The 57,671-nt window shown below is 36.3% G+C and carries 47 protein-coding genes, 2 tRNA genes, 3 rRNA genes and 1 pseudogene (2 of these 53 running past the window's edge); 19 read left to right on the forward strand and 34 right to left on the reverse strand.

All coding sequences use genetic code 11. The features are described from left to right. A protein-coding gene (locus AOY20_RS03000) for a sigma-54-dependent transcriptional regulator (protein ID WP_054580489.1) crosses the window boundary here: on the forward strand, positions 1 to 374 show its 3' portion. The gene continues 973 nt to the left of window position 1, outside the view; only the last 374 of its 1,347 coding nucleotides appear in the window; its start codon lies off the left edge, out of view; it ends in the stop codon at positions 372 to 374. Between the two features lie 32 nt (positions 375 to 406). On the opposite strand, the gene AOY20_RS03005 is transcribed toward AOY20_RS03000, so the two are convergent. The 4 genes from AOY20_RS03005 to lptF all read right to left on the reverse strand — a co-directional run bounded on the left by AOY20_RS03005 (position 407) and on the right by lptF (position 5,442). Beyond that, positions 407 to 1,576: a S41 family peptidase gene (locus AOY20_RS03005; RefSeq protein WP_054580490.1), complete on the reverse strand. Its 1,170-nt coding sequence runs from the start codon at positions 1,574 to 1,576 to the stop codon at positions 407 to 409. A gap of 20 nt (positions 1,577 to 1,596) precedes the next feature. After that, complete coding sequence (gpmI, locus tag AOY20_RS03010) at positions 1,597 to 3,144, reverse strand: 2,3-bisphosphoglycerate-independent phosphoglycerate mutase (RefSeq protein ID WP_054580491.1); 1,548 nt, start codon at positions 3,142 to 3,144, stop codon at positions 1,597 to 1,599. Between the two features lie 124 nt (positions 3,145 to 3,268). Continuing rightward, the gene (gene lptG / locus AOY20_RS03015; RefSeq protein ID WP_054580492.1) at positions 3,269 to 4,339 is read right to left on the reverse strand and encodes an LPS export ABC transporter permease LptG; all 1,071 of its coding nucleotides are present in this window, start codon (positions 4,337 to 4,339) and stop codon (positions 3,269 to 3,271) included. A gap of 2 nt (positions 4,340 to 4,341) precedes the next feature. Next, positions 4,342 to 5,442 carry an LPS export ABC transporter permease LptF gene (gene lptF, locus AOY20_RS03020; protein ID WP_054580493.1) on the reverse strand — a complete coding sequence of 367 codons (1,101 nt, stop codon included), beginning with the start codon at positions 5,440 to 5,442 and terminating at the stop codon, positions 4,342 to 4,344. Between the two features lie 149 nt (positions 5,443 to 5,591). On the opposite strand from lptF, the gene AOY20_RS03025 reads away from it, so the two are divergent. Genes AOY20_RS03025 through blhA form a run of 3 tightly spaced genes read left to right on the forward strand, consistent with a single transcriptional unit; the run spans position 5,592 to position 8,085 of the window. Further along, positions 5,592 to 7,037: a leucyl aminopeptidase gene (locus tag AOY20_RS03025; RefSeq protein WP_054580494.1), complete on the forward strand. Its 1,446-nt coding sequence runs from the start codon at positions 5,592 to 5,594 to the stop codon at positions 7,035 to 7,037. Beyond that, the gene (locus AOY20_RS03030; protein WP_054580495.1) at positions 7,030 to 7,440 is read left to right on the forward strand and encodes a DNA polymerase III subunit chi; all 411 of its coding nucleotides are present in this window, start codon (positions 7,030 to 7,032) and stop codon (positions 7,438 to 7,440) included. The genes AOY20_RS03025 and AOY20_RS03030 overlap by 8 nt, the downstream gene beginning before the upstream one ends. A 24-nt stretch (positions 7,441 to 7,464) precedes the next feature. Then, positions 7,465 to 8,085, forward strand: coding sequence for a cell division protein BlhA (blhA, locus tag AOY20_RS03035; protein ID WP_054580496.1), 621 nt, complete (start codon positions 7,465 to 7,467; stop codon positions 8,083 to 8,085). Between the two features lie 71 nt (positions 8,086 to 8,156). Here the strand turns inward: blhA and AOY20_RS03040 are convergent, their stop codons facing one another. From AOY20_RS03040 to glnK, 7 genes are all read right to left on the reverse strand, one after another. Further along, the gene (locus AOY20_RS03040) at positions 8,157 to 8,702 is read right to left on the reverse strand and encodes a VTT domain-containing protein (RefSeq protein ID WP_054580497.1); all 546 of its coding nucleotides are present in this window, start codon (positions 8,700 to 8,702) and stop codon (positions 8,157 to 8,159) included. 96 nt (positions 8,703 to 8,798) lie between these two features. Next, positions 8,799 to 9,461: a riboflavin synthase gene (locus AOY20_RS03045; RefSeq protein ID WP_054580498.1), complete on the reverse strand. Its 663-nt coding sequence runs from the start codon at positions 9,459 to 9,461 to the stop codon at positions 8,799 to 8,801. Between the two features lie 403 nt (positions 9,462 to 9,864). Then, positions 9,865 to 11,157, reverse strand: coding sequence for a DNA adenine methylase (locus AOY20_RS03050; protein ID WP_054580499.1), 1,293 nt, complete (start codon positions 11,155 to 11,157; stop codon positions 9,865 to 9,867). Continuing rightward, the gene (ribD, locus tag AOY20_RS03055; protein WP_054580500.1) at positions 11,154 to 12,257 is read right to left on the reverse strand and encodes a bifunctional diaminohydroxyphosphoribosylaminopyrimidine deaminase/5-amino-6-(5-phosphoribosylamino)uracil reductase RibD; all 1,104 of its coding nucleotides are present in this window, start codon (positions 12,255 to 12,257) and stop codon (positions 11,154 to 11,156) included. The genes AOY20_RS03050 and ribD overlap by 4 nt, the downstream gene beginning before the upstream one ends. A 28-nt stretch (positions 12,258 to 12,285) precedes the next feature. Then, positions 12,286 to 12,744 (reverse strand): transcriptional regulator NrdR, encoded by a 459-nt coding sequence (nrdR, locus tag AOY20_RS03060; protein WP_054580501.1) that lies wholly within the window; start codon positions 12,742 to 12,744, stop codon positions 12,286 to 12,288. 140 nt (positions 12,745 to 12,884) lie between these two features. Then, a complete protein-coding gene (locus AOY20_RS03065) occupies positions 12,885 to 14,276 on the reverse strand; it encodes an ammonium transporter (RefSeq protein WP_054580502.1) in 1,392 nt (463 codons plus the stop codon). 62 nt (positions 14,277 to 14,338) lie between these two features. After that, positions 14,339 to 14,677, reverse strand: coding sequence for a P-II family nitrogen regulator (glnK, locus tag AOY20_RS03070; RefSeq protein WP_004650081.1), 339 nt, complete (start codon positions 14,675 to 14,677; stop codon positions 14,339 to 14,341). Between the two features lie 262 nt (positions 14,678 to 14,939). Here glnK and AOY20_RS03075 point away from each other — a divergent pair, with 262 nt between their 5' ends. Both AOY20_RS03075 and AOY20_RS03080 read left to right on the forward strand, forming a co-directional pair. Further along, positions 14,940 to 15,167, forward strand: a complete 228-nt coding sequence (locus AOY20_RS03075) for an accessory factor UbiK family protein (protein ID WP_054580503.1) — start codon at positions 14,940 to 14,942, stop codon at positions 15,165 to 15,167. Positions 15,168 to 15,235: 68 nt separating this feature from the next. Next, the gene (locus AOY20_RS03080; protein ID WP_054580504.1) at positions 15,236 to 16,720 is read left to right on the forward strand and encodes a YifB family Mg chelatase-like AAA ATPase; all 1,485 of its coding nucleotides are present in this window, start codon (positions 15,236 to 15,238) and stop codon (positions 16,718 to 16,720) included. A 34-nt stretch (positions 16,721 to 16,754) separates the two neighbouring features. Here the strand turns inward: AOY20_RS03080 and AOY20_RS03085 are convergent, their stop codons facing one another. Beyond that, on the reverse strand, positions 16,755 to 17,525 hold the full coding sequence (locus tag AOY20_RS03085) for a TorF family putative porin (protein ID WP_054580505.1): 771 nt from the start codon (positions 17,523 to 17,525) through the stop codon (positions 16,755 to 16,757). 522 nt (positions 17,526 to 18,047) lie between these two features. On the opposite strand from AOY20_RS03085, the gene AOY20_RS03090 reads away from it, so the two are divergent. Beyond that, a complete protein-coding gene (locus AOY20_RS03090) occupies positions 18,048 to 19,355 on the forward strand; it encodes an OprD family outer membrane porin (RefSeq protein WP_054580506.1) in 1,308 nt (435 codons plus the stop codon). Between the two features lie 88 nt (positions 19,356 to 19,443). On the opposite strand, the gene ppa is transcribed toward AOY20_RS03090, so the two are convergent. Together ppa and AOY20_RS03100 are read right to left on the reverse strand one after the other, a co-directional pair. Next, positions 19,444 to 19,980 (reverse strand): inorganic diphosphatase, encoded by a 537-nt coding sequence (ppa, locus tag AOY20_RS03095; protein WP_005233448.1) that lies wholly within the window; start codon positions 19,978 to 19,980, stop codon positions 19,444 to 19,446. Between the two features lie 118 nt (positions 19,981 to 20,098). Further along, positions 20,099 to 20,500 (reverse strand): MAPEG family protein, encoded by a 402-nt coding sequence (locus AOY20_RS03100; RefSeq protein WP_054580507.1) that lies wholly within the window; start codon positions 20,498 to 20,500, stop codon positions 20,099 to 20,101. 111 nt (positions 20,501 to 20,611) lie between these two features. Between AOY20_RS03100 and AOY20_RS03105 the strand changes: the two genes are divergently transcribed. Further along, positions 20,612 to 20,992, forward strand: coding sequence for a hypothetical protein (locus tag AOY20_RS03105; protein ID WP_054580508.1), 381 nt, complete (start codon positions 20,612 to 20,614; stop codon positions 20,990 to 20,992). A 34-nt stretch (positions 20,993 to 21,026) separates the two neighbouring features. Here the strand turns inward: AOY20_RS03105 and AOY20_RS03110 are convergent, their stop codons facing one another. The 6 genes from AOY20_RS03110 to AOY20_RS03135 form a co-directional block, all read right to left on the reverse strand. Then, the gene (locus AOY20_RS03110) at positions 21,027 to 22,703 is read right to left on the reverse strand and encodes an AMP-binding protein (protein ID WP_054580509.1); all 1,677 of its coding nucleotides are present in this window, start codon (positions 22,701 to 22,703) and stop codon (positions 21,027 to 21,029) included. Positions 22,704 to 22,850: 147 nt separating this feature from the next. Beyond that, positions 22,851 to 25,070: a DNA topoisomerase IV subunit A gene (gene parC, locus AOY20_RS03115; RefSeq protein ID WP_054580510.1), complete on the reverse strand. Its 2,220-nt coding sequence runs from the start codon at positions 25,068 to 25,070 to the stop codon at positions 22,851 to 22,853. Positions 25,071 to 25,233: 163 nt separating this feature from the next. Beyond that, the gene (niaP, locus tag AOY20_RS03120; RefSeq protein WP_054580511.1) at positions 25,234 to 26,553 is read right to left on the reverse strand and encodes a niacin transporter NiaP; all 1,320 of its coding nucleotides are present in this window, start codon (positions 26,551 to 26,553) and stop codon (positions 25,234 to 25,236) included. 139 nt (positions 26,554 to 26,692) lie between these two features. Then, positions 26,693 to 27,337, reverse strand: a complete 645-nt coding sequence (locus tag AOY20_RS03125; RefSeq protein ID WP_054580512.1) for a trimeric intracellular cation channel family protein — start codon at positions 27,335 to 27,337, stop codon at positions 26,693 to 26,695. A 61-nt stretch (positions 27,338 to 27,398) separates the two neighbouring features. Beyond that, the gene (locus AOY20_RS03130) at positions 27,399 to 27,866 is read right to left on the reverse strand and encodes a YchJ family protein (RefSeq protein ID WP_054580513.1); all 468 of its coding nucleotides are present in this window, start codon (positions 27,864 to 27,866) and stop codon (positions 27,399 to 27,401) included. Positions 27,867 to 27,931: 65 nt separating this feature from the next. Next, positions 27,932 to 29,518 (reverse strand): TerC family protein, encoded by a 1,587-nt coding sequence (locus tag AOY20_RS03135; RefSeq protein WP_054580514.1) that lies wholly within the window; start codon positions 29,516 to 29,518, stop codon positions 27,932 to 27,934. 293 nt (positions 29,519 to 29,811) lie between these two features. On the opposite strand from AOY20_RS03135, the gene AOY20_RS03140 reads away from it, so the two are divergent. After that, positions 29,812 to 30,432: an LOG family protein gene (locus AOY20_RS03140; RefSeq protein WP_054580515.1), complete on the forward strand. Its 621-nt coding sequence runs from the start codon at positions 29,812 to 29,814 to the stop codon at positions 30,430 to 30,432. 64 nt (positions 30,433 to 30,496) lie between these two features. Here the strand turns inward: AOY20_RS03140 and AOY20_RS03145 are convergent, their stop codons facing one another. Further along, positions 30,497 to 31,471 carry a hypothetical protein gene (locus AOY20_RS03145; protein WP_054580516.1) on the reverse strand — a complete coding sequence of 325 codons (975 nt, stop codon included), beginning with the start codon at positions 31,469 to 31,471 and terminating at the stop codon, positions 30,497 to 30,499. A 265-nt stretch (positions 31,472 to 31,736) separates the two neighbouring features. On the opposite strand from AOY20_RS03145, the gene mdtD reads away from it, so the two are divergent. The 5 genes from mdtD to AOY20_RS03170 all read left to right on the forward strand — a co-directional run bounded on the left by mdtD (position 31,737) and on the right by AOY20_RS03170 (position 37,079). After that, positions 31,737 to 33,128 (forward strand): multidrug transporter subunit MdtD, encoded by a 1,392-nt coding sequence (gene mdtD, locus AOY20_RS03150; RefSeq protein ID WP_054580517.1) that lies wholly within the window; start codon positions 31,737 to 31,739, stop codon positions 33,126 to 33,128. Between the two features lie 75 nt (positions 33,129 to 33,203). Then, the gene (locus AOY20_RS03155; protein WP_081403348.1) at positions 33,204 to 33,962 is read left to right on the forward strand and encodes a glycoside hydrolase family 25 protein; all 759 of its coding nucleotides are present in this window, start codon (positions 33,204 to 33,206) and stop codon (positions 33,960 to 33,962) included. A gap of 120 nt (positions 33,963 to 34,082) precedes the next feature. Beyond that, positions 34,083 to 35,138 (forward strand): DNA polymerase IV, encoded by a 1,056-nt coding sequence (gene dinB / locus AOY20_RS03160; RefSeq protein WP_054580518.1) that lies wholly within the window; start codon positions 34,083 to 34,085, stop codon positions 35,136 to 35,138. Between the two features lie 270 nt (positions 35,139 to 35,408). Continuing rightward, a complete protein-coding gene (shiA, locus tag AOY20_RS03165) occupies positions 35,409 to 36,719 on the forward strand; it encodes a shikimate transporter (protein WP_417855676.1) in 1,311 nt (436 codons plus the stop codon). A 6-nt stretch (positions 36,720 to 36,725) separates the two neighbouring features. Next, positions 36,726 to 37,079: a RidA family protein gene (locus AOY20_RS03170; protein ID WP_054580519.1), complete on the forward strand. Its 354-nt coding sequence runs from the start codon at positions 36,726 to 36,728 to the stop codon at positions 37,077 to 37,079. A gap of 49 nt (positions 37,080 to 37,128) precedes the next feature. Here AOY20_RS03170 and AOY20_RS03175 read toward each other — a convergent pair whose 3' ends face one another. The 11 genes from AOY20_RS03175 to def form a co-directional block, all read right to left on the reverse strand. Beyond that, positions 37,129 to 37,659, reverse strand: a complete 531-nt coding sequence (locus AOY20_RS03175; RefSeq protein WP_054580520.1) for a DUF2726 domain-containing protein — start codon at positions 37,657 to 37,659, stop codon at positions 37,129 to 37,131. Between the two features lie 276 nt (positions 37,660 to 37,935). After that, on the reverse strand, positions 37,936 to 40,323 hold the full coding sequence (locus AOY20_RS03180) for a YgiQ family radical SAM protein (RefSeq protein ID WP_054580521.1): 2,388 nt from the start codon (positions 40,321 to 40,323) through the stop codon (positions 37,936 to 37,938). Between the two features lie 184 nt (positions 40,324 to 40,507). Then, positions 40,508 to 41,611 carry an AI-2E family transporter gene (locus AOY20_RS03185; protein ID WP_227510358.1) on the reverse strand — a complete coding sequence of 368 codons (1,104 nt, stop codon included), beginning with the start codon at positions 41,609 to 41,611 and terminating at the stop codon, positions 40,508 to 40,510. Positions 41,612 to 41,760: 149 nt separating this feature from the next. Further along, positions 41,761 to 41,875: ribosomal RNA gene (gene rrf / locus AOY20_RS03190) — 5S ribosomal RNA — on the reverse strand. Between the two features lie 184 nt (positions 41,876 to 42,059). Then, positions 42,060 to 44,951 (reverse strand): 23S ribosomal RNA (locus tag AOY20_RS03195). A gap of 386 nt (positions 44,952 to 45,337) precedes the next feature. Then, a tRNA-Ala gene (locus tag AOY20_RS03200) sits at positions 45,338 to 45,413 on the reverse strand. 37 nt (positions 45,414 to 45,450) lie between these two features. Further along, positions 45,451 to 45,527, reverse strand: a tRNA-Ile gene (locus tag AOY20_RS03205). 61 nt (positions 45,528 to 45,588) lie between these two features. Then, positions 45,589 to 47,126: ribosomal RNA gene (locus AOY20_RS03210) — 16S ribosomal RNA — on the reverse strand. The 16S, 23S and 5S rRNA genes sit together here with 2 tRNA genes alongside, the layout of an rRNA operon. A gap of 660 nt (positions 47,127 to 47,786) precedes the next feature. Then, complete coding sequence (locus AOY20_RS03215; RefSeq protein WP_054580522.1) at positions 47,787 to 49,847, reverse strand: TonB-dependent copper receptor; 2,061 nt, start codon at positions 49,845 to 49,847, stop codon at positions 47,787 to 47,789. Between the two features lie 68 nt (positions 49,848 to 49,915). After that, positions 49,916 to 50,341, reverse strand: coding sequence for a DUF2946 family protein (locus AOY20_RS03220; RefSeq protein WP_054580523.1), 426 nt, complete (start codon positions 50,339 to 50,341; stop codon positions 49,916 to 49,918). 88 nt (positions 50,342 to 50,429) lie between these two features. Then, positions 50,430 to 50,954 carry a peptide deformylase gene (gene def, locus AOY20_RS03225; RefSeq protein ID WP_054580524.1) on the reverse strand — a complete coding sequence of 175 codons (525 nt, stop codon included), beginning with the start codon at positions 50,952 to 50,954 and terminating at the stop codon, positions 50,430 to 50,432. Between the two features lie 118 nt (positions 50,955 to 51,072). Here def and AOY20_RS03230 point away from each other — a divergent pair, with 118 nt between their 5' ends. Genes AOY20_RS03230 through tsaC form a run of 3 tightly spaced genes read left to right on the forward strand, consistent with a single transcriptional unit; the run spans position 51,073 to position 53,985 of the window. Further along, positions 51,073 to 52,230 (forward strand): LysM peptidoglycan-binding domain-containing protein, encoded by a 1,158-nt coding sequence (locus AOY20_RS03230; RefSeq protein ID WP_054580525.1) that lies wholly within the window; start codon positions 51,073 to 51,075, stop codon positions 52,228 to 52,230. 13 nt (positions 52,231 to 52,243) lie between these two features. Beyond that, the gene (gene dprA, locus AOY20_RS03235) at positions 52,244 to 53,371 is read left to right on the forward strand and encodes a DNA-processing protein DprA (RefSeq protein ID WP_054580526.1); all 1,128 of its coding nucleotides are present in this window, start codon (positions 52,244 to 52,246) and stop codon (positions 53,369 to 53,371) included. A gap of 44 nt (positions 53,372 to 53,415) precedes the next feature. Then, a complete protein-coding gene (gene tsaC / locus AOY20_RS03240) occupies positions 53,416 to 53,985 on the forward strand; it encodes an L-threonylcarbamoyladenylate synthase type 1 TsaC (RefSeq protein WP_054580527.1) in 570 nt (189 codons plus the stop codon). A 459-nt stretch (positions 53,986 to 54,444) separates the two neighbouring features. On the opposite strand, the gene AOY20_RS03245 is transcribed toward tsaC, so the two are convergent. After that, on the reverse strand, positions 54,445 to 55,335 hold the full coding sequence (locus AOY20_RS03245) for a DMT family transporter (protein ID WP_054580528.1): 891 nt from the start codon (positions 55,333 to 55,335) through the stop codon (positions 54,445 to 54,447). A gap of 262 nt (positions 55,336 to 55,597) precedes the next feature. On the opposite strand from AOY20_RS03245, the gene AOY20_RS03250 reads away from it, so the two are divergent. Next, entirely contained in the window at positions 55,598 to 56,140 is a 543-nt protein-coding gene (locus AOY20_RS03250) for a glutathione peroxidase (RefSeq protein WP_054580529.1), read from the forward strand. 162 nt (positions 56,141 to 56,302) lie between these two features. Continuing rightward, positions 56,303 to 56,878: a hypothetical protein gene (locus AOY20_RS03255; RefSeq protein ID WP_081403413.1), complete on the forward strand. Its 576-nt coding sequence runs from the start codon at positions 56,303 to 56,305 to the stop codon at positions 56,876 to 56,878. 53 nt (positions 56,879 to 56,931) lie between these two features. Here the strand turns inward: AOY20_RS03255 and adhP are convergent. Then, positions 56,932 to 57,671, reverse strand: a pseudogene (gene adhP, locus AOY20_RS15115) (alcohol dehydrogenase AdhP) (it continues 295 nt past the right edge of the window).

A 57,671-nucleotide genomic window follows, 5' to 3' on the forward strand; every position in this document is an offset into this window, starting at 1 on the left:
ATGCTGAGATTTTTTTACTTTCCCAATACTATTCTGGAAATGTACGTGAACTACGTAATATGATTGAACGAGCTATGACCTTATGTGACCATCATGTAATTAGTATTGAACATCTTCAAACAATTTCAGTTCGAAAAATTCGCAATTCATCTTTAGAACCTTTAAAAAATCAGCATAATGATAATTATGAAAAATTAGGTCAGATACTGCCAAGTGAAGGCTTAGAGGCTTATCTGGAAAGAATTGAAAAAGAGGTTCTTTTAAATGCACTTAACCAAACTTATTGGAATAGAACACTTGCTGCAAAAAAATTAAAAATGTCATTCCGTTCATTGAGATATCGCTTGAAAAAACTCAATTTAGAAAATGAATAAAACTCAATCAAAATATTAAAAATTTATATTTATTATTTTTGGTTGAGAAGAAGCTCAGCAACATGTTCAATATATGCTTCTTCTTTCATATCGGGTGGTAAAACATAGCTATGATTTGGTTCAATCCCAATTCCCTCAATCATATTCCCTTTCGGTGTGTAATAATGAGAAACCGTCATTTGTAGTGCTGAATTATCAGATAAAGGAAATAGCTTTTGTACCACACCTTTACCATAACTTTTTTCACCCACAACCCATGCACGGCCATGCTCTTTTAAGGCTGCCGTAAATACCTCTGCCGCAGATGCTGAACGATTATTGATTAAAATTCCTACTTTCAATTGATCATGATCATATCCTGGCAATGCTTGATATTGCTGATCACCCTCACTTCGGCTTTTTGTTGATACAATAATACCTTGACTTAAAAATAAATCTGCAGACTCTACGGCTGCTGACAATAAGCCACCTGGGTTATTTCTTAAATCAATTAAAACTGCTTTAATACCATTTTCAGAATATTGATCGATCAAATTTGAAATCTGATTTGCTGTATCTTGTTGAAAAACTTTGACCTTAACCACCAAGACATGATTGTTTAAAAGTTGTGCTTGGATATCTGTTTCAACTTTTTTATTCCGCACCAAATTAAATGGTTGGCTATTTCCTGCGAGCTGAATACTTAATGTTGAGCCTACAGCACCACTGAGTAAATTATTCACTTGGTCATGATTCAGTTTTTTAAGTTCTTGATCATCTATTTTAAAAACACTAACACCATTTCTGAGCCCTTGTTTAGATGAATCTCCATCTTTTTTTATATTTTTAATAACCCATTGATTAATCTTGTCATTATGTTCCAATTCAAAATCTACTGAAGCAATATCACCTTCTGTATATTGAACAAGTTGCTTATATTCTTCAGGTAATAAATAACGAGAATAACGATCCAACCCACTTACAAGCCCTTTAATCGCTTGCTGAAACAACTGTTCATCATTTTTTTCTTGAACATAATTATCCTGCACAATGCCATAAATCTGTACAAATTTTTGGATAGATTCTACAGGTACTTCTTCAGATTTCAGATCTAATTCATCATCAAAACCTGAAAGGTTATTATTTGCAGGTGCAGCCCATACAGTGAAAAGACCCGAACACGCCAGTAAAGTTATAAAAACTAAATATGTGTGCCGAGTCATAATTCACCTTATAAATTTATTTATGGTGTAAGGGTAATTAAATTACGACCCTTCATTTCTTCTGGAATAGGAAGTTGCATTAAACTTAAAAGCGTTGGTGCAACATCTGCCAATACACCACCCTCAGCAATAACAGCTTGAGTTGGCCCCACATAAATAAACGGAACCAATTCCGTTGTATGTTGGGTATGTACTTGACCACTTTCATAGTCTTGCATTTGTTCTACATTACCATGATCAGCAGTCACAAGCATATGGCCATTTTGTGCCATTACAGCGTCATATACACGACCTAAACAGGTATCAACTGCTTCAACTGCTTTAACCGCTGCAGAGAATACACCTGTATGCCCTACCATATCACCATTTGCGAAGTTCACAACAAGTAGATCATACTCACCTGAATTAATCGCTGCAACAAGTTCATCAGTAACTTCATAAGCACTCATCTCTGGCTTTAAGTCATAAGTTGCAACATTTGGTGATGGAATAAGAATACGTTTTTCACCCGGATATTCATCTTCACGACCACCACTAAAGAAGAATGTTACATGAGCATACTTCTCTGTTTCAGCAATACGTAATTGTGTTTTACCCAAATTCGATAAATACTCACCAATTGAATTCGTTAAAGCTTCAGGCATGTATGCAACTGGTGCATCAATTGTTGCTTGGTAACGCGTTAACATGACATATTTTGCAAGCTGTGGAACAACCTTACGTTCAAAACTAGCGAAGTCTTTTTCTACAAATGCACGTGTAATCTCACGTGCACGGTCTGCACGAAAATTCATAAAGATTAAGCTGTCGCCATCTGAAACTTTTGCAACATCGCCAATACGTGTTGCTTTTACAAACTCATCACTTTCTTCAGCTGCATATGCAAGTTCTAAGCCTTCAACTGCTGTTGCTGCTGTACGAACAGCCTCTCCTTCAGTCAATAAACGATAAGCTTGTTCAACACGATCCCAACGGTTATCACGATCCATGGCGAAATAACGACCAATCATTGTCGCAATACGACCTTGAGCAGGATATTGAGCAAATAAAGCATCTAATTTTTCTAAAGAAGGTTGAGCGCTTTTCGGTGGAGTATCACGACCATCTAAAAATGCGTGTAAATAAACTTTCACACCACGTTTAAGTGCTAATTCTGCCATTGCAACAATATGATCTTCATGTGAGTGAACACCACCTTGAGATAATAATCCCATAATATGTACGGCATTATTTGTTGCTTTTGCTTTTTCAACTGCATCTACAAGTACTTCATGCTCAAAGAATGCACCTGTACGAATATCTTTAGTAATACGTGTAAAATCTTGATAAAGCACACGACCTGCACCAAGATTCATATGACCAACTTCAGAGTTCCCCATCTGACCATCAGGTAAACCAACATCTTCGCCAGATCCAGAAATTAGGCTATGAGGATGATTTTCCTGCATTGCTGTCAAATTTGGACGTTTCGCTGCTAAAAAAGCATTATCTTTTTCTTCAATACGATGCCCAACACCATCCATAATTACCAATACGTGAGGGATTTTTCCAGCAGTTGCATCCGTCATGATGTACACTCTTTCTGTTTACTAATTCATCAACATATCTTACCTTTTTTTCAGGTAAGACTCTATCTTAAAGCCTATGGTTTAAGCCTTTTAACACTATTGTTTTCTTCTATTTAAGATCACTTTATCTTGCTCGGTGCAATAAGTATCCACCAATACAAAATACGAAAAGAATAGGAAGGAAGACAAACCATGCAGGTGATGGTGAATACACTAAACTTGCGTATCCAAAAAAGTCCTGCAAATAAAAGAAACCTAAACCTGTAAATAATGCAATCACTAAGCGAAAGCCCATTGACTGCTGACGTAAAGGTCCAAAAATAAAGGAACAAGCAACAACAACCAATGCTATTAAAGAAAAAGGTGTTGCTACTTTTTGCCAAAATGCCAATTGGTATGTTTTTGGAACTTGGCTATATTCATGCATATAACTTGTAATACTAATTAATTGGCTTGGTGATAAATCATTTGGGTCCATCGTAACCATATGAACATATTTAGGTTGTAACGCCATTGCTAATGGTAAGTTAGGTAAAACATCTACATGCGCATTACCATCATTTAAAATATCCAATTCTTTGGCATCTTTTAAGTCCCAACGTCCATCAGTAATAAAATTACCTTGCTCAGCAGAAATTGTCGCTCGCAAATTATACTTTTCATCAAAATCTAAAGCTTCAACGCCTTTTAACTGTCCTAATGAATTCGCATAGTCAATATAAATAAAGCGCTGCCCTTCTCGGGTCCAATAGCCTCGAACAGATCCTAACTCTGCAACAGTTCTATGCTTTTTAATATTTTTGGCTTGCTCATTGGTATATGGAATAACCCACTCACTTAAGGTAAATGCTAAAACAATTAAAATAAGTGCTGAACGAATGACCCATCCAACTATGCTCCATAGACTAATGCCTGAAGCACGCATCACAATAAGTTCACTATTAGAAGCCAAAATACCTAAACCTAAAACAGCACCAATCAATGCTGAAATGGGTAAAATTTCATATAGATATTTAGGTGCTCCCCACAATACATATTTCAATGCATCTAAAGCACCATAGCCATCTTCCAATGAGCCAAGCTCACCCAAATAAGTAAATAAAACTTGTAATCCAGATAAAATAAGCGTAGCACCAATCATCGCAAGTGCAGTCGTTTTCGTTACATGCTTCGCAACAATTCTACGAGCTAACATAATTAAGACCTCACTTGCTTGGTGGTATTTTTAAACTTTGCCGTTAACTTTTGCTTACGTGAAAATAATGCAGCAAAAAGAGAATATGCGATAAGCACTGCTGGATAACTCCATACCCCAACTTCTTCTTTCGTAATACGTGTTTTAAGTGCCATTAAAACAACGATTAAACTTGCAAAAATGAGCAATGAAGGGAAAAGCTTTAAATATCGCCCTTGTCGTGGATTTACTTCAGATAATGCAACTGCTAAGAATAACGCCACAAATACAGTAAATGGAACAAATACACGCCACCATAATTCACTTGCAACAACGGGATCTTGTCTATTTTCCCAAAGCTGAGTTGTAGGTAACGCATCAACTTCTGTGCTATCAAATTTTGCTTCTTTATTATTTTCTAACCGTAATCGATAACTCTCAAACTCAATATGAGAATATTTTGGTTGTCCAGGTAAGATTTCATAACGGCGACCTTCTGTTAAATCAACAACACTCGCTGTATCACCAGGGACATCAACTCGCTCAGCTTCTCTCGCCATAATAATAATATCTGGCTTTTTCACATCACCAGATCGTTGATAAACAAAAATATCTCTTAATCTTTTTCGATCTTCTGAAAGATCACCTGCATAAATTGTATAAGGTCCAGATGAAATAAATTCTTTTGGTCGAACTAAATCAAATCCTGAACGAATGGCTTGAGTTGAGGTGAGTTCTTCATATTTTCTAACACCCCATGGTCCTGCCCAAAACATTAAGAACCCTTGTACTATCATAAATACAATAGTCATTGGAACAAGAAGCTTTGCTAAATGATTTCGACTAAGCCCACTGCTATTAAATACAGCCATCTCATGGTCAACATAAAGTCGACCAAAAACCAACATTAATGCAATGAAAAAACCTAATGGAAGAATTAATGTCAAAAATTCTGGTAAGCGGTATCCAATAATGCTAAATAAAATACTGACATCTAAACGCCCTTGTGCAGCTACACCAAAATACTTAATCAGTCGACCACCCATCATGATCAATGTCAATAAGGCAATCACTACCAATGAAGTTGAAACCACTTGCTTGACCAGATAACGCCGAATAATCAAATTAATTCTTCCAGAAACGGGGTAAAAAAACTCGCATTAGTTTACCCTAATGTTAAAAATATAAAACTATACTCATGTTGCACATTGAAACTAAGTTGATGAAAATGTTTCAATGAACTCTAAATTTCTAAAAGGCACGAATACCTCATATGAAACTTACTATTAATTCGTCATATCAAGAAAATTCTGACCAACATCTCGTTATTTTAGTAGATTCAGAACAGATCCAAAATACTGCAACAGCATATTCAATCGAGAACATCAATATCTTGGTCGAATCAACGCAATTTAAAGCTGGATTGAATGAATCACTACCTTTAATTAATCAGACATCTGTTTGTGCAAATAGCCTATTATTAGGTTTGGGTAAAACAGCTGAATTAAAACCAGCGAAATTAGCCGAAATTTCTAAGACAATTATCAAAGCTTCTCAAAAAAAATTCAAACAGATTAGTGTTGATATTTCAAAACTACCTCAAGAGCTTCATTATCTCTTCGCACTTAGTTTGACTCAAGCAGCATATTCTTTTGATGAATATAAATCGAAAAAAAATGAATTTGTTTTAGAACAAATTAATCTTGTTGCTACAGAAACAACTTTAAATAACGAACAGCTAGCACTTATTGAAGCAATTCAATCAGGTCAAACTCTTGCTCGTCATTTAGGTAATCGTCCAGGAAATGTATGTTTCCCAGAATATCTTGCAGATCAAGCAATTGCTTTAGCAGCAGAATTCCCAGATCTACTCAAAGTTACTGTTTTAGATGAACAACAAATTGCTGACCTTGGTATGGGTGCTTTCCTTGCTGTAAGCAAAGGTTCTGATCGCCCAGGGCGTATTATCACTCTAGAATATCAAGCAAATCGCTCTGAAGCACCTGTTGTTCTTGTGGGTAAAGGCATTACTTTTGATACAGGTGGCATTTCACTTAAACCAGGCGCTGGCATGGATGAAATGAAATACGATATGTGTGGTTCAGCATCTGTTTTAGGTACTATGCGTGCACTATGTGAAGCAAAACTACCTATTCATGTTGTAGGTGCTATTGCTGCTGCTGAAAATATGCCTTCAGGAAAAGCAACACGTCCAGGTGATATCGTAACAACGATGAGCGGTCAAACTGTTGAAATTTTAAATACAGATGCTGAAGGTCGTTTAGTACTTTGTGACACTCTCACTTATGTAAAACGTTTTAACCCTGCCCTTGTTATTGATATTGCAACATTAACAGGTGCATGTGTTGTTGCTTTAGGTTCAGTACTTACAGGTATGTTTACACCAGATGATGAATTGGCAGCAGAGCTCACTACAGCAGGACAAACAGCATTTGACCGTGTATGGCGTATGCCTGTTCTTGAAGACTATCAAGAACAATTAGATTCTCCATTTGCAGATATTGCAAATATTGGTGGTCCAAAAGCGGGTTCAGTTACAGCAGCTTGCTTCTTACAACGCTTTACTCGTGAATATCGTTGGGCACACTTAGATATTGCAGGTACAGCTTGGAATTCTGGTGCAAATAAATCTGCAACAGGTCGTCCTGTACCATTATTAATGCAATTCTTAGCTAATCGTGTAAATACGAATGGCTAAAGTAAGCTTTTATCTCTTTGAAAAAAGCCCTGAACGGCAAGTCGAAAGTACTTGCCGTTTATGTCGAAAAATTATGCGACAGGCTGAAGCTAAAATCTGGTTATTTTGTGCAGATAAATCCTTGCAACAAGAGATTGATGATCGATTATGGACATTTGACCCAACCAGTTTTATTCCACATGGCATTCATCAACTCGAAAGCTCAATCTGCATTTCAGAGCATTTGCCTACAAGTTCAGATTGGATTATATTTAATTTTAATAATCAAATATTTGAAAATTTTGAATCTGTAAATCATGTAATTGAAATTATTGAAAATAATGAAATAGCTAAACAACTTGGGCGTGAAAAATTTAAACAATACCGAAAACATGGTATCCAACCACAAACACATAAACTATAGTCATGTTAACAAAGGAGATATCTTGTGGCATTAAATGTCGGACCAGATTTTAAACAGCGCTGGTTAGAAGCACCTGAAGCTGTACGTCAGGCATATCTTGATGATCTGCAACGTATCTGTGAAGTTCTTAAACCTGAAACTGCTCTAGATACATGGATTGAATATGATCTAGCACAACAACAAAAATCTTTAGAAACAATTGATACTGCTTATGCTGAACTTAAAGCACGATTAATTGAAGAAGCTAAAATTCGTCGTCAACAAGCATTAGAAAAAAAGCTTGCTGAAAAACGTGCTGAAGAAGAAGCTTATGCTCAACAATTACTTATTGATGAAGAGCAAAAAAGAATAGTAGAAACAGAAAAGCTTTCGAAATTAAAAGATAATGTAGATCTTGAAATTCGTCGTTATGCTTCACGTTATTCAAAAAACCCAGATAGCTTAGGATATTTCTTAACACATCATTTAAACCTTTCCGAACATGATGCTGTCGAACAAATTGATAGTCTTAAAATTCGTCTTGAATTAGAGGCCGATACCTTAATTGAACAAACTGTTCAGGCTTTTAGAGCAAAACTACATGCTGCAGCGCAAGACGAGATTGCATATCTTCTAGAAAACTCAAAAATAAAAAAAGATAATTAAATCATCTTCATTTTAAAACCTACAAAAGAGCCCTTATGGGCTTTTTTGTTTTATGATTCTTAGGTTAGCATTTAAAACACATCAACAACAGCAGATAAAGTATGCCCTACTCCATAGCCAATCGCTAAAAGAAGTCCAATCCAAATAAATCCACCAAGCACATTATAAATAGAAAAACTTATAATATTCATTTTTGCTGACCCCGCTGCAAAAGGTGCAAATGAACGAACAAAAGGAACAAAACGAGCAACTAAAATTGTTTTCCCACCATGTTTGGTAAAATAGTTATTGGTTTTTACCAAATATTCAGGTTTAAAATAACGTGTATGCTTATTAAAGTACTTAATCCCTAAATAACTGCCTGTATAGTAATTTACGGTATATCCTAAAATACTTGCTACAATTAAAGTAACGCCCATATAGTGCAAATGAATCACGTCTGTCGTTGAACATAAAGCACCAATAGCAATCAGTAAGCTATCTCCTGGCAAGAAAAACATAAATACAGAGCCAGTTTCTGCGAAAATTACTAAAAATAGAATGGCATAAATCCAAACTCCGTAATTGGCTAGCAATACTGGTAACCACTGTTCTAAATTTAGTAAAAAATCAAACATACTTTTTTGTCCAAAATCTTAATTTTTTTCTCTTATGATCTTTGATGATGAATCAAATGATTTTAATCATTAAACTCTGATTCAAGTCCACATCATTCATTTTAAAAAACCATTCTCTGCGAGAAAACTTAGACTAATATCTGTTTTTTCAGATTTTACTTCAGCTGCCTTATCACCCAATAATAACCGTTCAATATAGCGTGCTAAAACATCAACTTCTAAATTGACTTTAGAACCTACTTGCCACGTTCCAATATTAGTACGTTCAGCAGTATGTGGAATTAAGTTGAGACTTAAAATATGACCACGTAAATGATTAATCGTCAAACTAATACCATCGACAGTAATAGAACCTTTTTCAGCCAAATATTTTGCAATTTCAACAGGCGCTGTGACTTCAAAATATAATGATCGAGCATCTTTACGTACAAGTGTAATTTCACCTATAGCGTCTACATGTCCACTGACAATATGTCCACCAAATCTTGTTGTTGGCAACATCGCTTTTTCGACATTTACAGGCTGCCCGACTTTCCATTGACCTAAAGTCGTTCGATTTAAACTTTCGCGGGAAACATCTGCTGTATACCATTTGTCACCCCATTCAATAACGGTTAAACAAATGCCATTAGTAGCAATAGAATCACCTAGGTGAACATCAGACATATCTAAATCTGTTTGAATACGTAAACGAATATCTCCGCCTACACTTTGTAAACTTTCTACTTTACCTAGACTTTCAATAATGCCTGTAAACATTTTTCACTCACATGTACTTCAATGACAATAAATAGTTCGTCGACATTGAATATTTTTCAGTGTTGTACTTTGTACAATTTCGCATGAAATTTCATCTTTTTTAGATGATTTACCCCAAAAATCACCCTAAGACTACCATAATTTTTCAGTTATCTTACAATTCTTGCTGTAAAGAAGTTTGATTTTTAATCACTACAATTAAACTCAAGTTAAGATATTTTTCATCTATTTTTGCTTAAAACCTATTAAATAACCGTAATAAAAATTAATTTAAACCCATTTTTAAATCTAATTTATCATCTATTAATAATGTAAAAAATTTATCTTCTTCTATCCTAAGAAAATAAAAAGGCACTTCCAAAAAAGTGCCTCTGAGATTATTTATTCATCTTTTATCAAAATTTTACCAAAGTGCTAGTTGAGTACTTACACCGCTAGTATCTACACCACCTAATTCAGCAAAATGATGAAGCTGACTTAATAGCTGACGAATTGGTGGTCCTGATTTGGCATGTGTATCTGTAATTACAATAAATTCTAGCACACGAGCTCTTTCAGATTGTCGTTGTTTACTCACACGATAACGTGGTACATCTTGTGTCAACAAAGTCACACGACCACGTTTTAAATTTGCTTGTAACAAATCAGTCGCACTGATATTTCCATCAGTAGAATAACTCGTCAAGATAAAACGAGCATTGATTGTTTCAAGTAGTTTTTCATACGCTTCTTTAGCATGCTTAGAAGAGTTATAGGGACTTGGGCGTTCTTTACGCCAAGCACGATCAATTCCACTTTTGAAACCTTTGGTATCTGGCGTTGGTAAATCAACTTGATCCCATAAAGTTAAAGCATTTAGTACATGATAATTACTACTATAAGCATGTTGATTATACGGTGGATCTAAATAAGCTACATCAACCTCAAAGCTACTCATTTGATTTGCTAAGTGCTGTGCATCTACACACCACATTTCAGCAGCTGGTCGCTTTGGATCACCAATTTCACAAAAACGACTTGGAGTTAACCAAAGTAAAGACTCAATACGTTCCAATGCTGTTTGTGTTTTTCCACCCCATCCGTGATGGAAGCTTTTAAATACACCACTGGTATTACTCACAAAACTTGCTGAATAAAGTAATGGTGCAAGTAATGCACTCATTTCTACATCATCAATTGCACCTTGTGCCTGCCACGTTGCAATTTGTTGGCGAATGGAATCAATACGCATACCATTTCGACGTTTAAAGAATAAACGATCACGTGCTGGATCATAAATTTCATCATTACGTGGACATAAATTATGTGTCACCCACCCCTTAACTTCAGGTAACCGATTTAAATAATCAATAGCTTTTTGATATCCACCTAACTCTTTAAATGCTGGAGCATCTGTACAAGACAATATTGCGCTATTTAGTGCGTGACTATAAGGTTCCCAATCATTAGCAATAACCCGATAACCATTTTGACGTGCTAAACGAGAAACCACACCTGAACCTGCAAAAAAGTCTGCAAAAATAGGGGCACGACCATCCTGTCGATTTAAAGTTCCAGTATTCTCTAGAGCTTCTAAGATTAAATGTAATAAACGGCGCTTATTCCCTAAATATGGAACTAATTGATGGAATAAGTATTCGTCTGTCGTACGTGCTGCATGACGACGTTTGTGATAAACCGTAGACTCTGAATTCATACTGTCTCTTGAGAAGGTTTTAACCTTAAACGCACATCTTCACCCAATTGATTGACCTCGATGAGCTTAAAACGGAGTTGCTCTGTCATACGATTAAAATTCGCATTAAACATTGCACGTGCTAACTGACCTAAAAAAGTTGGAGCAACATAACTAATGACTTCATCCACTAAATTTTCTTGTAGAAAAGCAGTTGATAAGGTTGCACCCGCTTCAATCATTACATCATAAATTTGATGTTCTTGAACCAGATAAGCCAACAGATTGGTTAAAGATTGAATAGAAATTTGCACCACGCCAAGTGTTTCTAGCTCAGGGCGATAAGGTCCCATTACCATAACAGTATTTGGATGCTGTAAAATTTTAGCATTTAGTGGTAGACGCCCCTGTCGATCTAAAATAATTCTTTTAGGTTGAACAATATGAGAAATATCGTCTATATCTTTCAAATGACGTACATTTAATTCACAATCATCTGCTAAAACAGTTTCTATTCCCGTAATCACAGCCCCAGAAATTGCACGCCAGTGCTGAACATCTTGTCGAGCTTCTGCACCAGTAATCCACTTTGACTCACCTGATGCCATTGCTGTACGTCCATCTAAACTTGATGCAATTTTTAAGCGAACATAAGGCATTTGAGTTGCCATTGCTTTTAAAAAGCCTTCATTCAAAGTATGAGCTAAAGTCTCGCAACAGCCAACTTCAACATCTATACCTGCATCACGTAAAATTTGTACGCCTTTACCAGCAACCAAAGGATTCGGATCAGAACACGCCACAATGACTTTTTTTAATCCTGCTTCCACTAATCCTTTGGCACAGGGTGGTGTTCTACCATAATGTGCACAAGGTTCTAATGTGACATAAGCCGTTGCACCTTGAGCGAATTCACCCGCTTGACGCATTGCAAAAACCTCAGCGTGAGGTTGACCTGCTTGAGGATGATATCCCTCGCCAACCACCTGCCCATCTTTCACAATTACACATCCTACATTTGGGTTAGGCTTTGTCGAATATTGTCCAAGCCGAGCCAAATTGATTGCTCGCTGCATCCACATCTTATCTTGATGAGGAAAATCTTGAATTAACTCAGACATGTGCAATGAAATCTCTTACTTTTAACACTTATTGATCACGTTGTTGCATTTGTTCAATTTGTCGACGAAATGCTTCTACATCTTGGAAATCTTGATAAACAGAAGCAAAACGAACATATGCAACATGATCTAAACTAAATAAACTTTGCATTACAATTTCGCCAATAGTTCGAGATTTCACATCTCTTTCACCTAAGCGACGTATTTGTAAGTGGATATCACTCAAAACTGTTTCGATCTGTTCTTGTGTCACAGGACGCTTTTGCAATGCATGAAGCAATGAACGACGTAATTTTGCTTCATCAAATGGTTCATTTTTGCCATCTGATTTCGTAACACGAGGCATCACGACTTCATAAGTTTCAAATGTTGTAAATCGTTCACCACAACTAATACATTCTCGACGTCGACGAATTTGGCAACCTTCAGCCGCCAAACGCGAATCAATAACTTTACTATCTGCGGCGTTGCAAAAAGGACAATGCATAGCGCTTTTATTGAACAAATCCTGATGATGTCTGAGTGTATCAAAAAATCTAAGATTTGTAGAGTCTTCTTCTACATATAGAAAAAAAACAGCCTATTTAGGCTGTTTTCCACAATATATTGATTATTTGATTTTTAAACTTATTCAATTCGTTCGCCATGTTGACTTAAATCTAGACCCATGCGTTCATCATCTGATTCAACACGAATACCAATCACTAAATCAATCACTTTAAGAATAATAAAAGTCAATATAGCTGAGTATGCAATTGTTGCTAACACACCTTCAACTTGAATCCATAATTGAGTCAATACATTTGTCGGTGCATTTTCACCCATAATAAATTCACTTGCAAAGAATGCTGTAAGGATTGCCCCAACAATACCACCTACACCATGCAGACCAAATGCATCTAATGAATCATCTGCTTTTAATGCACGTTTAAGTGCTGTAATACCCCAGAAACAGACCACACCACCAATAAGCCCCATAATTAAAGCGCCACTTACAGTAACGAAACCAGCTGCTGGTGTAATCACCACTAAACCTGCAACTGCACCAGATGCACCACCTAATACAGATGCTTTACCACGTACAATCTTTTCAACAACTAACCAAGAAATTGCTGCTGCTGCTGCTGCAACTTGTGTAACGACTAATGCATAACCTGCTGAACCATTTGCACCAAGTGCAGAACCACCGTTAAAGCCAAACCAACCTACCCAAATTAAGCTTGCGCCAATAACAGTTAATGTCAGATTATGTGGAGCCATAGATTCACGCCCCAAGCCCATACGTTTACCTAACATGTATGCTGCAACTAAACCTGCTACCCCTGAGTTAATATGAACAACTGTACCACCAGCAAAATCAAGTGCACCATCATTACCTAACCAACCACCGCCCCATACCCAGTGTGTAATTGGAGCATATACAACAATAACCCAAATCGTAATAAAGGCAATGAATGCACTAAACTTCATACGTTCAGCAATAGAACCACTAATGATGGCAACAGTAATAATGGCAAATGTCATTTGGAAAATAACAAATAAGATTTCAGGAATTGTGCCACTAAGTGCATCTGTTGTTATTCCTGCCAACATAATTTTATCTAAACCACCAACAAAGGCATTACCCTCTGAGAATGCTAAAGTATAACCAATTACAACCCAAACAATACTCACAACGGCTGCTGCAACAAAGCTATGTGCCATTGTGCTTAGTACGTTTTTCTTACGTACCATACCGCCATAGAATAAAGCTAAACCAGGAATAGTCATTAAAAGGACAAGTGCTGTTGATACTAAAATCCATGCCGTATCACCAGTATCTAATTTTTCTTCTGCTTGAACTGCTGCTGTTGGTTCTTTTTCTGTTTCAACTTCAGGTGTTACAGCCTCTATTGGCGCTGCATTTACTTCTACAATAGTTACTTCTTCTGAAACTGGAACTGATCCTTCTTCAGCTAAAGCAACAGAACTGCCAAAAAGTGCGCCTGATAAACTCAGCGCAAGTAGTATTTTTCTCATGCGTATCCCCCGACCTAGTTTTTTGAGTTATTTGCTACTCAGCAAACTTCATGCCAAACTAATTAAACTGCATCTGCACCTGTTTCACCGGTACGAATACGGATAACTTGCTCTAAATTAGTAACGAAAATTTTACCGTCACCAATTTTTCCTGTACTTGCTACACGAGTAATAGATTCAATTACAGAATCAACCATTTCATCACTGATTGCGATTTCAATTTTTACTTTTGGTAAGAAATCAACAACATATTCCGCACCACGATAGAGTTCTGTATGCCCTTTTTGGCGACCAAAACCTTTGACTTCCGTTACGGTGATCCCTTGAACACCAATTTCTGATAATGCTTCACGTACATCATCCAATTTAAAGGGTTTTACAATAGCAGTTACTAACTTCATGTGTGTTTTCCTTCGGCTTATTTCACCAGTAAGGTTTTATGTTCAAATTTCATGCCAATTTTTTAAAGTCGGGGGAAATTAAAAAAAAGCATAAGCAATTTTTGTACTTCTATTTTATACATTTAATTCCACTTAAAGTGTATGAAATAGGCTTTTTTAAAAGAATAATAACGATTTTAATCATCATATAATCCTATATTAATTGGAAAATGTTATAATTAAATCTATAGATAGAGCCTTCTATTCATTCTAGAGATTCCTTATGTTAGAAACATTATTACAAGCAATTCTTGAACAAGTAGATCAACCTAAAAAAGATCTCGAACACAATTTACGAGCATTGCTCAATGAAGCAATTACAAAAATTGATTTAGTTTCTAAAGAAGAAATTGAACGCCAACGTACTCAACTTAACCAAGCAAATTTACGCTTAAATGAACTACTTAAAACAGTTGAGGCATTAGAGATACAATTAACGAACAAAAAATAAGCACAATATTTGTGCAAAAATAAGAATTTGAAAAAATAAAAAATGCACCAAATCGGAACAATAATAAAATGTCTTTTTCAAAAGTTTATACGCGTGGACTATTAGGAATCCACGCCCCTTCTATTGAAGTAGAAGTCCATATTAGCCAAGGCTTACCGTCATTGACTATTGTTGGTTTACCTGAGGCAGCTGTTCGGGAAAGTAAAGACCGTGTTCGCTCTGCAATTATCAATAGTGGTTTTCAATTTCCAACTAAGCGCCTCACAATTAATTTAGCACCAGCGGACTTACCGAAAGATGGATCAAGACTTGATCTTGCAATAGCCTTAGGAATTTTAATTGCATCAGGACAGCTACCAGAACAGACTGCTCAAGATATTGAATTTGTAGGTGAACTTGCTTTAGATGGACAACTTCGCCAAATTACAGGTATTTTAAGTATTGCTATTGCCTGTCAAAAGGCAAATCGTCTTTTAATTCTGCCCCATACAAATGCAGATGAAGCCGCACAATTGCCAAATTTTCAAATCATTGCTGCCCAAAATTTAAAAGAAGTATGTCAACATTTAGATCAAAGTCATCCTCTAGATCCGTATATCGTAAATAAAGAAAGAGTTAGTAAAAAAATTCAACTCGATTTAGAAGATGTTAAAGGACAATTACGCCCACGACGTGCTTTAGAAATTGCAGCAGCTGGCGGACATTCCATTTTATTTCGTGGTCCTCCTGGTACAGGAAAAACTTTGTTGGCTTCACGTTTGCCCAGTATTTTACCGCCTTTGACTTTAGAGGAAAATTTAGAAGTTGCAAGTATTTATTCTGTCGCAAATACTACACATTATTTTGGTCAAAGACCTTTCCGTGCACCACATCACACTGCATCAGCAATCGCCTTAGTTGGCGGAGGCTCACACCCAAAACCAGGTGAAATAACGTTAGCTCATTTAGGTGTACTATTTTTAGATGAATTACCTGAATTTGACCGTAAAGTTTTAGAAGTACTTAGACAACCCTTAGAATCAAAAGAAATTGTGATTTCACGGGCATCTCGACAAATTACATTTCCTGCAAACTTTCAATTTATTGCAGCGATGAATCCTTGTCCTTGTGGCTATGCTTTTAATCAAGATATACGATGCCAATGCACAGTAGATGCAATTAAACGTTATCAAAATAGAATTTCTGGTCCATTATTAGACCGTATTGATTTACATATTGATGTTCCGCCTTTACAAGCAAATGAACTTCAAAATAATGTGCCAATAGAAACATCCGAAATGGTGCGTTTACGTGTAATACAAGCCTATGAAAAACAAATGCAACGTCAAAATATGCTAAACATGGCATTAAGTGCTAAACAACTCGAAAAATTTGCAACATTAAGCCCACAAGCAGCTAAAATTATTGAAATTGCTCAAGAAAGACTTAATTTATCTGCACGTGCCTATCATCGTATACTACGTGTTGCACGTACAATTGCAGATTTAGCTAATTCCGATGAAATTCAAAATCAGCATCTCTCAGAAGCTCTCTCTTATAGAAACCAACAATAATAAGAGGGTAACTTTCGTTACCCTTACTTAAAGTTTAAAAATCATATTTTATGCCGAAAATGACTTTATTTTTTAAAGTTGTATCATCGCGTAATTTACCACCAACAATATAATCCATAGAAACACTTGCACCTGTATCACCTAAAGGATGACTTAAACCAACTGTAAAGTGACGGAAAGCAAATTTCTTTTGCGTATCAAGTGTAATACCTTCGTATTCACCTTTATCACGATAGTAATATGCACCTAATGCCGTATTTAAAGTAAAGTCTTGAGGTAATGCATAACTATATGTTGCTAATAAATAAGTATCACCTTTATTACCCCACTCTACATCGCCTAATAATGTTTGTGTGGTAAAAGCAAAATCTTTGTAATTCACTCCAATTAAGGTTTCAGTTGTATTAACATCTGCATCTGATTGATAGTAATAATAATATGTTCCACCAATGGTATAACCAAAATCTTCAGTAATTGAACCGTTATAACCTAAATAAAAGTCATTTTCAAAAGCTTTACTACCCGTATAAGCTTCTTCTGCATAATCAAAATCTGTTAATGAATAACCTAATGTAGATCCCCAATAACCAATATAAAAGCCTGATGAATGGCTATAATCTAAGCCACCCTGAACAGCAGCATTATCATTTTCAGGCACTGCTGTATTTCCTCGTAAAATATATTCAGACACTACCCCAATATTACCCGAAATTGTATGATCAGATGCTTTCTCATTGGCAAAAGCAACGGTAGATAATAACGATGATGCAACAGTCAAACCTAAAGTATTTAAAGTGAATTTCATTATATAGTTCCCCCAGGATCGTTTTCTACACGATTATTTTTTGGTTAATTTGATCACTCATATAGCTCATAGCAATTGCTATGCCAATAATGTGAAATGCACTGTTTGTAGTGGGAACTTTTAAAAGATTTTATATATAGTTAAGTATTAAATTCACTGTATCTTGCCTATATAAAATATAGTTTATAAATGTGATATATGATCAATTAAAAATCTTTAATAACAGACGAAGTAAAAATAAAAAAATAAGGCTGTTTTATTTAAAATTGATCAAAATAAGTGCGGAAAATCGTAAAATAGCACCTATTTTGAACAGCTTAAATGCTTTCATTTAGCTAATATTTAAAATATGAAACATACCATATTGAATATCTCTCAATTTTTTTCGCTATACTTTAGTTTCAAATAACCAAATATATTGTAAAAAACATATATTTTTTAAGGATAATCTATACAATTATCTTTTTTTCCGCTGCTCGTAAGAAAAAAACCACTTATCATTTCATCTTTATGAGGCTCTCAATGATAAAAACTCAAAAAATTGCATTAGTTGCATTAATCAATGCAATATTTTCTACAGCCGTAATTGCTAGCGAACAAAGTGAAGCAAAAGGTTTTGTTGAAGATGCAACAGGATCTGTTTTATTCCGTACTGGCTTTATCGACCGTGACCGTAAAAATGGTGCTAATGACCTTAGATCATCTGCTCAAACAGCAATTTTTGATCTTCAATCAGGCTTTACACAAGGTACGATTGGTTTTGGTGTTGGTATTTTAGCTGATTGGTCTTTCAAACTGGGAAGAAATGACCATTCTGGTAACGAAATGATTCCTCGTGATGCCAATGGTAATCCACATGACCAATGGACACGTGGCGGTGCTAATGTTAAGGCTCGTATTTCAAATACAACTCTTACTTATGGTACTCAAGTTTTAGATATTCCTGTATTTGCTAGTAATACTGCTCGTTTAGTACCAGAATATTTTACTGGCGTTTTAGCAACAAGCCGTGAAATTGATAATTTAGAAGTGATTGCTGGTAAATTCACTAAAGACCAAATGTCAGATCAAATTTCAACAGATGGTAATGACTTAAAACGTGCGTATGTTTGGGGTGCAAAATATAAATTTAATGATGCACTGAGTGCTTCATATTACGGGTTAGACAATAAAGATAGATTGAACCGTAATTATATTAATGCAAATTATAAACAAACACTTGCTGATGATAGTTCATTAACTTATGACGTAAGTGGTTATTATACAAAGTGGGATCGTGCTGCAAATAAGGGGCTATATTCGTATATCGGCTCGGCTAATGATTCATACCATAATGCAATTTGGGCAATTTCAACCACTTATGCAACTGGTCCACATAGCATCATGCTAGCTTACCAACAAAATGATGGTAACGTTGGTTATGATTATGGGCAACATGCTGATGGTTACCAAAGTATTTACCTACCAAACTCATACTTATCTGACTTTGTCGGTAATAAAGAAAAATCTGCACAGATCCAATACAACTTAGATTTTGGTACATTTGGTGTTCCTGGTCTTAACTGGACTTCTGCATATGTTTATGGTTGGAATATCCATGCAAGTGCTGAGAATGCTACTAAAACTGGTCGTGTAGAAACTGATAATAATGCGAAAGAACATGAGTTCTTTAACCAAGTAAAATACACAATGCAAACTGGTGCAATGAAAGACGCAAGCTTACGCGTACGTTACTCTCATTACCGTGCTGACCAAGCTTATGAAAATACTTATATGCCAGACACTAATGAATGGCGTGTATTCCTTGATATTCCTGTGAAATTATTTTAATTAGCAGTATTTAAAGTCATAAAAAAACCTGCACATTGTGCAGGTTTTTTTAATTCCACCTTTCGGCTTCAATCATAACTTCAGCAAATTATTTGTTTGCTTCAGCATAAGCTGCAATTGAGCTCAATACTTCTTGTTTTGCAACATCAGCACCTTCCCAACCACTTAACTTAACCCATTTACCAGGTTCTAAGTCTTTATAGTGTTGGAAGAAATGTTCAATTTGGCTGATCAATAAAGGAGGAAGATCAGTATATTCTTGAACATCTTTATAAATTGGCGTTAATTTGTCGTGTGGAACAGCAACAAGTTTAGCGTCAACACCACCGTCATCTTCCATGTTCAATTTACCAACTGGGCGGCAACGAATTACTGAACCCGGTTCAACTGGATGTGGAGTTACAACTAATACGTCTAATGGATCACCATCAAGAGATAAAGTATTTGGTACATAACCATAGTTTGCTGGGTAGAACATTGCTGTACCCATGAAACGGTCTACGAATAATGCATCAGAATCTTTATCGATTTCGTATTTAATTGGTGCTGCATTTGCAGGAATTTCAATAATTACATAGATGTCATTTGGAGCATCTTTACCCGCAGGGATATTGCTGTAACTCATAGCATTACTCTTTAACTAAGTTAATTCGATTTCAACCATTCAAAAAATGGTGATCTAATTTTAGATAGCGTCGATTATACATCTGCAAAACAAAAATATGTATTTTCATCTCTCACTTTCATGAGGTAATTTTTATCACAATTAATAATAAACTGATTGGACAAAGCATAGATAAAAACCAAAGGATCGACCGTAAACTCGATAAATTTGCTAAATAGCAAAGACCGTACAATATTCTTAGGATGATATAAGCAGTACCAAAAAGTAAAATCCAAATTTGCGAAACAACCATATATTCTGCAATTAAAACAGCGGCAATAAATAATGGTAAACTTTCAAAGCTATTTTGTTGAGCTGCATTTGCTCGAGCAGCGAGACCCGTTGTTTTTGCCAAAAAATCACGTGGGTTCTGATTATCTGCTACCTTAAATCCACCTGCAATTTTTGCAATGATTGCAAATACATAAGGTAAAAGACACGCTGCCAAAATTAAATAAATGATTTCATTTATACCTTGCATTGAAGCCTTTCTCATCTAGCTTTTTTGTAGATGTATCATAGCATGGCATTTATTCAATAAATTTTGTTAAATATACTGTTTCAAGATTAAATCTATCAAGGGATCCATTTTATGGTCACACAAGATCAAAAAGAACTGTTCGACGTACTTGAAAAGCAAAAGCAACAGCAGCGTCAAATGGATCGTGTTTTAAAGATTGTTTTACCTGTTGTCGCTTTTTTATTAACGGTGATTTGTGCCAATCTTAATATATGGTCTACCGTTTTTACTTTTGTTGTTCTTTGGATTGCATTTTATGCAACAGCGATTAAGCGCTTACCTTTATGGCATTGGATTATTGCATTACTTGTATATTGCTTAATTGATAATATCTTAAGTTATGGTTCGTTCTACATTAATGGTTTTAATCGTCAATTTGGAACCATGTTTATTTTTTTAGGTATTTTTGCAATTGGTCGACCTTATTTTGATCGTTGGCTGATGAAAAAATAAAAAAGCGCCCTAAGGCGCTTTTTTAAACTCTAAATCATGCTGTTTTCCGTAAATCTTTACGTAAAATTTTACCCACATTCGACTTTGGTAACTCATCCATAAACTCAACATAACGCGGACGTTTATAACCAGTTAAATTTTCTTTAGCGAAAGCTAAAATTTCTTCAGTCGTTAAAGATGGATCTTTCTTCACAATAAATAATTTTGGAACTTCACCTGATTTTTCATCAGCAATACCAATTGCAGCTACTTCTAAAACCTTAGGATGTTTAGAAACAACTTCTTCAATTTCAGATGGATAAACATTAAATCCTGAAACTAAAATCATATCTTTTTTACGATCAACGATTTTAATATAACCACGCTCATCCATAACACCAATATCACCAGTACGGAAGAAACCATTTACCATAACTTTTTCAGTTTCATCAGGACGATTCCAATAACCACGCATCACTTGAGGACCACGAATTGAAATTTCACCTTGTTCACCTAAAGGAACTTCATTGCCATCATCATCTAAAATTGCAATTTCAGTCAGTGGTAGTGGAATACCAATTGTTCCTGTGAACTCTTCTGAAATTGGTGGATTGACTGCAGCAACTGGAGAGGTTTCAGATAAACCATAACCTTCAATAATGTTAGTACCAGTGACAGCTTTCCATGCAGCAGCAGTTGACGGTAGAACCGCCATACCACCACCCATCGCCATTTTTAATCGGCTATGATCAAGTTGTTTAAACTCTTCATTATTCACAAGCGCATTAAATAATGTATTGACTGCTGGGAAAAAAGTCGGTTGATACTTTCTTAATTCTTTAATCACAGCAGGTAAATCACGAGGGTTTGGAATCAATACATTCGCTTGCCCTTTGTACATGCCATATAAAGCACAAACCATAAATGCAAAAATATGATAAAGCGGTAATGCACAGAAGAAGCGATCATCAGGTGCACCATCTTGCTTACCAAATTTACTTTGGAAAATACCATCACATTGCAACATGTTCGCCACAAGATTTCGGTGAGTTAGCTCAGCACCCTTCGAAACACCTGTTGTTCCTCCTGTATATTGAAGTACAGCAGTATCGCTCAAAGTTAAGCTTGGGCGCTTATATTGATTTACATTTGCATTAGAAATAATCGCATTATATTTTTGATGACCTGGAATATTCCACGCTGGAATTTGTTTACGTACTGAGCGTAAAACAAAATTCACAATTGTACCTTTTAATGCACCAAGCATATCGCCGACAGAAGCAACAACAACATGCTTCACGGGAGTTTTACCAATAATCGTTTGATATACTGTCGCAAAGTTTTCAATAATAACCAAAACTTCTGCACCAGAATCATTTAACTGATGTTCAAGCTCACGTGCTGTATATAACGGGTTCACATTAACCAAAACCAAACCTGCACGGAAAACACCAATTGCAACCACAGGATATTGCAATACGTTTGGCATCATTACTGCAACACGCGAACCTTTAGGTAAACCTAAAGATTGTAAATACGTTGCAAATTTACGGCTTTCTTCTTCTAATTGACTATACGTAAGTACTTTATCCATAAAGATAAAAGCGTCACGTGAACCAAATTTTTGGAAATTACGCTCAAACACATCAATTAGAGATGTATTTTCAGCTGGAAGATCAACTGTTTCGGGAATACCAGTTTTTTGGTATTCAGCAAACCAAATTTTTTCCATAATGCCCAATTCTCCTATCTTTAATCCTTGATAATCCAACTGTTTCCGATAGTAAGCGCTCATTATTCAATTTATTGTGCTTAATATCGTTATCTTTCCTTAAAACACATTTCATATATAACGTATTTTAATTCAAAGATGCCAGTATTAATTTTGAATCAATAGTTTATTTGCTTTTTGATAACCCCGTGGTAAAAGCTGACCTTTTGAGCCTCTTTTTCCAACATATTTCAGGAGATCATCACCTTTTAGTTTTAGTTGTTGTTGCCCTGAAACAACTTGAATTATTTCATCTAAATTTAAAGTTGTCATGGCTACAATATTATCTTTGGTATCAAGTTGTATTAATTTATTCCCCTTACCTTTGTTTAAAGAAGGTAAATCTTCTAAATCAATCACTAATACTCGACCCGCTGAACTTAATACAGCAAGATGTGTGGCATTATTACGCTGAATTAAATTCATCACCTCTGCACCTTCAGGTAAGCTTAAGAATGCTTTCCCAGCTTTAGCATTGGTATCAAGCTGTTTTGCTTGCGTTTTAAAGCCATAACCTTTACTACTTGCAACAATAAACTCAGCGTCATCATCAGCAATAATCACTTGCTTAAAGCCTATACCATTTGCAGGAGAAAGTTTAGAACTCAACGGTTCACCTAATCCGCGTGCAGATGGTAAATTATTAATTGCAAGCGCATAACTACGACCTGCTTCATCTAAAATATAAACACGCTGATTTGATTTTCCTTGAGCATGACTCAAATACTTATCACCAGCACGATAATTTAGATTTTCAACATCGACTTCATGTCCTTTAGCAGAACGAATCCAACCAGCTTCAGACAATACAACGGTCACAGGATCTGCTGGTAGCATATCTTGTTCGTTAATTGCAGTTGCCTCTGCACGTAGGACAATCGGTGAACGTCGATCATCACCGAATTTTTTAGCGTCTTCTTTTAGCTCATCAATAATCAAAGATTTTAAAGACTCTGGATTTGCTAATTGTTCACGAATAATAGCAGCACGTGCTTCTAATTCTTCTTGTTCACGGCGCATTTCCATTTCTTCAAGTTTTGCCAAATGACGTAACTTTAATTCTAAAATGGCTTCAGCTTGAATTTCATCAATATTAAAACGTTGCATTAAAATCGGCTTAGGCTGATCTTCTTCACGAATAATTTGAATCACTTCATCAATATTTAAAAAGGCAATAATTAAACCTGTCAAAATATGTAAACGTTTTTCAATTTTATTCAAATGATATTGCAAACGACGTGTAACTGTATTTTTACGAATTTCGATCCATTCTAATAAAATACGACGAATAGACTTAACCTGAGGACGACCATCAGCGCCAATCATATTCATATTCACACGATAGCTAGATTCTAAATCAGTCGTTGCGAAAAGATGACTCATCACCGCTTCTGCATCAATTCGATTTGAACGAAGTACAATGACCAAACGTGTTGGATTTTTATGATCTGATTCATCACGTAAATCTGTAACCAATGGCAGTTTTTTTGCCTGCATTTGATCAGCAATTTGTGTAATGACTTTAGAACCTGAAACTTGATACGGTAGTTCAGTAATCACAATTTCATTTTTTTCAACCGTATAAACTGCACGCATACGGTAACTGCCACGCCCAGTCGATTGTATTTTTAATAACTCTGCTGCTGGCGTAATAATTTCAGCTTTGGTTGGTAAATCTGGACCTGGAATATATTCTGCAACTTTTTCATCGCTCAAGTCTGGCTTACGAATCAGTGCAATTGTTCCTTTTATCACTTCTTTTAAGTTGTGCGGAGGAATATCTGTTGCCATACCAACAGCAATACCTGTTGTACCATTCAATAAGATATTGGGTACACGTGCAGGTAAACTAACAGGCTCTTTGAGTGAACCATCAAAGTTATCTTGCCAATCACAAGTTCCTTGACCTAATTCAGACAATAATAAATCGCTATATGCTGAAAGTTTTGCTTCGGTATAACGCATTGCAGCAAATGATTTTGGATCATCAGGTGAACCCCAGTTACCTTGTCCTTCTACAAAAGGATAACGATAACTAAATGGCTGTGCCATAAGTACCATGGCTTCATAACAAGCAGAATCACCATGTGGATGATATTTACCTAAAACATCACCAACTGTACGTGCAGATTTTTTCGGTTTACCTGTTGGTTTAAGCCCCAATTCGCTCATGGCAAAGACAATACGTCGCTGTACTGGCTTAAGACCATCACTAATATGTGGTAATGCACGATCCATAATCACGTACATGGCGTAATTTAAATATGCTTGTTCGGTAAATTCTGCTACTGAACGGTTTTCTGTCGCATGATGCGCAAGGCTTGTCATAACAACTGTTAATCCTAAAATAGTATTTGTCTGTTTAAGTTCTTATGCTATGTCGCAGGTGCATCCTATACAAGCGTCGGATGTGACACTCTGCAACATTTTATGCTTTATGGCTTAAAATTATCCACTTTATCTAAAACATTCAACTAAAAAATCATCGGCTCTACATTCCAATCGATTCTAGTCGTCTGCCTTTGGTTTCTTCACCAAGAATTAAAATTACTGCTGCGACTGCTAAAAGTACAACGGTAAACATTAAAAATACATGGCTAAAACCATTTTCCATAACCATCATATGTGTCACGACTAATGGTGCTGCAATACCGCCAATTCGTCCAATTGCTGCTGCCCAACCAGAACCAAAAGCGCGAATATTGGTTGGATATTGTTCTGGTGTGTATGTATAAAGTACGCCCCATGCTCCCAAATTAAAGAAAGACATTAAGCATCCCCAAAAAACAATAAGAGCAACACTATCTGACTGTCCAAAGAAATATGCAGATACAGCACACATTGCAATAAAACCAGCTAAAGTAAACTTACGTCCCCATTTTTCAACCAACCATGCTGCAACAATATAGCCTGGTAATTGTGCCAAAATCATAACAAGTACATATTCAAAAGATTGAACAATGGTATAGCCTTCTTTGACTAAAAGACTCGGTAACCATGTAAAAATACCGTAATAAGAATATACAATTCCGAACCAAATAAGCCATAACATTAACGTTCTACGTACAAAAATGCCTGACCATAATTGTGTAAAAGAAATGCTTTGTTTTTCTGCTACGGGCTTAACTTCAAAAATTTCAATAACTTCAACACCACATTGAGCTTCAATTTTCTTCACCAATGCATGGGCTTCTTTAACTCTTCCACGATTAATTAAATATGGAATAGATTCTGGCACCATCTTCCAAATCACAATGGCATATAAAGCAGGTAATCCACCAATTAAAAAAGCGGTATGCCAATCAAACTTTGGAATCACGAAATAAGAAACTAATGCTGCAACTAACCAGCCTAATCCCCAAAAACTTTCAAGTAAGACAATAAAACGCCCTCGAACATGTGCTGGAATATATTCACTTACCAATGTAACTGCGACAGGAAGTTGACCACCCAACCCTAAACCGACAATAAAACGAAATACCAATAACCAAGTTAAATTTGGTGCAAAAGCACATGCTGCAGTTGCAATACTGTAAATAACCAAAGTTACAGCAAAAACTGTTTTTCGCCCAATACGATCTGCAAGACCACCAGACAAAACAGCACCTATTGCCATTCCTACAAAACCAATTGAAACGACCCAACCTTTTTCAGTTGGTGTCATTGCCCAATCTTCTGCCATTTTAGCTAAAATGAACGAGATTAACCCTGTATCCATTGCATCGAACATCCACCCCAGCCCGATAACCAATAACAAAGTGTAGTGAAATTTACCAATCGGTAAGCGTTGTATACGTGAGACTAAATCCATACCAAGAGCTCTGATTTTGTGAAAGGAGAATTGCTGCTTTCTCAACAGGATTGATTATTTTTTCTATTGTTATACTACGAATATGAAAAAGTGACCGTACCATTGGTCGATCACTTTTATACATAATTAATTTAAATCATTAAGACAAATCTTTTGAAGATGCAGATTGATCATCATCATCTTTATAAATAAATTTCGGCATTTCTAAACCAAAATAAATCGCAATCAAACGTAAAGTAAAACCAAAAATTAATGTCGCAATAACGGTTAATTCAAGCGATAAACCAATTTCAACACACACCCAATAACAAATGACGGCAACAAAGGAAATGCTGGCATACAGTTCACGGCGGAATACTAAAGGAACATCGTTACACAGAATATCTCGTAAAATACCACCTGACACTCCAGTTAATACACCAGCAACAGCGCAAACTACAAAACCATGCCCCATTTCCAATGCAATTTGGCACCCAATAATGGTAAACCCAATAAGACCTAAGGCATCTAATATTAAGAAAATATTGCGTAAATGACGCATCCATTTTGCAATAATAATGGTGATAAAAGCAGCACAGCACGTTAATACAAGATATTCAGGATGTTTTACCCAAGTCAATGGATAATGCCCTAACAATACATCACGTACTGACCCACCACCGAGTGCAGTCACGCATGCAATTAAGGTTACACCAAACCAATCCATACTTCGCCGACCAGCAGACAACGCGCCTGTCATAGCCTCGGCCGTAATTGCGATAATATAAATAACGGTAAGCAACATCGCCCTGATTCCGTATAGGGTTATTGATGGGCGTTATTCTAAGCTATTACGCACTAAAAAGTTACAAAAATTGTGCACAACATTGCTTAAATTTCTTAGAAGAACCACATAAACAAGGTTGTTTCATCGTAAAGGCTTGTTCTACAGTTGGATCTAAGAAATACCAAGTTTCATCAAACTTTACAAAGTATGAAATTTCATGATGTTCTTGTACTTTTTCACCATCATGGTAATGCGCCTTAAACTCTACGAGTGCATGATTTTTATCAACTTTTTCTTGTGTTTGTACGATTTCTAATTTTAACCATTGATTACTTTTACTCCATTCAGCAATTGCAGGAACATCTAAATATTGCTGTTGCTGTAAGGCTGTTGTTTTCACAATATAATCAATTTCTTGTAAAGCAAATGCACTATATCTTGAGCGCATAAGTTGCGTGGCACTCAGTACTTTTTGTTGACCTAAATGTAATGGCTGACAACAACTTGAATAATTACCTAATCCACAAGGACATTGCTGTTCTGACATTTAAAATTCCATAAAAAATAGCCCAATTATATGGGCTATTTTATCAAAGCAAATCAATAAAAAACTTAATGCTTTTGAGGTTTTTTCTCTTGAGGAAGAATATGAACTTTATCTATTTTGTGACCATCCATTGTGACTACTTCAAAGATATATCCATCAGCTTCACATTTTGCACCACTTTCAGGTAAACGCCCTAAGTGGAATAAAATATAGCCTGATAATGTTGAATATTGTTCAGATTCATCAACCAAGTCACATCCTAATAATAATGAAACATGACGAATATCCGTTGAACCTTCAAGCATTAATGTTCCATCATCTAAGCTTTCTGCTGCGGTATCTGTTTCATCTTCATCTGGGAATTCACCAGCAATGGCTTCAAGTACATCAATTGGTGTTGCGATCCCTTCAATAGAACCATATTCATTTAAAACAATCGCAATTTGCAATGGTGCCTGACGTAATTGTTCTACCACCATTAAAACTTGTGCATTTTCATGAACAATAACAGGTTCTCGTAAATGTTCCGCAAAGTTTAATTTACCTGTTTCAATATACTCATTCATAATTTTATGAGTCGGTACAACACCTGCCAAATTATCTAATTCACCATGTGCAACGATTAAACGTGAATGCGTCATACTCAAGAGTTTTTCTTTAATTTCCTCTTCAGATTCGTCTAAATCAATCCATTCAAGTTCTGGTCGTGGTGTCATCACAGATTTTACAGGTCGCTCAGATAAACCGAGTACACCTTGTACCATCACACTATGATAAACCCCATTTTCCTCATCAAAGACTTCATCCGCAAATGCACGTGTTGCCAATACATCTTCATGATTGTCATTATTCGATTCATTACTTGCACTTTTCCCCCCTAACATACGCATAACGGCAGATGCAGTACGGTAACGTAAGTCAGTGGTTGTGACCATTTTCTCTTGGTTACGGCGCATTGTTTGATTTAAGAATTCAATCAATACCGAGAAACCAATGGCTGCATATAAATAACCTTTAGGAATATGGTAACCAAAACCTTCTACAAGCAATGAGAAACCAATCATCATTAAGAAACAGAGACATAAAATCACTACTGTCGGATGACGGTTTACAAAATCCATCAATGGTTTAGAAGCCCAAAGCATAATACCAACAGCAATAATGACCGCAATCATCATCACTGATAGGTCTTTCACCATACCAACCGCAGTAATAACACTGTCTAAAGAGAACACCGCATCAAGTACAACAATTTGAATAATCACCATCCAAAATGTTGCGTGTACAGGATTTTCTTCTTTATGCGCTGCAACGCCTTCTAAACGTTCACGTAATTCCATCGTTCCTTTAAAGAGTAAGAAAACCCCACCAAATAAAAGAATAAGATCACGTCCTGAAAATGGGTGACCAAAAATATGGAAAAGTGGCGTAGTTAAAGTGACGACCCATGCAATAGATGCAAGTAAAACTAAGCGCATACCTAAAGCAAATAATAAGCCGACAATACGTGCTTTATTTCTTTGTTCAGGAGGAAGTTTTTCTGCCAAAATTGCAATGAAAACAAGGTTATCAATACCTAGAACAATTTCTAGAATAACCAATGTTAATAAACCGACCCATGCAGCAGGATCAGACATCCACTCGAAGATCATGATGCGTTAATCTCCTGAGCTATAACGAGGCATGTAAAAAAAGGAAGAAAATCATTTATATGATTATTTCTAAAATATGAAATTTTATTTATTTCAATGGTTTGAATTTTGTTGGAGCACCAACTATCACTACCCATGTCAAATCTATTGTTGTGAAACACTGTTTCAGTATAAAAAAGATTTTTATCTTTATCATCTCTTTTTATTGATTATTATCTCATCACCATCAAATTGTCATATTTTTTGCATATGCTAGAGTCAAAATAAGGAAAGTGATAAGGTGAAGAAACAGAATGAATTGTATATTAGAAATGACAGAAGATATTACAAATCCACCACCTAAAACTACTCAAACTTTAATTGCACTTTATTGTGGTTCCCGATCGGGGAATAACCCAGTCTATCAAGAAAAAGCAATTGCACTTGCGAAGGGCTTAGCAAATCATGGTTTTGGTTTAGTTTATGGTGGTGCAAGTATTGGCTTAATGGGGCAAGTTGCCGATACCGTTGTACAGCACGGCGGAGAAGCTATTGGTGTTATTCCTGAATTTATGCTGGATTATGAAATTGCTCATCATAATTTAACAGAATTACATATTGTAAAAACCATGCATGAACGTAAAGCCTTGATGGCAGAACGTGCATCAGCATTTATTGCCTTACCTGGTGGATTAGGTACATTTGAAGAAATTTTAGAAGTTGCAACATGGGGGCAACTCAATCAACATCAAAAACCGATGATGATTTATAACGTTAATGGCTTTTATAACCCCTTAATTCAGCAATTAGATCATGCAGTTACAGAAGGTTTCTTACCACCACAACACCGTGCAAAACTTATTGTTTGTAACTCATCTCAACAAATTTTTAATGCATTACAAAATCTAGATTGTCCAAAACAAGTCATCATTTGATCAATCTGCACGACATAAAAAAGCGAGCCTATAAGCTCGCTTTTTCTTTTAAACCATTAGAACATCATTTGCCCCAATGGGTTACAAAATCATAAAATGCAGGTAATGTTGTTGCTAAAATAATAGACATTGCTAGACCAAACATTAACTTCATAGCATCTTTACTTACATTGCGCGAAGTTCGGTGTTTGTTCACTTCATTCAACATCATTGACATTGCAAACTCACGTCCTGCTAATAAACCTAAGAATACCCATGTCGTACTCATTGGAATATTACTCCACTCTTTAAAGATAAGTAGAATGAATGCATAAATAAAGTCAATAATCGTCGCTGAACGAATATCTGTAACACCTGTTTTTGTATCAATAATTTTCTGAATTGCACCGCCACGCTGATATAAAATAACACCAAGCAATACAATAAAAACTAAAATAGCAAAGATAAGAAATTCAAATGGAACTTGACGCGGAACATAAACAAAAATATTCGCTAAATCTTGAATTAACCATTGACTCCAAAGGAAAGCAGTCGAAATCCACTGTAATGCAATCCAAATTTGAGCAGGTTCTTTATCTCTCGTTTTAGCAAAATATTGAGCAACTTTTTTAATGACAAAGCGATAAACAATAATCGCAACAATGAAGGCTACAGCATAACCCATCATTGATTTAATCATCATCGAGCCAAGGCTCGCGGGAGAGAAAATGGTCAGTACTAAAAATGTTGTACTAACTGGAATACCATATTTAGTTAATAAAATAAGCAAAATAGGTGGAATAATATACAACCATGTAATACCACCTTCAGGGAAAGGAATTGTTTCCAATCGACCGTAAGATGCATCACCAACACCTGAAGCCCACCATCCATATAACAAAACAACGGCTAGAATAGTGCTAATATATATCCACAAAATCCACCATGGTCGGTGTGCATTAGATGAAATAAATGTTCCTAAGGTTTGAGGAACATCATTTCCAACGATTGAATATGCAGCTAAACAAAAGCCTACTACCATCAAAATTTCAATTGTCATATTGATTTGAACCTTTGCAAAGCAAGAACCACTCAGGCTGGCTAAAATTGGATTAAGAATATGACAGTATTATTTCATTCTTATGACATTTATACGAAGCATATTTATCACTTTTTTTATTTAATGCGAATTATCTTTAAGTATCTTCACAAATTCTCTACGTTTTTTATTTTAAAGACATTTTTATTCGTTATATAAAGAATATTACCAATTTCTATCTTGAAAAATGGTATATAACCAAATCTAGAAAGTTCCTCGATTGCCTATGAATACAACAGCCGAACATCAGCCATTACAACCTGAATTTAGATTACTTGTGCTTTTAGTCTCTATTGGCTTTTTTATGCAGGGGCTTGATAGCTCTATCGTAAATACTGCCCTCCCTGCTATGGCAAAAGATCTAAATGAAAATCCACTGGAAATGCATAGTGTAATCGTAGCTTATGTTTTAGCGATGGCAGCCTGTATACCACTGAGTGGATGGTTAGCCGATCGTTTTGGTGCTCGTAATACTTACTTTATGGCAATTGTGATTTTCACTTTGGCATCTCTAGGCTGTGGAATGTCAACCAGTGTAAATGAGCTCTTGGTTTATCGTGTAATTCAAGGCATTGGTGGAGCATTACTTCTCCCCGTTGGTCGTTTAGCAATGCTTAAAATCATTCCAAGATCTCAATTTCTTGCTGCAATGAGCTTAATGAGCCTTGCTGGTCTAATCGGTCCAATGATTGGTCCTACACTTGGTGGTTGGATTGTTGAAGTCACCACATGGCATTGGATCTTTCTCATTAATATTCCAATGGGAATATTAGGTGTATTTATGACCATTAAAGCGATGCCAAACATCACTGAGCCAACTGTTCGACTATTTGATTTTAAGGGTTTTATTCTGCTTATCATTGGAATGATCGGATTATCGTTAGGTGTCGAAAATTTTTCAGATCCACGCTATTCTTACTGGTCATGCATTCTATTAATTGTCATTGGAATTGGTAGTTCTTTGCTTTATGCATTGCATGCTCATACACATGAAAATGCTCTTTTCCGTAGTCGATTATTTACCAATAAAATTTATGCTATAGGTATTTTAGGTAATTTTTTTGCTCGCTTAGGTGGCAATTCCATGCCATTTATTTTGCCACTTATGCTACAAGTTGCTTTTGGTTTTTCGCCCTTAGTGACAGGAATTTTAATGATTCCGACCATTATCGGCTCACTAATATCAAAACCAATTATTCGTCCAATTATTCAAAAATTTGGCTATCGCAATGTACTTTTAATTAATACATTGTTAGTTGGTATTTGTATTGCAAGTTTTGCATTCAGCACAGCAGAAGTCCCAATATGGCTTAGAACAATCCACTTCCTCATTTTTGGTATTTTAAACTCTATTCAATTTGTCGCAATGAATACCCTAACTTTAAAAGATTTGCCTCAACAAGATGCAAGTAGTGGAAATAGCTTCTTATCTATGATTATGATGCTTTCTATGAGTATTGGCGTAGCCTTAGCTGGAACGTTGGTCAATATCTTTGAAGATCATTTTGGTGCAGCACAAGTTACAACAGCATTTCATGCAACTCTAATTTGCTTAGGTTTAATTAATATTATTACCGCCCTTATTTTTTGGAATATTCCAAAAGAAACTAAAGACTGATTTTAATAAAATCAAAATAGTGTATAGACCTGAATCAGCGTATGATCTATTTCGATAGATCATACAGTCAAAATTATGACAAAACCTAAACTACGCAGACTTTCAAAAACCTTTTGGGGCTCTTTGTTCGGATTAAGTAGCCTTATTATTGCATTGTGCCTCTATCTTTTTATTTATCCTCAAAATACCTTAGCTAATGAATATACCATTTATGGTTTTGATGTATCACATCATCAAGGTGATATTCAATGGAATAAAATCTCACCAACACGCTATAAATTCGTTTACTTAAAAGCAACTGAAGGTGGTGATTTTAAAGATCGTAAATTTTCAGACAACTGGCTACAAGCTCGAGAAAATGGCTTTTTAGTCGGTGCTTATCATTTTTATCGTCTCTGCAAAGATGGTCGTATTCAAGCGAATAATTTTATTGAAACTGTTCCAAAAAAAGAAAATGCTCTCCCGCCTGTCATTGATTTAGAATATGACAGCAATTGTATTAATACTTTTACCAAAGAACAGCTATTACAAGAAATTCAAATCATGCATGATAAATTGTATGAACATTACGAAAAACAACCCATTTTTTATATTTCAAAATCTTTTTATAACATTGTCTTAGCAGACAATTTTAAACAAACACCACTTTGGGTGAGAGAATACCAAGGTAAACCAAATCTGAAAAATGATCCATCTTGGTTATTTTGGCAGCATACTAATAAAGGCAAAATTTTAGGTATAAAAAAAACGGTCGACTTAAATGTCTTTAATGGTGATGAAAAAGATTGGGGGGAATTTCTAAAGCAAAACAAAATTTCACAAGCATCTCCATAGCCTTTTATCATCTATATATACAAAAATAAATGACAAGCTATGTCGCGATCTATTCGCTCTTAACTTCTCAGCCGTTATATAACATGAGATACTGATTTAAATTTAAGCACTTTTACATTTATGAGAAAAATCATTCATATTGATATGGATGCTTTTTATGCGTCTGTTGAACTACGTGATCGACCCGATTTAATCGGTTTACCTGTTGTGATTTCATCACATCATCCTCGTGCAGTTATAGCCGCAGCCTCTTATCCTGCTCGTGAGTTTGGACTACGTTCTGCTATGCCCATGAGCCAAGCAAAAAAGCGCTGTCCTCAGGTCATTGTGATTGAGCCTAATTTTGAAAAATATCGTGCTGTTTCAGCACAAATTCATCATATTTTTAAACAATATACTCATTTAATAGAACCTCTTTCATTAGATGAGGCTTACTTAGATGTCACTGAAAACTTAAAAAATATTCCCAGCGCAACTGAAGTTGCTCAATGTATCCGCTCAGATATTTTTAAAACTACAGGGCTGACATCTTCTGCAGGTGTTGCGCCAAATAAGTTTCTTGCAAAGATCGCATCAGACTGGCACAAACCAAATGGTATTTGTGTCATAAAACCGTCCCAAGTACAAAATTTTATTCAACAATTACCATTAAAAAAAATCCCAGGTGTAGGCAGAGTCACTTATGAAAAGTTAAAAAATATGCAATTAGAAACTTTAGGTGATTTACAAAAAATTGAAGAAGCTTTTTTAATTCAAAACTTTGGTAAATATGGTCAACAGCTTTATTTATATGCGCAAGGAATCGATAATAGAGCTGTTGAAGGACACAGAGAGCGTCAACAAATTTCAAAAGAAACTACATTTGATGATGATTTTACATTAGAACAATGCCTGCCTTATTGGTCTAAACTCATTGACCAAGTTTGGGAAAGCCTTGAAAAAAAACAACTCTTTGCACGTGGCGTCTCAGCCAAATTAAAACTGAAAAATTTTCAAGTTTTACAACATAGTAAAAGTTTTAAACATCCTTTATCAAACAAAGTAGAACTCGAAAAAGTACTCTATATTCTTTTAAGTGAAATGCATATTCCAGCAACAGATCAATTTAGATTGGTTGGGGTCGGTTTATATCAACTATCAAATGAAGTACAGCCACAACTTTCTTTATGGGATTAATATTATGATTTTTAATAAAAAACATAAGATTTAGTAAAATAAAATTCATATATAATTGTTTATTTTTAACACAAATAAATAAAAAATTATCATCTCACTATTCACAATCATTATTTTTAGAGTAATCTATCTGCGCGATGCATTATCCATGTATGCGCTGAGATGCTGAAAATCACCTTTACTTTCAGCATATTGTCCTGTGATTTAAGTGACGATCAAATCCAAAAATTATGGGACAACTCTGTTGTCAATCATGGAACCTTCCTTTGCATGTCTACTGCGAATATCTCTTCTTCAAATTTAAATCCAAATTCAGAACAACGTGCACGTAAAGCTGCTTTAAGTAGTTTTGTTGGTGCTGTCGTCGATTGGTACGATTTTTTACTTTATGGCATTGTTGCTGCTCTGATCTTCAAAGATCAATTTTTTCCAAGTATTGGCGACAATATGGGCACTTTAGCTGCACTTGCAACGTTTGGTGTTGGCTTTTTATTTCGTCCTTTAGGCGGTGTCGTTTTTGGACATTATGGCGATAAACTTGGTCGCAAAAAAATGCTCGTCATAACCGTCATTATGATGGGCTTAGCAACTGTTGGTATTGGATTTCTACCAAATTTTGAAACCATTGGATGGTGGGCTCCCATTCTTTTAGTCACACTAAGAGCTTTACAAGGCTTTGCCGTTGGTGGTGAATGGGGTGGTGCTGCATTAATGGCTGTAGAAAATGCACCTGAAGGTAAGAAAGCTTTTTATAGCAGTGGGGTACAGGTTGGTTTTGGTGTTGGCTTAGTGCTATCAACTGGAGCTGTTTCTCTCATCATCCATTTCTTAGGTGAAGTAGCATTTGCTGAATGGGCATGGCGCATACCATTTATTGCAAGTATTGTATTAGTTGCAATTGCAATGTGGATTCGTCATGGGCAAGATGAATCTCAAGAATTCATTGAAAAAGTAGTTAAAGCAGACCAAAAACCTAAAAAACTCCCAATTTTACAAGCCATCACAAAACATCCTAAAGCCTTCTTCTATATTATCGCGATTCGTTTTGCTGAACTCTTAACTATGTATTTGGTGACTAATTTTGCGATTAGTTATTCCACAAATAATTTAGGCATGGATAAGCAATTCTTTCTTAATATTACTCTCCTAGTTGGTGCTGTAAGTTGCTTTAGTATTCCACTATTTGCTTGGATTGCAGACCGTTTTGATCATCAAAAAATGTGTATCATTGGTGGATTAATCGGTGCCGTATGTGCCTTTCCATTTTTTATGGCACTCGATGCAAAAAATACATGGATGATTATTTTATTTGCTATTTTATTAGCAAATGTCGCACATGACATGGTTGTAAGCGTACAACAACCTATTTTCACCTCATTGTTTGGTACAGAATACCGATATAGTGGTGCTGGTGTTGGCTATCAAGTTGCGAGTATTATTGGTGGTGGATTTACCCCATTTATTGCAGCATCCTTAGTCATCTGGGGAAATGGTTCATGGCACTATGTTGCGATTTACCTTGCAGTAGGTTGCTTACTCACAACAATTGCGGCTGCATTTATGCCTAAACATCAGGATTAATTTTATATGGCTGTCAAACGCTTGCATGTACAAAAACGCTTTTCTGAAATTGCTATTGCTGGAAATTTAGTACACTTAGCTGGGCAATTAGCTTCGGATTTAAGTTTAGACATTAAAGGTCAAACACAACAAACATTAGATTATATCGACCAGTTTTTAGCAGATGCTGGCACAGATAAAAGCAATATTCTTTCTGTCATGATTTTTATTAAAGATATTGAAAATGACTATGATGCGATGAATGAAGTCTGGGATGCTTGGGTTTCAGATATCGAAGCATTGCCAAGAACATGTGTTGAAGCAAAAATGTATAAGCCGAACGTATTGGTTGAAATGACAGTTGTTGCTGTAAAACCTTAAATATTATCTGACATCAAAAAAAGCATGCAACCACATGCTTTTTTAACCTCTATAAAACAATTTTAACTGTTGGAATCTGTCCAAGAAATTCTAGTTTTTTATACTGCTGATCTACTGAGGTCAATTTTCTCGGAGTAAATTGAGCTAATCCTGATATTAAATCATCTAATTCTGGCAATATTTTATAGTGTAATACTTTATAGCCAGCAGACTTTAAAATCTCTTCCTCATATCTGACTTCCCTTACCCGCTTTGTCGTTAATACTGTATCCAAATTAATAATAACCATCACATGATAATTCACATCTAAAACTACAAAATCAGCAATCATTGTTTTATACTTTTCTCGTGTATGAGCGAACTTTGTCGTTAATAAGGAATCATAAGATACATGAGCTAGAATCGAACAATGTGGTAATAATTGTTTCAAGCGTATAAAAGTAAGTTGATGCTGTGTCTTGAATATCGCACGCTGTTTCAAAATACTATCTTGAAGCGAATGTTTTACTCTCAATCCTTTAATGGCAACGATTAAACCCACCACAAGTAACAGAATTCCGCACAAAATATAAATTAGCATTGATTCATCCCTTTCTTTTATTTATATCCATTTTTAAGTTATTTTTACTTTTTAATCCCTCCAAAATTAATTAAAAATAAACCTATTTCTTATGATTCAAATGAAATATTAAAATCTATTGTTATCTATGTATTCAGCCTAAATTAAACACAAATACACCATTTAATGTATATGACTTGAGTATAAATGAGCAATAGTTAAAAGAAGAATTACTTGATATTTATTGTAAACAAAAGAGGAAGATCACATGATCTTCCTCTTTTTATATAAGATTATTTAAGCACGTGATTTCGATTTTCCTTTTGGCTTTGGACCACCAAAAGGTTTCTTCGCATCACCTGTTTCACGTGGTGGTAAACCTGTATGTTGCGTCAAAATTTGACCACGTTCAGGGCGCTTTTTAGTATTTGATGAACGTGATTGAACACTCTTATCACTATTACGTTTTGCTGAATCGCCCGCAACAGTTGAATTTTTCTTACGTGCAGATTGATACTGCCCTTCACCACCTGCAGGTTGATAAGTCGGAATCAAATGCTGCTTTGAATTACCAATCAAATCCTGACGCCCCATTTCTTTTAAAGCTTCACGTAATAACGGCCAGTTATTTGGATCATGATAACGTAAGAATGCTTTATGTAAACGACGACGTTTTTCACCTTTTACAATATCGACATTTTCAGTATAGCGAGCCACTTTAGCAAGTGGATTCTTACCTGTGTAATACATCGTTGTTGCTGTTGCCATTGGTGATGGATAGAAAGTTTGTACTTGATCAGCACGGAAACCATTCTTCTTCAACCAAATTGCAAGGTTCATCATATCGTAATCAGTGGTACCTGGATGTGCTGCAATAAAATAAGGAATTAAATACTGTTCCTTACCAGCTTCCTTACTGAAACGATCAAACATTTGTTTGAAGCGATCATAAGTCCCAATACCCGGCTTCATCATTTTATTGAGTGGACCTTTTTCGGTATGCTCTGGTGCAATTTTTAAGTAACCACCAACGTGATGAGTTACAAGCTCTTTGACATATTCAGGATTCAATACCGCGAGGTCATAACGTAGACCTGAACCAATGAGAATCTTCTTAATACCTTTAATTGCACGTGCTTTACGATATAACTGTGTCAATGGTGCATGATCTGTATGTAGGTTTTGACATACCCCTGGGAATACACATGATGGCTTACGACAGTTCTTTTCAATTTCAGGATCTTTACATGCCAAACGATACATGTTGGCAGTCGGGCCACCTAAATCTGAAATGATGCCTGTAAAACCTGGTGCTGTATCACGAATATTTTCAACTTCACGTAAAATTGATTCTTCAGAACGGTTTTGAATAATACGACCTTCATGTTCTGTAATTGAACAGAATGTACATCCACCAAAACAACCACGCATGATATTGACAGAGAACTTAATCATATCAAATGCAGGGAATCTCGCATCGCCATACATTGGATGTGGTAAACGTGCATAAGGTAAATCAAATACGTAATCCATTTCTTCCGTTGTTAGCGGAATTGGTGGTGGATTAATCCAAACATCACGTTCACCATGCTTTTGTACTAAAGCACGTGCATTTCCAGGATTCGTTTCTAAATGCAAAATACGGTTTGCATGTGCATAAAGAACAGGATCATCTGTTACTTCTTCAAAAGAAGGTAGACGAATAACTGCTAATTCACGTGGTGGTAATTTATGTTTAATCGCTTTTGATGCAGATTTTAATTGAACAATTTGAGTATCTTCATCCAAATCATCGCCAGCGCGTACAATTGGATTTGCAACAATCTCTTTTTGGAAATTTTGATACTGACTTGTTGTGGTGTTATCTTTTTCAATTTCACAACCATCAATATCTTCAGTCATTACATATGGGTTGATAATTGGATCAACACGACCGATGGTATCTACATCATTAGATGCAATCTCAACAAATTGAGCTTTTGCTGCACGATTGTTTTTATTTACAATAAATGCAGTACCACGAACATCTGTGATATCTACAATTTTTTCGCCACGTGCTAAACGGTGCATAATCTCAATGATTGAGCGTTCACCGTTACCATACATCAAAAGATCGGCTTTAGAATCCATTAAGACTGAGCGACGAACTTTATCTGACCAATAGTCATAATGTGCAATACGACGAAGTGAAGCTTCAATACCACCTAATAAAACAGGAACATCTGGATAGGCTTCACGTACACGTTGGCAATATACTGTAGCTGCACGGTCTGGACGTTTATTTGGAACATTATCTGGTGAATAAGCATCATCAGAACGAATTTTACGATCTGCCGTATAACGATTAATCATTGAATCCATATTACCTGCGGTTACACCCCAAGCAATATTTGGTTTTCCTAAAACACGGAATGATTCAACATTTGTCCAATCCGGTTGAGGAATAATTCCTACACGAAAACCTTGCGCCTCAACAACTCGACCAATGATACCTGAAACAAAAGATGGATGATCGATATACGCATCACCACAGACTAAAATGAAATCACAACTGTCCCAACCAAGTTGATCCATTTCCTCCCGTGATGTCGGCAAAAATGGTGCGGGTTCAAAACATGACGCCCAATATTTGTCGTAATCAAACAACGCCTTCGGCGCAGTCTGAGCGGTATAAGCAGTAGACATGGCTAGCAATTCTCGGCTGGCAAGTGGAAGATCAGAAAAGATCAAAAAGATGAGAGCTGATCATTTTACCATGAATTCAACTCACTTTGCTTGATTATAATTTACACAAAACTTAAAAATGTAACTGATTATCCCAAGAAATTCATAAACTCATATTATTTAAATAATTTCAGATAATAAATTATTAATCTTCAATATTATCCATAAGTAAAAGTGTGTAAGGTCTTGTCGTTTGAAATTCAGCTAAAATAATGATGACAATTGAAGTTAATGGAATTGCAAGAATTGCACCTGCAATACCCCATAAAGATGACCATAATGACAATGAAACAAGAACAACAAATGCAGAGAGATTGATTTGTTTTCCAATCATCTTAGGCTCTAAAACATTTCCAACATACATTTGAGCAATCGTTAAAAGAATAGCAATCACTATCGTGATTTGAATTGAACCAAACTGTACTAAAGCCAAAGAAACTGGAAAAATAACTCCAAGAAGAGAACCGATATAAGGAATATAATTTAAAATTCCAATAATTAATGCCCAAAATAAGGCATATTCAACACCGAATATCCATAAAATAATAAAACAAATCACAGCTAAAATAATATTAATCAAAGTTTTAACTGCAAGATAATCACCAATCTTTTTATTAATATCAATTAGAATGTTTTTTGTTCTATCTGCACGTCCATTTGGAAAGGCTTTGCTTAATTTATCTGCAAATCTTCCCTTTTCAGCAATTAAAAACATCGCATATACAATAATTAAAACCACCATACTCGAAAAAGATGTAATTGTTGTAATTAAATATGAAATAACTGTTTGCATATTAATGCGATCAATCGTCAATTCACGAATAGAATTCCAATCAGCATCTTGTGCCCAACCATATTTAATGCCTAATTGTTGTACCATTTTTTCTAAATTATGCTGATAAGTCGGTGCAGCAGAAAGAATTTGTTCACCTGTTACAATAACAATATGGCTAAAACCAAGCGTAAAAATAACAAATCCTATTACAACAATAATTCGACGAAACCATTCTGGAGTATATTTTAATATCCATAGCCGACCTAACCAATCTGTCAAAGTCACTAAAATATACATAGAAATAATAGCAATCAGTACTGGGAGTAAAAAGTTTTGCCCTATTTTTAACAACCAGCCAAAAAGAATTACAAATAATAGAATATAAACTGTCGCTTGTAGTTTAGATTGCCATGATCTTTCCAGTTGTTCTTGTTCCATTTCAATCATTCCACTACTATCATTAATTTGATACATTCATCTAATCCTATTTTATAGGAAAATATCAATTTTATATGATGTTCTTCAAATTCTTATTGATCTACTTATTCCTTAAATTTCTTTCATTTATTTTTTCACATAAAAAAACACCCCCTTCATCTGAAGGGGGTGTTTTAGAATTAATGAGCTGGCGATGACTTACTCTCACATGGGTAACCCCACACTACCATCAGCGCTAAGAGGTTTCACTTCTGAGTTCGGGAAGGGATCAGGTGGTTCACTCTTGCTATTGTCGCCAGCACAACTGTTTATGATTACTTGCTATGGTCTTACTTAGATGCCTAGCTTTCTTCAAATGAGTTATTAACAGGTATATCTGAGTTAATTTAAGGTGTTCATTGTATCTAGCTTTAGAACTAAATCAAGTTTCTTTGATTATTTGTGAATCAATTGATGCTTGATACAACAACTGTTTGGGTGTTGTATAGTCAAGCCTCACGAGCAATTAGTATTGGTCAGCTTCACATATCGCTATGCTTCCACATCCAACCTATCAACGTCGTAGTCTTCAACGGCTCTTTAGAGGACATATAGTCCTAGGGAAATCTTATCTTGAGGTAGGCTTCCCGCTTAGATGCTTTCAGCGGTTATCCCTTCCGAACATAGCTACCCGGCGATGCGACTGGCGTCACAACCGGTACACCAGAGGTTCGTCCACTCTGGTCCTCTCGTACTAGGAGCAGATCCTCTCAAATTTCCAGCGCCCACGGTAGATAGGGACCGAACTGTCTCACGACGTTCTAAACCCAGCTCGCGTACCTCTTTAAATGGCGAACAGCCATACCCTTGGGACCTGCTTCAGCCCCAGGATGAGATGAGCCGACATCGAGGTGCCAAACACCGCCGTCGATATGAACTCTTGGGCGGTATCAGCCTGTTATCCCCAGAGTACCTTTTATCCGTTGAGCGATGGCCCTTCCATACAGAACCACCGGATCACTAAGACCTACTTTCGTACCTGCTCGACTTGTGGGTCTCGCAGTTAAGCGCGCTTTTGCCTTTATACTCTACGCGTGATTTCCGACCACGCTGAGCGCACCTTCGTACTCCTCCGTTACTCTTTAGGAGGAGACCGCCCCAGTCAAACTACCCACCAGACATGGTCCTCGCTCCAGATAATGGAGCAGAGTTAGAACCTCAATATTACCAGGGTGGTATTTCAAGATTGGCTCCACCGAAACTAGCGTCTCGGTTTCAAAGCCTCCCACCTATCCTACACAAGTAAGATCAAAGTTCAATGTCAAGCTGCAGTAAAGGTTCACGGGGTCTTTCCGTCTAGCCGCGGGTACACCGCATCTTCACGGCGAATTCGATTTCACTGAGCCTCTGCTGGAGACAGCGCCGCCATCATTATGCCATTCGTGCAGGTCGGAACTTACCCGACAAGGAATTTCGCTACCTTAGGACCGTTATAGTTACGGCCGCCGTTTACTGGGGCTTCGATCAAGAGCTTCGCTTACGCTAACCCCATCAATTAACCTTCCAGCACCGGGCAGGCATCACACCCTATACGTCCACTTTCGTGTTTGCAGAGTGCTATGTTTTTAATAAACAGTTGCAGCGGCCTGGTTTCTGAGGCTGTCATCAGCTCAAGGAGCAAGTCCTATCACCAACAACAGCGTACCTTCTCCCGAAGTTACGGTACCATTTTGCCTAGTTCCTTCAGCAGAGTTCTCTCAAGCGCTTTGGTCTACTCGACCTGACCACCTGTGTCGGTTTAGGGTACGATTCCAGTATAACTGAAGCTTAGAGACTTTTCCTGGAAGCATGGTATCAGCCACTTCGCTAGTAAACTAGCTTGCTATCAGTTCTCAGCATAGAGTACCCCGGATTTGCCTAAGATACATGCCTACAACCTTCCACCTGGACAACCAACGCCAGGCTGACTTAACCTTCTCCGTCCTCTCATCGCATTATACTGAAGTATTGGAATATTAACCAATTTCCCATCGACTACGCCTCTCGGCCTCGCCTTAGGGGTCGACTCACCCAGCCCCGATTAACGTTGGACTGGAACCCTTGGTCTTTCAGCGAACGGGTTTTTCACCCGTTTTGTCGTTACTCACGTCAGCATTCGCACTTCTGATACCTCCAGCAGACTTCTCAATCCACCTTCATCGGCTTACAGAACGCTCCCCTACCACTTGCAATAAATTGCAAATCCGCAGCTTCGGCATATAGTTTTAGCCCCGTTACATCTTCCGCGCAGGCCGACTCGACTAGTGAGCTATTACGCTTTCTTTAAAGGGTGGCTGCTTCTAAGCCAACCTCCTAGCTGTCTATGCCTTCCCACATCGTTTCCCACTTAACTATAATTTTGGGGCCTTAGCTGGCGGTCTGGATTGTTTTCCTCTTGACTACGGACGTTAGCACCCGCAGTCTGTCTCCCGGATAGTACTCATTGGTATTCGGAGTTTGCATCGGTTTGGTAAGTCGGGATGACCCCCTAGCCGAAACAGTGCTCTACCCCCAATGGTATTCGTCCGAGGCGCTACCTAAATAGCTTTCGGGGAGAACCAGCTATCACCAAGTTTGATTAGCCTTTCACCCCTATCCACAAGTCATCCCCTGGCTTTTCAACGACAGTGGGTTCGGTCCTCCAGTTAGTGTTACCCAACCTTCAACCTGCTCATGGATAGATCACCTGGTTTCGGGTCTATACCCAGCAACTAAACGCCCTATTAAGACTCGGTTTCCCTACGGCTCCCCTATGCGGTTAACCTTGCTACTGAATATAAGTCGCTGACCCATTATACAAAAGGTACGCAGTCACCGAACAAGTCGGCTCCCACTGCTTGTATGCATGCGGTTTCAGGATCTATTTCACTCCCCTCACAGGGGTTCTTTTCGCCTTTCCCTCACGGTACTGGTTCACTATCGGTCAGTCAGGAGTATTTAGCCTTGGAGGATGGTCCCCCCATATTCAGACAAGGTTTCACGTGCCTCGCCCTACTCGACATCATTATGTGTGCCCTTTCGTGTACAGGACTATCACCTACTATGGTTGCACTTCCCAGAGCATTCCACTAAAACACACATAACTTAATGGGCTGTTCCCCGTTCGCTCGCCGCTACTGAGGGAATCTCAATTGATTTCTTTTCCTAAGGGTACTGAGATGTTTCACTTCCCCTCGTTCGCCTCGTAACACTATGTATTCATGTTACGATACCTAGCTTATACTAGGTGGGTTTCCCCATTCAGAAATCTCCGGATCAAAGGATATTTGCCGCCTCCCCGGAGCTTATCGCAGGCTATTACGTCTTTCATCGCCTCTGACTGCCAAGGCATCCACCACATGCACTTAATTACTTGACTATACAACCCCAAACAGTCGCCCATTTCCTACAAGTGAAAATGTTGCGTTGCGAACTTAATCGCCACAGTTAGAGTTTTGTAGATTTAACTACAGTACAGCTTCAATTAGATTCATATACCAAAACGCTTGATTCAGTTAATTTCGCTAGTAACTCATTTAATCAGTCAACTTCAGAATTACTTCTTTAGTCTTCCTTTTAACGAGTATGAACAAATTATTTCAACTCAAATATATTCTGTTAATGATTCACTACGTCTTCGTCAGATCGCAGTCAACTGTGATAAATCACAGAGATTAATAACAATGCCGCGCATTATACGCCACCTTATCACTAAGCTCTATAAGCTATCCAACTGTTTGCTTACTATGTATTCATTCAAATACATGGTGGAGACTAGGAGAGTCGAACTCCTGACCTCCTGCGTGCAAAGCAGGCGCTCTACCAACTAAGCTAAGTCCCCAGCTTATCATTTAGATTCAATGTACCTTTCTAAGTCATGGTGGGTCTGACAAGACTTGAACTTGTGACCCCACGCTTATCAAGCGTGTGCTCTAACCAACTGAGCTACAGACCCTCAGATACATCATAATGAAGAACAACTTGTTGTGGATTCTTACCAATCGTCAATCTTTCGTTAAGGAGGTGATCCAGCCGCAGGTTCCCCTACGGCTACCTTGTTACGACTTCACCCCAGTCATCGGCCACACCGTGGTAAGCGTCCTCCTTGCGGTTAGACTACCTACTTCTGGTGCAACAAACTCCCATGGTGTGACGGGCGGTGTGTACAAGGCCCGGGAACGTATTCACCGCGGCATTCTGATCCGCGATTACTAGCGATTCCGACTTCATGGAGTCGAGTTGCAGACTCCAATCCGGACTACGATCGGCTTTTTGAGATTAGCATCCTCTCGCGAGGTAGCAACCCTTTGTACCGACCATTGTAGCACGTGTGTAGCCCTGGTCGTAAGGGCCATGATGACTTGACGTCGTCCCCGCCTTCCTCCAGTTTGTCACTGGCAGTATCCTTAAAGTTCCCGGCATAACCCGCTGGCAAATAAGGAAAAGGGTTGCGCTCGTTGCGGGACTTAACCCAACATCTCACGACACGAGCTGACGACAGCCATGCAGCACCTGTATCAGAGTTCCCGAAGGCACCAATCCATCTCTGGAAAGTTCTCTGTATGTCAAGACCAGGTAAGGTTCTTCGCGTTGCATCGAATTAAACCACATGCTCCACCGCTTGTGCGGGCCCCCGTCAATTCATTTGAGTTTTAGTCTTGCGACCGTACTCCCCAGGCGGTCTACTTATCGCGTTAGCTGCGCCACTAAAGCCTCAAAGGCCCCAACGGCTAGTAGACATCGTTTACGGCATGGACTACCAGGGTATCTAATCCTGTTTGCTCCCCATGCTTTCGTACCTCAGTGTCAGTATTAGGCCAGATGGCTGCCTTCGCCATCGGTATTCCTCCAGATCTCTACGCATTTCACCGCTACACCTGGAATTCTACCATCCTCTCCCATACTCTAGCCAACCAGTATCGAATGCAATTCCTAAGTTAAGCTCAGGGATTTCACATTTGACTTAATTGGCCACCTACGCACGCTTTACGCCCAGTAAATCCGATTAACGCTTGCACCCTCTGTATTACCGCGGCTGCTGGCACAGAGTTAGCCGGTGCTTATTCTGCGAGTAACGTCCACTATCTCAGAGTATTAATCCAAGTAGCCTCCTCCTCGCTTAAAGTGCTTTACAACCAAAAGGCCTTCTTCACACACGCGGCATGGCTGGATCAGGCTTGCGCCCATTGTCCAATATTCCCCACTGCTGCCTCCCGTAGGAGTCTGGGCCGTGTCTCAGTCCCAGTGTGGCGGATCATCCTCTCAGACCCGCTACAGATCGTCGCCTTGGTAGGCCTTTACCCCACCAACTAGCTAATCCGACTTAGGCTCATCTATTAGCGCAAGGTCCGAAGATCCCCTGCTTTCCCCCGTAGGGCGTATGCGGTATTAGCGTCCCTTTCGAAACGTTGTCCCCCACTAATAGGCAGATTCCTAAGCATTACTCACCCGTCCGCCGCTAGGTCCAGTAGCAAGCTACCTTCCCCCGCTCGACTTGCATGTGTTAAGCCTGCCGCCAGCGTTCAATCTGAGCCATGATCAAACTCTTCAGTTTAAAATCAGTAGTAGCTTATGGCTACCAATCTTGGCTCATCAATTTTCTGACAAATATTTCTCAAATAAACTTCGAGTAATTTCTACCATTCAATCAATGAAAATATATTCGATTGATCAACTAGTAAAAATCCACACAAGTTGTTCTTCATAATCTCTTAATGATCTTCTTACTACTTCGTCAGTAGCAAGCTAGGTCGGCTATATTACTCTCTATTTCCAGAAAGTCAACTAGTAATTCAAATTATTTTAAACTTTCTTTCTAAAACACAACCCCAACACTTTGTGCTAAGTTGCTGTTTTATCAGAAGTTTTAATCTTCATCACCGCCGATGGATGTGCATTCTACAGCATTTCCTATACGTTGCAACACTATTTTTAAAATATTTTTATTGAATGTATTTTTTTTAAACCCACCAAATACTAAGTCATTAATTTATATGATTTATTATTTTTCATTTTTTTAAATTTTATTTTTTATTAATTTAAAAACCTTTTTAAATTAAACACAACCAACTGATTTATATGAATATAATTAAAAAATTAACCAGTGTTTGTATTTTTAATATACATTTTCTGTTGTTTTTCCATCCTCCAAAGTCAAAAAATGATCTTTTCATGTATATAAAAAAGGCGAAATAAATATTTCGCCTTTTCTCTATTAGAATTTCATTGAAATTCGTGCCCAATAATTTCGTCCAATATTATTAAATTGCTCATTACTTGCAAAACCAAAACCTGAACTACCTGCTTTATTAAGATGTTCGGTATATGTTTTATTTAATAAATTATCGATGCCAACAGATAAATCTACACCTTCTTGAATATGATAAGTTCCATTAATAGCCAATGTCGTAAACCCAGCACTATCTTTCATATCATAACCAACAATATTTCCTTCATTGATTGTAATTCGATTTTGAGCTGCAACAACACGCCAGAATAAACCTACATTATATTTATCTTGAATATAACGTAAATTAAAGCGACCTTCTAAAGGTGAAATTTGTGGTAATGGTGTATGGTCGGTTGTATTTTTACCCCATGCATACATTGCACTTACATCTGCCTGAATTGCATCAGTAAATTGATAACCTATACCTGCTTCAGCACCTGCGATAGTTGCATCTACATTTCGACTATTTGCACTCATCATTCCAGCCATACCACTGTATTGAATTAGAATGTAATCTTTAATCATTCCTGCATAAGCCGAAACCCATGAGCTAATCGCACCATGCTCATGTTGATAGCCTACATCTAACTGTATGGTTTTTTCAGTATCCACATTATTAAAAGTATCTGCTGAACCATTGCCAGATTTTGGTGAAATCAATTCCCAATAATCAGGCATACGTTCTACATAACCTAAACCGATATAAGTCTTACCATCATCATGCTCAGGATGGCTGTTTTCCAAACGTATAAAAGCACTTGGTAAAGTTTTATCAAGTTTTTGATTATATCTTACAGTTTCTGGGCGTTTATCTTTTACTTCAACCTGATCTACACGAAGACCTGTTACAAGTTTATTATCACCACCTAAATCATAACTTAACTCACCAAATGCCCCATATGAACTAAATTTCATATCTTTTAAACGAGGCTGATCTTGGTATGCTGATGTATGAGTTGATTTTCGAATACTATGTTCATTATTTTGCGTATCAAAACCAGTAATAAACTGAAGTTTATCCCACTCATGTGTAACTGCCATACGTGCATTTAAAGTTTTACGCGCAACATTTGTTGCCATTGGCATGGACATCATATGAGTCGGTTTAAATTCACGTAAACTATAGTTATCCATTACATGATCGTTATAACTATAATTAACTTGAGCTTCAATTTTTTTAATGACATCTGTTACATTTTTCTTTTCTACACGTAAACCTAAACTTTCACGTGCAAACTTAGAACCATCCATCATTCGACCTGCATAGACAGCTTCACCATCACCTTTGCCACCAGTCAATTCAATCCATGTATCTTCATTTGGTGTCCAACCTAATGCAAGATCAGCATTCCAACGTTTCCAATCAGATGGAACAGTATTCCCATTACCATCTTCATAACTATCTGAAACAGAACGATTGGCATTTAAACGAATATATTTTTTTTCATCACCAACCGTAGCTTCAACGTTATGATCTAATCGACCATAAGATCCAAGTAATACACTTGCTAAACCACGATAGTTTTTATCTTCATCAAATTTTTCTGGAAGTCTTTCAAATAAAACTGTCGCTGCAGAACCTGTATTAGCATATTGAACAGTTTGAGGTCCTTTAATTACAGAAATACGATCATAACTTTCTGGTGAGATATAAGATGTTGGTGAATCCATACGACTTGGACATGCACCTAAATTTTCTGTCCCATCAGTTAGAATTTTAATACGTGAACCAAACATACCTCGGAATGTCACATCACCATTTGTACCTGCACCACTATTTACAGAGTTAAAACCCACAATACTTTGTAAATAATCAGCGCCATCAGAAGCAGGAATTGGTTGTGTTGGTTGTTTTGGATCAGCACGTACAATTAAACCATTCGCATCGTTTCCTTGAATTGCTGTAGCAACAATAGGTGCCAATGTTTCAATTTCACTGCTATTCACAGTCGGTTGAATAGCTGTTTCTGCAAATGTAATACCTGAATAACATGCAACACAGATCGCAGCCGCAAGAGGCTGTAAAAAGAATTTTGGTTGAGCCATTTTTTTCACTCATTTCATAAATAATATTCGGCTGAAGTCAATGAAGACCCCAAATTTAACGATTAGATTTATGCAAAAAGTGGCGGGGCTCGCCCCTGAGGAATTAAAAAAAGACGCTGTAAAACAAACCAAATATGACTAAATGTCTTTTGGAATGCCACTAAACGAATTTGAATACGATCAAGGACTTCTTTTAATTCTAGATCTGGAGGTAAAACCAAATTCCCATATACCGTACAATATTGACATTGATGGTTTGCATCATGCTCAGCATGTCCATTGAGATGTTGTTCGCTTACAGATGCTAAATGATGGGAATGAGACTGATGAGAAGTATGACTAATTTCTACAACTGGCTTTGTTAAAAGTGCACGCGTAATCGTTTCACACACTGGAGCAACTTGATATTGCCTAGGTAATAAAGGCTGTAAAAAAACAGCAATCTGTAAAAACACTGCTATAAATGAAAATAGCAACCCAACGCGTAGTAGCAAAAGCAAATCCAAAAATTTGTCTATAGCATATTATAGCAAAGCTCAATATAAATTGAGCTTTGCTTACAAATTATTGAAGAAAAATTACTTAACGTTTCGCTAAAACTTTCTGCCTTTGACGAACGACTTTTTCAACTTTTTCACGTGCTCTTTGACGCTTCAAAGGTGATAGATAATCCACAAATAGTTTACCATTCAAGTGATCCATCTCATGTTGAATACATACAGCTAACAAGCCATCCGCTTCCATTGTAAATGATTGACCTTCAAGATTAATTGCTTCAATTTTTACACGTGACGGACGCTCAACTTTATCGTATATTTGAGGAACAGAAAGACACCCCTCTTCATAAGGTTGGGTTTCTTCTGTTAAAGGTGTAATTTTAGGATTAATAAAAACTAAAGGCTGATTTTTATCCTCAGATAAATCCATAACAATTAATTGAATATGACGATCTATCTGTGTTGCTGCTAAACCAATACCAGGTGCTTCGTACATGGTTTCAAACATATCTGCAGCAAGTTGACGAATTTCATCAGTCACTTCTTCGACAGGTTCTGCAATGGTACGAAGACGTGGATCAGGAAAACTTAAAATAGGTAATAAGGCCATATTGCGTCCTCACTTATGCCATTGATTAAAACCAAAATGAAGAGATACTTCATCTAAAAAAATTCTGTGTAAGGTCCATATTATACAGCAACTAAACGTAGTTTTAGGAATTATGATAATGAAAAAGGGTTTGAATGGCACATCATTTATCAGTGCCTTGGGGTTTCAAAAATATTTTTTGCTTCTAGCTCTAATTATTAGTGTAGGGTTAAGCATCTCATCTAATATATATGCAGACATTGCTCGTAATATTAATCCACCTACTTTGAAAGCAAATGCTCCCAATGTTTATTTGGTAAAAAAAGGTGATACGCTTTGGGATATTTCAAAAAAATTACTTAATAATCCACTAAGATGGCCTGAGGTTTGGGCAAGTAATAAACATGTAAAAAATCCTCATTGGATTTTCCCAAATGATCGCCTACTTGTTTGCCACTATCAAGGGCAACCTATTATAGGAAAAGATGAGGGTGATGGATGTACAGGAATTATTCATCGCCACACCAATCACTCACGGACTTTATCTCCTCAAGTTCGTATAGAAGCACTCCACAATACTATCCCCATCATCCCTTTAGAGAATATTAAACCTTGGTTAGACCGATCATTTATCGTTTCTGAAAATACACTTAAAAATACGCCTTATATTGTTGGAATTGCAGATCAACGTGTAATTGCAGGTGCAGGGCAAAATGTTTATATCAAAGGAGCTAACCTTAAAATTGGGCAAAATTATGGAATTTATGCAGAAGGAAAACCTTATGTTGTAAATAATGAAAAAGATCACAAAACTAATGCAGGAATTGAGCTTGCACAGGTTGCATCAGGTGTCGTAATAGAATCATCAAATGATATCAGCACATTAAAAATCACAAACTCATATCAACAAGAAGTACGTCGTGGTGACTATGTTTTACCAGAGCACGAAGTTTTATATCCAACCATGTTTTATCCAACCTATGCAGAGAATATTCCATCTTATGGAAAAATTATTCGTATTCACGACTCTCTGAGTGCAGCAGCAACAAAAAGCATTGTCACGATTAATTTAGGTCAATTAGATGGCGTCAAAGTTGGTGATGTTTTTGCTATTAATCAAGCAGGACAACTTACAACAGATCCAAGAACACATAAAAAAGTTCAACTACCATCAGAGCGAATTGGCAACCTTATGATCATTCAAATTTTTGATCATCTTAGCTATGCCTATGTTCTTGATAGCCAAATTCCTATTCATCTTGATGCCACATTATCACCATCTATCATGTTAGATTAAAAGGAAATAATCTATGTTGGACCATTTATCTCAGCATCAAATAAATAGCATTAGTTTGTGGTATGTGGTTCAGCATTCATTACCGAGTTTTTATAAAATCCAAAACTATTTTAAAAATCTAAATGATGCCCTTCAACCTCAACAAATCACGACATGGCAAAATTTAGGGCTTCATAAAAACCATATTGAAAGATTTAAACAACTACAAAACATAGAAACACAAAAGCATCTTCAAAAAATTTTCTACACTATTCAACAATATTGTGATTTTGTTCTAACAGATCAAGACCACCTCTATCCTACGCAATTACTTCCTTATGAGGACAGACCACCTATTTTATTTGGACAAGGTAATATTCAAGCACTGTTGCAACCACAAATAGCCATTGTTGGAAGCCGTAAAGCAACTCAATATGGACTTCAAATTACTTATGATTTTGCTCATTATTTAAGTCATCAAGGCTTTTATATTACAAGTGGATTAGCGCAAGGTATTGATGAGGCAGCTCACCAAGGTTCTCTCAAAAATCAAAGAACGATTGCTGTTATGGGTACTGGAATTGATCAAAAATATCCCATTCAAAATTTAAAATTGCGACAAGAAATACTTATTCAACAAGGAACCATCATTACTGAATTTTTACCATTTACAAAACCATTACAACACAACTTTCCAAGACGAAACCGTATTGTAAGTGGATTAAGTTTAGGTGTACTCATCACAGAAGCCAGTTTAAATAGTGGATCATTAATTACAGCAAAGCTTGCTGCAGAACAAGGCCGTAGTATTTTTGTCACACCAGGACATATTTATAATGAATCTCATAGAGGTTGCCATTCACTTATTCGAGAAGGTGCTATTTTAGTAGATCATCCTGAACAAATTATTGAAGATTTAGCACTTCCTATCCAATGGCACCACCAAAAAATACAATCTTCATTAACACAAGAAAATCTTAAAATTCCTGAACATTTATTAGCTTTATATCAACAGCTAGACTGGAATGGACAAAATATTGATCAATTAGCTACTCATTTAAAAGTAGATATTCCTATCTTAACAAGTCACTTAATGGAATTAGAACTATTAGGAATATGTATGCAACAATCGGGTCTATATTTACGTTGTCGTTCTATTTAATAAGGTTCAAAATAGTCACTTAATTCTCTTTAGGTGATTTTTCCATGATTACAACATCTGCAACTGAAGCCGCAACTCTCCTACAACAAGGTAAAGTTCTTGCTTATCCTACAGAAGCAGTTTGGGGTTTAGGTTGTGATCCTTACAATGAAAATGCATTTCAAGAAATTTTAAGATTAAAACAACGCCCAATTGAAAAAGGCGTCATTCTCTTGGCAGGTCATATTTCACAAGTAGAGCATTTACTAGCATCTTTAAGTGAAGAAATGCGTGAAAAAGTGATTCAATCTTGGACTGATCGAAAGCCAACAGAACGTGCAACTACTTGGTTACTCCCTGCAGGTGATCATATTCCTACATGGATCAAAGGTGCTCACACAAAAGTTGCTGTTCGCGTTACAACTCATCCACTTTGCGTTGCATTATGTCGTGCATTTAATGGCTTTATTGTATCAACTAGTGCAAATACAGCAGGCTTAAGTCCTGCACGATCATTACAAGATGCGACCCTGTATTTTCATCAAGAATTAGATTATCTCAATGGTGATTTAGGTTTAAGTCATGAGCCAAGTCGAATTATTGATGCTGAAACAGGTGAAATTATTCGCGCCTGAACACTTATTTAAAATATAAAACTTTAGATAAAAAAAAGCTCAACCATATAGGGATGGTTGAGCATAAAAAGGATGTGTAATCACATCCAGAGGGTTCGAGAATCCTTGGAATAAGAAAAACTTCGATTAATTTCAAACGTTTAACTATTCAACGACGCGAATTATCTAGCAATATAATTACAAAATGAAATACATATTAGATATTAATATATAGAAAATAAGTATTGTTAAATATAAATTTTACCGAATAGATAAACTTATGTATCTATTTTGTTGTTACTTTTTCAACAAATGTATTATTTATAAATTATAAGTTTTTATTTTCTTACCCGACTATTTTTGTAAACTTTATTTTATTTGATCATTATATAAACAAATCACATATTTTTCTATTATTTAATAATGAGATTAAATTATCATTATTTAAAATTAATATCAATAACAACCACCCTCTTTATTCTATGAAGCAATCCTCCTTTGAGCGACCATTACCCCCCCAATTGCCATTAATGTTCCTAAAGTATGGTAAATCGTCCAATCTTCTTTTAACCAAAAATAAGCAATAACTGCTGTACAAATTGGTGTTAAGTTCATAAAAATACTTGTTCTATTTGGTCCTAGGTTTTGGATTGCGAGCATCCATACTAAAGGTGCTATTAAGGATGGAAATATTCCCGCATATAGAACACTTAGCATATTTTGATGATTAATAGCATCTAGACCAAACCATAAAAGGAAAGGAATGTGATACACAACAGCAAATGTAATTTGAATATATAAGCTAATAAATAAAGGAATCTGTAATTGCCATTTTCTTAAAAACACGCCATAAAATGCATAAAAAAAGACAGCGACAATCATCATCAAGTCACCGATATGACCACCAAATTGTAATAATTGATAAAATTTTCCTTGAGTAATTACCAATAACAACCCACTAAATGAAATTAAACAACCTAAAAAACCAAACCGATTAGGCCATTCTTTCAAAATAAAAATAGAAACAAAAATTGTAAAAATAGGAATAAAGGCATTAATAATACCCATATTGGTTGCAGAGGTATAATGTGCTGCTGTATAGCTCAAGCCCTGATATAGCACCATACCAAAAGCAGATAAAATTGCTAAATGCTGCCAATGTTGAGCGATAAGTTGCCTATTTTTCCAAACTCTCAGCAACATAAATGGCGTTAAAATAATAAAAGCAATAAACCAACGATAAAAGCTAATACTGACAGGAGAAATAAATTCAGTAACATAACGTGTCACTACAATATTAAGGGACCAAATAAAAACAGCAACTAAAGGTAAAAACAGTGCAAAGCGCATATTGTCATTTTTTATTAGCATTTAATTTTCATATTCAAAAATTTGGATATATATATTGAACAATTTTTACCATATTATAAATATCAATTTTTTTATATTTATATACTCAAAAGTACCTTACAGCATTTTTAGATATAATAGACTTTTTTTTATACAATTTCATTTATCTATAAATAATAAACATACTATTTATACGAAAAAATTTTAAATGTAGAACAATAGATCTTGTTGTGGATCTTAAATCAAGATACAACATTGAGATAAACTTTATTAGGATCTTGAAATGACTTCAGTATATAACATCCCCCTAAAAACCATTCAAGGTGAAGAAACCACGCTCAATCAATTTGAAGGAAAAGTGCTACTTATTGTAAATGTCGCATCAAAATGTGGGTTAACACCACAATATGAAGGTTTACAAAAACTATATCAAGCAAAGAAAAATGAAGGCTTAGAAATTTTAGGTTTTCCTGCAAACAACTTTTTAGAACAAGAACCTGGTTCAAATGAAGAAATTCAAGAATTTTGTTCTATTAATTATCAAATTAACTTCCCTCTTTTTGCAAAAATTTCAGTTGCTGGTTCAGATATTCATCCATTATATCAGACCTTAACTCATGCTATTCCTGAACGAATTGGTGAAGGACCTTGGTGGAAAGACCTTGTTGATTACGGCTTAACACCCAATAATCCACCTGAAGTTTTATGGAATTTTGAAAAATTCTTAGTCAATAAAAATGGGGAAGTTATTGCACGCTTTGCACCAGATATTCAAGCTGATGATGCACGTATTATTGATGCAATCAATCGTGAATTAAATAATTAAGTATTCTATTTAATTAAAAATGATCTATCAGTTACAAATGGATTATAAAAGAGCACAACATGTGCTCTTTTTATTCATTTTTATAATTTCAACTTCCTGTAATATTTTGATGTCAGAATTACTTTTATCTATTTGAGTTTTAAATACAGGATGTCTATTTTTATGAAAAAATTGCTGCAAGATGTGCTTGCTCCAGTTTGTCTTTTTAGTATTGGCATACTGCTTATTGGATGTGATCAATCTAAAGTTTCATCACTGCAAGAATCAGAAAATACATCTATAGAAGCAGCTGAAAATAAATCTGAAACATCTGAATTTAGAAGTGGCAATATGTTTTATATCATTCGTGATGTAGCAGACTTTCAAATGAGCTCAAATGACTATATTGAACAGTTGCAACATACAAAGTATGAACTTCAAACCGCACTTCAAAATAAAGATCAATCACTACTTACAACATCTGTAGAAAACTTAAAACAACAATTGACTACATTTAATGATGCACTAGCAAAATTAGAATTAAAAAGCGAAGAAATTAATAATATTCGCAAACAACTTATACAGACGAATGAACAAGCTCTTAAATCTTCTTATTTAAATGGTCAACATAATTTTTCTGAGCAAGATTTCAAAAATTTTGAGCAACAACTTGGAAACATTCAAACTGAAATGCTAAAACTTGCTCAAATGGTGATGAATAATAGTCAGGAACCTTCATCAAACGAAGCTGAAAATTAAGTTTCAATAATAATAAAAGACCAATTTAAAAATCAAATTGGTCTTTAAAAATGTTATGAACGACGTAAATCAATCACAATACGGCCATCAATTTTCCCATGTTCCATTCGATTAAAAATATCATTAATATTTTCAAGTGGTTCCACACTAATATGTGCTTTAACTTTTCCTTTAGCAGCAATATCTAAAGCTTCTTTCAAATCTAGGCGTGTGCCAACAATTGAACCTCTCACTGTAATTCCATCTAGAACCATATCAAAGATAGAAAGATCAAACTTACCCGGTGGTAAACCGTTCAACACCATTGTACCGCCACGACGAATGATAGAAACTGCTTGTTCAAAAGCTTTTGGAGAAACTGCCGTAACTAATACACCGTGACAACCATCACCTGTTGCTTGTAAAACAGCATCTTTAACATTGGTTGTTAATGCATTAATACCAACATCAGCACCTAAACTTTTTGCAAGTTCTAATTTCGAATCATCAACATCAATAGCAACAACATTGAATCCCATTGTTTTTGCATATTGCACAGCAACATGACCTAATCCACCAATTCATGAAATTGCAACCCAATCACCAGTTTTAGCATCAGTCATCTTCAAACCTTTGTAAACCGTAACACCTGCGCAAAGAATTAGAGCAATTTCTAGTAAATCAACACCATCTGGAATCACACCAACATAATCACCATCCGCTAGGCAATATTCAGCAAAGCTTCCATTGACTGAATAACCTGAATTTTGTTGAGACTTACATAAAGTTTCCCAACCTGCATAACAGTGATCAC

The sequence above is a fragment of the Acinetobacter equi genome (assembly GCF_001307195.1).
In the GTDB taxonomy this organism is placed as follows: domain Bacteria; phylum Pseudomonadota; class Gammaproteobacteria; order Pseudomonadales; family Moraxellaceae; genus Acinetobacter; species Acinetobacter equi.

Bases quoted from the DNA above. Each gene is read 5' to 3' on its own strand.
- AOY20_RS03005 (WP_054580490.1), bottom strand. From the start codon at position 1,576: ATGACTCGGCACACATATTTAGTTTTTATAACTTTACTGGCGTGTTCG.
- gpmI (WP_054580491.1), bottom strand. From the start codon at position 3,144: ATGACGGATGCAACTGCTGGAAAAATCCCTCACGTATTGGTAATTATG.
- lptG (WP_054580492.1), bottom strand. From the start codon at position 4,339: ATGTTAGCTCGTAGAATTGTTGCGAAGCATGTAACGAAAACGACTGCA.
- AOY20_RS03025 (WP_054580494.1), top strand. From the start codon at position 5,592: ATGAAACTTACTATTAATTCGTCATATCAAGAAAATTCTGACCAACAT.
- AOY20_RS03030 (WP_054580495.1), top strand. From the start codon at position 7,030: ATGGCTAAAGTAAGCTTTTATCTCTTTGAAAAAAGCCCTGAACGGCAA.
- AOY20_RS03040 (WP_054580497.1), bottom strand. From the start codon at position 8,702: ATGTTTGATTTTTTACTAAATTTAGAACAGTGGTTACCAGTATTGCTA.
- AOY20_RS03045 (WP_054580498.1), bottom strand. From the start codon at position 9,461: ATGTTTACAGGCATTATTGAAAGTCTAGGTAAAGTAGAAAGTTTACAA.
- AOY20_RS03050 (WP_054580499.1), bottom strand. From the start codon at position 11,157: ATGAATTCAGAGTCTACGGTTTATCACAAACGTCGTCATGCAGCACGT.
- ribD (WP_054580500.1), bottom strand. From the start codon at position 12,257: ATGTCTGAGTTAATTCAAGATTTTCCTCATCAAGATAAGATGTGGATG.
- nrdR (WP_054580501.1), bottom strand. From the start codon at position 12,744: ATGCATTGTCCTTTTTGCAACGCCGCAGATAGTAAAGTTATTGATTCG.
- AOY20_RS03065 (WP_054580502.1), bottom strand. From the start codon at position 14,276: ATGAGAAAAATACTACTTGCGCTGAGTTTATCAGGCGCACTTTTTGGC.
- glnK (WP_004650081.1), bottom strand. From the start codon at position 14,677: ATGAAGTTAGTAACTGCTATTGTAAAACCCTTTAAATTGGATGATGTA.
- AOY20_RS03075 (WP_054580503.1), top strand. From the start codon at position 14,940: ATGTTAGAAACATTATTACAAGCAATTCTTGAACAAGTAGATCAACCT.
- AOY20_RS03080 (WP_054580504.1), top strand. From the start codon at position 15,236: ATGTCTTTTTCAAAAGTTTATACGCGTGGACTATTAGGAATCCACGCC.
- AOY20_RS03085 (WP_054580505.1), bottom strand. From the start codon at position 17,525: ATGAAATTCACTTTAAATACTTTAGGTTTGACTGTTGCATCATCGTTA.
- AOY20_RS03090 (WP_054580506.1), top strand. From the start codon at position 18,048: ATGATAAAAACTCAAAAAATTGCATTAGTTGCATTAATCAATGCAATA.
- ppa (WP_005233448.1), bottom strand. From the start codon at position 19,980: ATGAGTTACAGCAATATCCCTGCGGGTAAAGATGCTCCAAATGACATC.
- AOY20_RS03100 (WP_054580507.1), bottom strand. From the start codon at position 20,500: ATGCAAGGTATAAATGAAATCATTTATTTAATTTTGGCAGCGTGTCTT.
- AOY20_RS03105 (WP_054580508.1), top strand. From the start codon at position 20,612: ATGGTCACACAAGATCAAAAAGAACTGTTCGACGTACTTGAAAAGCAA.
- AOY20_RS03110 (WP_054580509.1), bottom strand. From the start codon at position 22,703: ATGGAAAAAATTTGGTTTGCTGAATACCAAAAAACTGGTATTCCCGAA.
- parC (WP_054580510.1), bottom strand. From the start codon at position 25,070: ATGACAAGCCTTGCGCATCATGCGACAGAAAACCGTTCAGTAGCAGAA.
- niaP (WP_054580511.1), bottom strand. From the start codon at position 26,553: ATGGATTTAGTCTCACGTATACAACGCTTACCGATTGGTAAATTTCAC.
- AOY20_RS03125 (WP_054580512.1), bottom strand. From the start codon at position 27,337: ATGTTGCTTACCGTTATTTATATTATCGCAATTACGGCCGAGGCTATG.
- AOY20_RS03130 (WP_054580513.1), bottom strand. From the start codon at position 27,866: ATGTCAGAACAGCAATGTCCTTGTGGATTAGGTAATTATTCAAGTTGT.
- AOY20_RS03135 (WP_054580514.1), bottom strand. From the start codon at position 29,518: ATGATCTTCGAGTGGATGTCTGATCCTGCTGCATGGGTCGGTTTATTA.
- AOY20_RS03140 (WP_054580515.1), top strand. From the start codon at position 29,812: ATGAATTGTATATTAGAAATGACAGAAGATATTACAAATCCACCACCT.
- AOY20_RS03145 (WP_054580516.1), bottom strand. From the start codon at position 31,471: ATGACAATTGAAATTTTGATGGTAGTAGGCTTTTGTTTAGCTGCATAT.
- mdtD (WP_054580517.1), top strand. From the start codon at position 31,737: ATGAATACAACAGCCGAACATCAGCCATTACAACCTGAATTTAGATTA.
- AOY20_RS03155 (WP_081403348.1), top strand. From the start codon at position 33,204: ATGACAAAACCTAAACTACGCAGACTTTCAAAAACCTTTTGGGGCTCT.
- dinB (WP_054580518.1), top strand. From the start codon at position 34,083: ATGAGAAAAATCATTCATATTGATATGGATGCTTTTTATGCGTCTGTT.
- shiA (WP_417855676.1), top strand. From the start codon at position 35,409: ATGTCTACTGCGAATATCTCTTCTTCAAATTTAAATCCAAATTCAGAA.
- AOY20_RS03170 (WP_054580519.1), top strand. From the start codon at position 36,726: ATGGCTGTCAAACGCTTGCATGTACAAAAACGCTTTTCTGAAATTGCT.
- AOY20_RS03175 (WP_054580520.1), bottom strand. From the start codon at position 37,659: ATGCTAATTTATATTTTGTGCGGAATTCTGTTACTTGTGGTGGGTTTA.
- AOY20_RS03180 (WP_054580521.1), bottom strand. From the start codon at position 40,323: ATGTCTACTGCTTATACCGCTCAGACTGCGCCGAAGGCGTTGTTTGAT.
- AOY20_RS03185 (WP_227510358.1), bottom strand. From the start codon at position 41,611: ATGTATCAAATTAATGATAGTAGTGGAATGATTGAAATGGAACAAGAA.
- AOY20_RS03215 (WP_054580522.1), bottom strand. From the start codon at position 49,847: ATGGCTCAACCAAAATTCTTTTTACAGCCTCTTGCGGCTGCGATCTGT.
- def (WP_054580524.1), bottom strand. From the start codon at position 50,954: ATGGCCTTATTACCTATTTTAAGTTTTCCTGATCCACGTCTTCGTACC.
- AOY20_RS03230 (WP_054580525.1), top strand. From the start codon at position 51,073: ATGAAAAAGGGTTTGAATGGCACATCATTTATCAGTGCCTTGGGGTTT.
- dprA (WP_054580526.1), top strand. From the start codon at position 52,244: ATGTTGGACCATTTATCTCAGCATCAAATAAATAGCATTAGTTTGTGG.
- tsaC (WP_054580527.1), top strand. From the start codon at position 53,416: ATGATTACAACATCTGCAACTGAAGCCGCAACTCTCCTACAACAAGGT.
- AOY20_RS03245 (WP_054580528.1), bottom strand. From the start codon at position 55,335: ATGCTAATAAAAAATGACAATATGCGCTTTGCACTGTTTTTACCTTTA.
- AOY20_RS03250 (WP_054580529.1), top strand. From the start codon at position 55,598: ATGACTTCAGTATATAACATCCCCCTAAAAACCATTCAAGGTGAAGAA.
- AOY20_RS03255 (WP_081403413.1), top strand. From the start codon at position 56,303: ATGAAAAAATTGCTGCAAGATGTGCTTGCTCCAGTTTGTCTTTTTAGT.